The sequence below is a fragment of the Streptomyces sp. NPDC059477 genome (assembly GCF_042749375.1).
GTDB lineage: Bacteria > Actinomycetota > Actinomycetes > Streptomycetales > Streptomycetaceae > Streptomyces.
This window is the reverse complement of the sequence record NZ_JBHYUG010000016.1, coordinates 1-56,497: the sequence shown is the minus strand read 5'-3', so window position 1 is coordinate 56,497 and position 56,497 is coordinate 1. Positions and strand designations below refer to the sequence as shown.

The window sequence follows — 56,497 nt, the reverse complement described above, 5'->3', positions numbered from 1 at the left end:
GTCGTCGGCGCGGTAGCGGGTGGGGTCGTCGTTGGTGGTGTGCGCGCCCATCCGGTACGTGTACGCCTCGACCAGGGTCGGCCCCTCGCCGTCGCGGGCCCGCGCCAGGGCCGCCTTGGTGACCGCGAGGCAGGCGAGGACGTCGTTGCCGTCGACACGGACGCCGGGGAAGCCGAAGCCCTGGGCGCGCTGGTAGAGCGGCACCCGGGTCTGCTTCTCGGTGGGCTCGGAGATCGCCCACTGGTTGTTCTGGCAGAAGAACACCACGGGCGCGTTGTAGACCGCCGCGAAGGTGAAGGACTCGGCGACATCGCCCTGGCTGCTCGCGCCGTCGCCGAAGTAGGCGATGACGGCGGAGTCGGCGCCGTCCTTGGCGATGCCCATGGCGTAGCCGGTGGCGTGCAGGGCCTGGGAGCCGATGACGATGGTGTAGAGGTGGAAGTTGTTGGTGTTCGGGTCCCAGCCGCCGTTGTTGACGCCCCGGAACATGCCGAGCAGGTTCGTCGGGTCGACGCCCCGGCACCAGGCGACGCCGTGCTCGCGGTAGGTCGGGAAGACGTAGTCGTCGTCGCGCAGGGCCCGCCCGGAGCCGATCTGGGCGGCCTCCTGGCCGAGCAGCGAGGCCCACAGGCCCAGTTCGCCCTGGCGCTGGAGGGTGGTGGCCTCGGCGTCGAAGCGCCGGGTCAGGACCATGTCGCGGTACAGACCGCGCAGGGCTTCGGGGGTGAGGTCGGCGACGTACGGGTCGTACTCGGCGTTCTTGACGCGCTTGCCCTCGGGTGTCAGCAACTGCACCAGTTCGGGCTCGGTCCCCGGTGACGTCCGGGTCGATCGCTTACCGGCCGTGCTCTTGGTACCGGCGCTGCGTCGCGGCTTCCGCGCGGCAGTGCTCTCCACGGTCACTCGTGCTCCTCCGTCGGTCCGGCGTACCCGGGTTCGCCGGGTGCTGGGGGTCCCCCCAGCTCCTTTCGGGAGCCTGGGGGAGGCTCACCTGCTGTCCGGCCGGTGCACGGGGTGGTGTGCGGCCGGTCGGAGAAGCAGGCGTGACAGGTGCCCCGGCGAGCACCCCGCGACGCTCACGTTACCCAGTGCTTCACATTTCTGGGAAACCCCATCTGACCTGGGATTTTGCTTGGATTTCCAAGTAAATCCGGAAAGACGGGAACAAGTCCTGGTCAACAGCGTCGCAGGGGGTCGGGACAACGGCACGTTATCCCGCGCAGGCCGGGCGCGGGAAGAGTTGGTATGTGAGACTGACCGCGTGCACGAAGACGGAAAAATCAGGGTATTTCTCCTTGACGATCACGAAGTGGTCCGGCGTGGCGTGCATGAGCTGCTCGCCGTGGAGGAGGACATCGAGGTGGTCGGCGAGGCCGGTACGGCCGCCGAGGCCCTGGTCCGCATCCCGGCCACCCGGCCGGATGTGGCGGTGCTCGACGTACGGCTCCCGGACGGCAGCGGTGTCGAGGTGTGCCGCGAGATCCGCTCCCGGGACCGGTCCGTGCGCTGCCTCATACTGACCTCGTACGCCGACGACGAGGCCCTCTTCGACGCGATCATGGCGGGCGCCTCCGGATATGTCCTCAAGGCCATCCGGGGCGGCGAGCTGCTGAGTGCCGTACGGGACGTGGCGGACGGCAAGTCGCTGCTCGACCCGGCGGCCACCGCGCGGGTGCTGGAGCGGCTGCGCGACGGCGGCGGCGCCAGGGGCGACGAACGCCTCGCCCGCCTCACCGACCAGGAGCGCCGCATCCTCGACCTGATCGGGGAAGGGCTCACCAACCGGCAGATCGGCGAGCAGTTGCACCTCGCCGAGAAGACGATCAAGAACTACGTCTCCAGCCTGCTCGCCAAGCTGGGCATGCAGCGGCGTTCCCAGGCCGCCGCCTATGTCGCCCGCATCCAGGCCGAGAAGCACTGACCGGAACGACCCCTGCCCCGGTTCGTCCCGCTCGTCCGGCTCGGGACTTACGTCCCGTCCCGCTCGGGGCCGCCGCCCCTATCCCGGCCCTTCCCCGTCGCACACAGTGGTCAGATGCCCACCGAGAACGCGCCGGCCGACATGTCCCTCGCCACCGATCTCCTCGGCCGTATCGACTACGGCCGGGTGGCGGCCAGTATGCGCGCGCTGCCCTTTCTGGTGCCCGCGCGGCACATCGTGAGCCGTGGGCGGGTGCTGCTGCGGATGCACGGCCGGCACGGCTACCCCCAGGCGTGCGTGGGCCAGGTCGTCGCCTACGGCGCCGACAGCGTGGACCCGGTCCGTCCCCTGTCACCCGGCGGCCAGTGGTCCGTGCAGGTCGTGGGCGCGTGCGAGGCGGCCGATCCGAGCGCCGCCGAACTCGACCGCCTGGGTCCCGCCCCGCGCGCGGTCGACGGCCGGCCCTATGAGCCGGTCTATCTGAGCGTGACCCCCCAGTTCGCCACGGTCCACTCGACGGACGACGGGCTGCGCAGGCAGTTCGGCCCGTAGGCCATAGGACCGTGCAGACAGTGACCGTGCAGGCAGTTCGACCTGTAGGGCCGTGCAGGCAGTTCGGCCTGTAGGGCCGTAAAACGCGCCACGCGCGCGTGGCGCCCGTTTCCAGGGCCACGCGCGCGTGGGATCGATCGTGTACCGCCCGGCCCGTCAGCCGATGGGGTTGAGCGGATCATCGGTGGTCGGCGGTGGCTCCGAGCCCCCCGGGGTCTCCGGGTCCGTCGTTCCCGGGTCCGTCGTCTCGGTCTCCGTCGGCCCCGGATCCGTGGTCTCGGTCTCCGTCGGCCCCGGGTCCGTCGTCTCCGTGTTCGTGGGCTCCTCCGACGGCGTGTGCGACGGCTCCTCGGACGGGGTGTACTCCCACTCCTGGCCGGAGCCGCCGCCCTCCTGCTGCGTGTTGCGGTCCGTGGGCTGCTGCGTTGCCTCGTCGCTCGGCGACTTGCTGGGCGTGCTCTCCTCCTCGCTGGTCTGCGAGGTGGTCGGCGACTGGGTGGTGCCGGGGGAGTCGTCCGTGGAGTTGCCGTTGTTCAGCGCCAGGGCCACGCCCGCGATGATCGCGACGACACCGAGCACCGCGAGTATCCAGAGCTTGCCGGAGCCCCGCCCGCGGTTGCCGTGTCCCTCGAAACCGCCGTCGTCCCGGCCGCCGCCGTACGGCGGGATGATCGGCTGCGGGATCTGCGAGGTGCCGTCGCTGGGGTGCGACAGCACCGCGGTGCCGGCCGTGCCCATCGGCGGGGTGTGCCGGCCGTCGTGGGCGGCCACCGGGCCGGTGTTCCAGGTGCCGGTGTGGCCGCCCTGGTCGTACAGCATCTGGAGCCCGTACTGGACCAGGCCGCGCATCTCCTCGGCGGTCTGGAAGCGGTCGTCGGGCTCCTTGGCGAGGGCGCGCATGGCGAGCCCGTCGAGCTCCGGCGGGGACGCGTCGGAGACCTCGGACGGCGGGGTCGGGATGTCCTGGACGTGCTGGTAGACCACCGACAGCGGGGTCTCGCCGATGAACGGCGGACGCAGCGCCAGGAGTTCGTAGAGCAGACAGCCGGTCGCGTACAGGTCGGAGCGGTGGTCGACGGCCTTGCCGAGCGCCTGCTCGGGCGAGAGGTACTGGGGCGTGCCCATGACCATGCCGGTCTGCGTCATCGTCGTGGACGCGCCGTGCAGGGCGCGGGCGATGCCGAAGTCCATCACCTTCACGGCGCCGTTGTCGGTGATGATGACGTTGGCGGGCTTGATGTCGCGGTGCACGATGCCGTGCTGGTGGGAGTAGGCGAGCGCCTCCAGGACGCCGGAGACGATGATCAGCGCCTGCTCCGGGCCCGGCGCCTCCGCGTTGAGCAGCAGATCACGGATCGTGCGCCCCTCGACCAGCTCCATCACGATGTACGGCACGCTCTGGCCGCCCATCATGTCCTCGCCGGAGTCGTACACGGCGACGATGGCGTGATGGTTGAGCCCGGCCACCGACTGGGCCTCGCGGGTGAAGCGGGCCTTGGACACCGGGTCCTCGGCGAGATCGGAACGCAGCAGCTTCACGGCGACGGTCCGCCCCAGGCGTACGTCCTCGGCCGCGAACACCTCGGCCATGCCGCCCCGGCCGAGCCTGCCGGTCAGCCGGTACCGGCCATCGCCGACCAATCCGCCGTTACCCCACATGTCCGGCGCGTCCGACATACCGCCGCCCGCCGCCTCGGGGTCGGACGGGCCCTGAGCGCGCTGCTGTGCCATCAGTCCTCGCCGTCGTTTCTGCCCGCGGTGCGCGCGGTGTTGTCACGGTCTCCGTCGGCCACGCTACAGCCTCCACGTAGGCCATCGGTGCGAGACGGGCGCCCCGGACCGGCCCGCGGAGATGCGGGGATTCACCGAACGGGCCCGTACGGGCCCGGTGCCGCCCTCCCGGGGGACCGGTCATGAAACCTTGCGGCCATATCGTCGTGCAAATCCTGTGCACCGGCGGTAGAGACGCGGTAACGCTTGCGCGACTCTTGCCCCGCGTACGGTCACGGAACGGGCACCTCACTTGACGTGTCAGTGCCCTCGGGCAGACTTGGCCGGGAATAACACATTCGATCACCGGTGGATCGCGGGGAGCACGGCCGCTGCCGCCTGTGCGGACGGGGGACGTGGGGCCATGCGGGCCGTGGGGGTCATGGGATTCGTGGGGACCATGGGGGACGCGGGGGCCATGGAGATCGTGGGGGCCGGCGTGGGGGCCATGGGGGACGCGGAAAAATGAGCCAGCAGGACGGCGCTCAGGGCCGGTACACGGGGCGGGCGCTCGCGGGCGGGCGGTATCAGCTGCGCGATCTGCTCGGCCAGGGCGGTATGGCCTCGGTCCATCTCGCCTACGACGCGGTGCTCGACCGGCAGGTCGCGATCAAGACCCTGCACACCGATCTCGGACGCGAACAGGCCTTCCGTGAGCGGTTCCGCCGCGAGGCCCAGGCGGTGGCGAAGCTCACGCACACCAATATCGTCTCGGTCTTCGACACCGGCGAGGACGATGTCGACGGGATGACGACTCCGTACATCGTCATGGAGTACGTCGAGGGCCGCCCGCTCGGTTCCGTGCTCGACGAGGACGTGCGGCGTTTGGGCGCGATGCCCGCCGACCGGGCGCTGAAGATCACCGCGGATGTGCTCGCGGCGCTGGAGATCAGCCATGAGATGGGGCTGGTCCACCGGGACATCAAGCCCGGCAATGTCATGGTGACCAAGCGCCATGTGATCAAGGTGATGGACTTCGGCATCGCGCGGGCCATGCAGTCCGGTGTGACGTCGATGACCCAGACCGGCATGGTCGTGGGCACCCCGCAGTATCTGTCGCCGGAGCAGGCCCTCGGGCGCGGGGTGGACGCCCGCTCCGACCTCTACTCGGTCGGGATCATGCTGTTCCAGCTGGTCACCGGGCGGCTGCCGTTCGAGGCGGACTCGCCGCTGGCCATCGCGTACGCGCATGTGCAGGAGGAGCCGGTCCTCGCCTCCTCGGTCAACCGGGCGCTGCCGCCGGCCGTGGACGCGCTGATCACCCGCGCGCTGAAGAAGAACCCGAACGAGCGTTTCCCGACCGCCGAATCGATGCGGGACGAGTGTCTGCGGGTCACCGCCTCCCTCCAGGCCACCCCGCCGAACATCGTGCCGGGCGCCCCCGGACAGAGCGGGGCGGGCGTCGGCGCGGCCGTCTTCCCACCGGTCGACCAGAGCGGCGCCCCGGGGCACCCGGGGTACCAAGGTCACCAGGGGCAGGTGGGGCTCCAGGGGCAGCCCGGGTTCCAGGGGCAGGCGGGGTTCCAGGGGCATCCCGGGGGCGTCCAGCAGCCGTACCGGCCGGTCCCGCCGCAGCAGCAGCCGCCGCATCCTTACGGCGCTCAGGCCCCTGCGCCCGGTCCCGCGCATTCCCCCGCGTACGGGTATCCGCAGCAGGGCGGGTACCAGACGCCGCCCGCGGGATACGCCCCGCAGCCGGGCACGCCGTCGACGCCGCCGCCGTACCGGATCAACCCGCAGCAGCCCACGCCCGGCTCCGGCGGGGGGCGGGGCAACCGGCCGGTGGTCATCGGTTCGGTCGCGGTCGCGCTGCTGGCGGTCGGCGGGCTGGTCACGGCGCTCGCGCTGCGCGACCCGGGCGGGGGCGAACCCACCGGGACGGGCGGCGCGAGCGCGTCCGTGTCGGCGTCGGCGGAGCCGGGCTACCGGGGGCCGGACCCGGCCAAGACGATCGACAGCACCGAGTGCACCGAGCCGGCGGAGGCGTACAACGACCCGGACAAGATCCAGATGCCGGACTTCCGTTACAAGTACATCGACTCGGTCAAGAAGTGCCTCCAGGCGGCCGGCTGGGGGCAGAAGCTGGAAAGCGTCGACGAGAACACGTACGGCGAGGGTGCGGTCATGCAGCAGTTCCCGGCGCCGGGGACGGACGTGGACCCGGAGGACATGCCGGAGATCCAGCTGAGTGTGTCCACGGGGAATCCGGCGTAGGGGAGTCTTTGCGGGCGCGGCGGGCTCTGCGCCGCGTGCGCTGCGTGCGCTGCGTGCGTGAGGTCATGGCGTCATGAGCGAGGCCCGGCGGGGTTGCCGCCGGGCCTTTTGTCCGAGGTGACACTGGTGTCACTGGTCGTCACTGGTCTACGGGGGTATTCCGGGTCGGGGCCCTCAGAGGTACGGGCCGCCCGTGCGCGGGTCCTCGCCCTCCGGCGCGACGCCCGGGGGCAGCGCGCGGCGCATCTGCTCCAGCTGGGCCCGCGCGGCCATCTGCTGGGCGAACAGCGTGGTCTGGATCCCGTGGAAGAGGCCCTCCAGCCAGCCGACCAGCTGGGCCTGCGCGATCCGCAGTTCCGCGTCGGAGGGGGTGCCCTCGTCCGTGAAGGGCAGCGAGAGCCGCTCCAGCTCCTCGACCAGCTCCGGCGCCAGGCCGTCCTCCAGCTCCTTCACCGAGCTGGCGTGGATCTCCTTCAGCCGCACCCGGCTCGCCTCGTCCAGCGGAGCCGCGCGCACCTCCTCCAGGAGCTGCTTGATCATGCTGCCGATCCGCATGACCTTCGCCGGCTGTTCGACCTGCTCGGTGACCGGGATCTCTCGGGGTTCGTCGTCTCCGCCGCCGAGCGCCATGCCGTCCTGGCCCACGACCAGGATCCGCTGGGCGTTCTCCGGCGACCTATCGTTTCTCGGCATTTCCATGCCGTCATTCTCTCGCACCCGTACACCTCATCACCGTGCCGCCCCCCATGCGGGCCGAACCGGCGCTTCGCCTTGTCGGACGCCTTGGAAATGCCGGTCTGTGCGCCGGATGTGACGCTTGTCCCGTGACGCGTCCCGTGCCGTCCAGGCCAGCGGTCGGGTCCCGGGTGCGGCTGGGGCTCGGGGCGGTGGTGCTGTGCGTGGGGGTGGGGTGGGGGGCGGTGGCCACCACCGATGCGGGTGGGGGCGCCGGGAGGGTCGCGGAGGTGTCGTCCGAGCCCATGACGTCGTCGGAGCCCATGGTGGCGTACGGGGCGATGGTGCCGTACGACACTCCGGTCCCGTATGCCGAGCGGGCGCGGCCCCGGCCTTCGGGTACCGGGAGCGGGACCTTGGCCGGGGAGAGCCGGGCCGGGAGTCTGCCCGGGGAGGGGCGGCAGCGGCCGGGGCGGGAGCTGGACGGGACGGCGGCGGGTGAGACGGCGGCCGGGGTGCCCGAGGTGCCGGTGGCAAGCCCGCCGGTCTCCGCTCCGGTGAAGGAGCCGGGTGGGCCGGACGGGGAGGGCGGGGCCGATGGGACGGGTGGAGACGCGGGTGCCCCGGATGAAGTGGGGGACGGTGGGCGGCGGGCCGGGCCCGTGCCTCGGATCCTGCCGCTGGGGAGCGGGCTGGTGCTGATCGGGCTCGGGCTCGGCCTCGCCTTCGTGGGGCTGCGGCTGCGGCGGGGGTGAGAGGGACCGGGGGGATGGGGGGATGGGGATTCAGGAGGGCGTGACCAGCAGGACCTTGCCGATGTGGCCGCTGTCCTCGACCACCCGGTGGGCGGCCGGGGCCTCGTTCATGGGCAGTTCGCGGTCGACGACGGGGCGGACCCGGCCGGCGGCGAGGAGCGGCCAGACGTGTTCGCGGACGGCGGCCACGATGGCGGCCTTCTCGCCGAGCGGGCGGGCGCGCAGGGAGGTCGCGCTGATGGCGGCGCGTTTGGCGAGGAGGGCGGAGAGGTTGAGTTCGGCCTTGACGCCGCCCTGGAGGCCGATGATCGCGAGGCGGCCGTTGACGGCGAGGGTGCGGACGTTGCGGTCGAGGTACTTCGCGCCCATGTTGTCGAGGATGACGTCGGCACCGGCCCCGTCGGTGGCCTTCTTGACCTCTTCCACGAAGTCCTGGTCGCGGTAGTTGACGAGGATGTCCGCGCCGAGTTCGGCGCAGCGCTCCAGTTTCTCCTTGGTGCCGGCGGTGACGGCGACCCGGGCGCCGACGGCCTTGGCGAGCTGGATGGCCATGGTGCCGATGCCGCTGGAACCGCCGTGCACGAGGAGGGTCTCGCCGGGGCGCAGGTGGGAGATCATGAAGACGTTGGACCAGACCGTGCAGGTCACCTCGGGGAGGGCTGCGGCCTGGGTGAGGTCGACACCGGCCGGGAGGGGCAGCAGCTGTCCGGCGGGGACGGCGACCTTCTCGGCGTAGCCGCCGCCCGCGAGCAGGGCGCACACCTCGTCGCCGACGGCCCAGCCGGAGACGCCGGTGCCGAGCGCGGAGATCCGGCCCGAGCACTCCAGGCCCGGGTGGGGAGAGGCGCCGGGCGGGGGGTTGTAGAAGCCCTGGCGCTGGAGGATGTCGGCGCGGTTGACGGCGCTGGCCGCCACATCGACCAGCACCTCGCCCTCGCCGGGCACCGGATCGGTGACCTCGCCCCACACGAGCGCCTCGGGCCCACCGGGTTCAGAAATCGTGATCGCATGCATGGGCCCGACGCTACCGCCAGCGGCTCCGGCTGCCACCGTGCTTGCCGACAGTCGGGGGTCTGCGGGTGGGGGTCTGCGGGTGGGGGTCTGCGGGTGGGCTCCGGCCAGGGGCGGGGGCCACGGGCTTCGCCCTCCCTGGTCCCCCGGACCTAGGACCGTCCTCCCCCGCTACACCTTTGGTCCGGTCCCGGAGAAAAGGCTGTGCGGAACCGATGAGTTTGAGTCACGGTAAAGGTCTTCCCATGCGTAACCCATGAACGGGGAAGGACCTCCGGAAGGACATCCCACCATGAGTCAGTCGACCTCCGGGCTCGCGATCGAGACCGCCGGTCTGGTGAAGACGTTCGGCGAGACCAAGGCCGTCGACGGTGTCGACCTCGCGGTGCCCACCGGCACGGTCTATGGCGTTCTCGGCCCGAACGGCGCCGGTAAGACCACCACCGTGAAAATGCTCGCGACGCTGCTCAGGCCCGACGGGGGCAGCGCCCGCGTCTTCGGCCACGACGTCGTACGGGAGGCCGACGCGGTCCGTGCGCGGGTCAGCCTCACCGGGCAGTACGCGTCCGTGGACGAGGACCTGACCGGCAGCGAGAACCTGGTGCTGCTGGGCCGTCTCCTCGGGCACGGCAAGAAGGCCGCGCAGGCGCGCGCCGCACAGCTCCTGGAGGCGTTCGGGCTGAGCGAGGCCGCCGGGAAGCAGGTCAAGAACTACTCCGGCGGGATGCGGCGGCGGATCGACATCGCCGCCTCCATCCTCAACACGCCGGATCTGCTCTTTCTCGACGAGCCGACCACCGGGCTCGATCCGCGCAGCCGCAACCAGGTGTGGGACATCGTCCGCGCGGTCGTCGCCCACGGCACCACCGTGCTGCTGACCACGCAGTATCTGGACGAGGCCGATCAGCTGGCGTCCCGGATCGCGGTGATCGACCGGGGCAAGGTGATCGCCGAGGGCACCAAGGGCGAGCTGAAGGCGTCCGTCGGGGCCGGCTCGGTGCATCTACGGCTGCGGGACGCCGCCCAGCGGGCCGAGGCCCAGCAGGTGCTGCGGATCGCGCTGGACGCCGAGGTGAAGCTCGAACCCGACCCGGTGGCGCTGACCGCCCGCGTCGGCGGCGCGGCCGGGGGCCACGGCGGCGCCGAGCAGGCCGCCCGCGCACTCGCCGAACTGGCCCGCAGCGGCATCACGGTCGACAACTTCTCCCTCGGCCAGCCCAGCCTGGACGAGGTCTTCCTCGCCCTGACCGGGCACGACACCCAGGCCCACACCGACGACGGCAAGATTTCGAAGACGGAAGGCGGAGTGGCCGCATGAGCACCGCGACGACCACGGACACCAAGGATCTCGCCCCCGTCAGCGCCGAGTCGCTGGCCGATCTGCTGGTCGCCAAGGAACGGCCACCCCGTCCCAGCGCCTGGTCCGCGTCACTGACCTTCGGCTGGCGCGCGATCCTGAAGATCAAGCACGTCCCCGAGCAGCTCTTCGACGTCACCGCCTTCCCGATCATGATGGTGCTGATGTACACGTACCTGTTCGGCGGGGCGCTGGCCGGTTCGCCGAAGGAGTACATCCAGTTCCTGCTGCCCGGCATCCTGGTGATGTCGGTCGTGATGATCACGATGTACACGGGCGTCTCGGTCAACACCGATATCGAGAAGGGCGTCTTCGACCGGTTCCGCACCCTGCCGATCTGGCGGCCGTCGGTCATGGTCGGCTATCTGCTGGGCGACGCCCTGCGCTACGCGATCGCCTCGATCGTGATGCTCACCGTCGGCATCATCCTCGGCTACCGCCCGGACGGCGGGGTCGTCGGCGTGCTGGCGGGCATAGCGCTGCTGATCGTCTTCGCGTTCGCGTTCTCCTGGATCTGGACCATGTTCGGTCTGATGCTGCGCAGCGAGAAGTCGGTCATGGGCGTCAGCATGATGGTGATCTTCCCGCTGACCTTCCTGTCCAACGTCTTCGTCAACCCGAGCACCATGCCGGGCTGGCTCCAGGCGTTCGTCAACAACAGCCCGGTGACCCATGTGGCCTCGGCCGTGCGCGATCTGATGGCGGGCGACTGGCCCGCCGCCGACGTCGCCTGGTCGCTGGGCTGGGCCGCCGCGCTGATCCTGGTCTTCGGCCCGATCACCATGCGGCTCTACAACCGCAAGTAGCCGACCGCGGTCCTCGCGGTCCCCACGGTTCTACGGCCGTCGTTCCGGCCCCCGGGTCATCCACCCGGGGGCCTCGTCCGTGGTCGGCTCGACCCGCACGATCGTGATCACCCGGTCCGTCAGCTCCAGCGTGCCGACCGCCTCGTCGTCGTACGCCAGCACCCGGTGCCCGCGTACGACGTTCACCACCAGATCCTCGATCTCGCGCGGCTTCTTGCCGGTCTCCGCGCGGGTGACCGGGCGTTCCACGATGTCCAGCCCGCTGCCCTGCCGCATCAGGTCCTCCATGACCAGCCCGGCGGCCGGGCTGAGCACGGACAGGCCCAGCAGCCGGCCCGCCGCGCCCGCGCTGGTGATCACCTCGTCCGCGCCGGAGTGCCGCAGCAGCGGCGCGTTCTCCTCCTCCCGCACCGACGCGACGATCTTCGCGTTCGGGTTGAGCTGCCGGGCGGTGAGGGTGACCAGTACGGCCGTGTCGTCCTGCTGCGGCGCCACCATGATCTTCCCGGCCCGCTGCACCTCGGCCTTGCGCAGCACCGCGCTGCGGGTCGCGTCCCCGACCACTCCCTCGTACCCCTCGGCCTGTGCCGCCGCGATCGCCTTCGAGCTGGGGTCGATGACCACCACCTGGTCCTTGCTCACCCCGGCCGCGCACACCGCCCGGATCGCGGACCGCCCCTTGGTGCCGAAACCGACGACCACCACGTGATCCCGCACGAGAACCCTCCGAAGCCTGCGATGTCCGAGCCGTGGTCCCGAACCTACGCCCCGTGCCCCCTCCGTCGCGCGCCACCGTCATGGCCGTGGGGTAGCGTCCGACACCATGGGGCCGACCGTAACGATCACTGCCACGATCACCGCAGCAGGGGGCACGCGATGACCGCGGACGAGCGACCGCCCCACCGCACCACGCGGCTGCCCATCCTGCGGTCCCTGTGGTACCGCTCGCGCGTCGAGGCCCGCGACGACGCGGAGGCCGGCCGGTCCATCTCGATGCCCACGGTGACCGCCAGCCCGCCGCTCCTCCAGGTGCTGCGCCGGCTGGCCATGGCCTTGCTGGTGCTCGTGGTGACGGTCCTGATCGTCTACGCCGACGCCGACGGCTACACCGACAACTCCGACGGCAAGGTCGATCTGCTCGACGCGGCCTACTACGCCACCGTCACCCTCTCCACCACCGGCTACGGCGACATCACCCCGGTCAGCGACGCGGCCCGGCTCACCAATATCTTCGTGATCACCCCACTTCGGGTGATGTTCCTGATCATCCTGGTCGGCACCACCCTGGAGGTGCTCACCGAGCGCACCCGCCAGCAGGTCCGCATCCACCGCTGGCGCTCCCGCACCCGGGACCACATCGTCGTCATCGGCTACGGCACCAAGGGCCGGCACGCCGTGCAGACCCTGACCGGCCAGGGCATCGAGCGGGACCGGATCGTGGTCGTGGACGCCCACCCCAAGGCCGCCGGGTCCGCCGCCGACGACGGCCTGGTCTCGGTCACCGGCGACGCCACCCGCACCGACACCCTGCGCAAGGCCGAGGTGCAGACGGCGGCCCAGGTGATCGTCGCCCCGCAGCGGGACGAGACCGCCACCCTGATCACCCTCACCGCCCGCCAGCTCAACAAGCGCGCCACCATCGTCGTCGCCGTACGCGAGGACGAGAACGTCCCGCTGCTCCAGCAGAGCGGCGCCGACACCGTGGTCACCAGCTCCAGTTCCGCCGGACGGCTGCTCGGGGTCGCCATGATCAGCCCGTCCGTGGCGCGGCTGCTGGAGGATCTGATGACCCTCGGCAGCGGCCTGGACCTCATCGACCGGCCCGTGCGCCAGGACGAGATCGGCCGCTCCCCGCGCGCCTGCGCCGACCTGGTGGTGGCCGCCGTACGCGACAAACAGGTCCTCGACTACACCGACCCGCGGCTGTCGCAACTGCGGCCGGGGGACCGGGTGATCACGGTGAGCAGGCCGGTGCAGACGGTCGAGTAGGCGACGGTGGGCGAGCGGTTGACCGCCGCTCGGTCCGGGCGGCGGGGATGTTTCACGTGAAACACGCGGCGATGCCGGCGCTCGCCCAGGGCAGGTCCAGCAGTTCCATCTCCTGCCCAGCCGCCGCTCCACCCGGCGGTACGACGGCCAGCGCGTCGGCCGCCGCGATGCCGCGCAGCATCGCCGGACCGTGATAGCGCAGCGGCACGGCCTCGTCCCCGCGCAGCACCACCGGCACAAGCCGGGTGTCGTACGGATGCCCCTGGACGGCGTCCTGGAGCGGCAGCGTGTACGGCTCGGGCGCCGGGCGGGCCGCGAGGGTGCGCAGCAGTGGCTCGGCGAGGGTGAGCAGCCCGGAGACAGCGGCGAGCGGGTTGCCGGGGAGGCCCACGAGGTGCTGGTCGGGGCGGATACGGGCCAGCAGCATGGGGTGGCCGGGGCGGACCTTGACGCCGTCCACGAGGAGTTCGGCGCCGATCCGGTCCAGGGTGGGGTGGACGAAGTCGACCGGGCCCGAGGCGGTGCCGCCGGTCGTGACGATCAGGTCGGCGTCGGAGGTGGTGACGGCCTTGTGCAGGGCGTCGGCGTCGTCGCCGAGCCGCCGCACGGCGGTGACCTCCGCGCCGAGCGCGCGCAGCCAGGGCGGCAGCAGGGGGCCCAGCGCGTCGCGGATCAGTCCGTCGTGCGGCAGGCCCTCGGTGAGCAGTTCGTCGCCGAGGATCAGCACCTCGGCGCGGGGGCGGGGGACGGCGGTGAGGGTGTCGTAGCCAGCCGCCGCGGCGAGGCCGAGGACCGCGGGGGTGACGAGCGTGCCGGGCGGCAGCAACTGGTCCCCGGTGCGGCACTCCTGGCCGCGCGGGCGGATGTCCTGGCCGTGGCCGACCTCTCGGGTCGGGTGCAGCCGGTCCTTGCCGTCGAGACGGCCGTGCTCGCTGCGGATCACGGCGGTGGTGTCGGGCGGGACCCGGCCGCCGGTCGCGATCCGTACGGCCTCCCCGTCGTCGAGGGGTTCGCTCGCCGCGTGTCCGGCCAGCACGCCTTCCACCCGGACCGTCCAGGGGCCCGGTCCGGCGACCGCCCAGCCGTCCATCGCGGAGGTGTCGAAGGACGGGAGGTCGGTGAGGGCGTCGAGGGGGGTGGCGAGGACCAGGCCGAGGGCGGTGTCCAGGGGGACGGCGACGGGGGTGCGGCGGGCGCCGGACCGGGCGCCGGTGCGGGCCGCGCGGGCGGCGGTCTCACGGGCCTGTGGCCAGGGGGTGGCCTGGTGACGGGCGTGGGCGTGGGCCTGAGGGGCGGGCGCCGGTTCGGGGGTGCCGGGGGGAGCGGGTACGGCGGAGGGGTCCCGGCGGGGGTCGCCTGCGTGCTTCACGAGGGCGAGCACCTCCTCGACGTCGAAGTCGGCGTCCGGGGCGGCCTGTGCGGCCGGGGCGCCGTGGCCGTCCCGGGCGGCGGGGGCGGTCATCCGGCGGCGCCGGGGGCGGGGTTGGCCTGGTTCGCTCGGTCGGCGTCAGGCTGCTTGCCTGTCCGGCGCCCTGTCTGCTGGTCGGCTTTGGGGGCGGCTTCCTGGTCCGGCCGCTCGTCGGGCTTGCGGCCGGGCTTGCCGTCGGCTTTCTGGTCGGGCTTCTGGTCGGGTTTGTCGTCGGCGTTCTCCTCGGCCCAGCGCAGGGCGAGGGCGGTGGCCTTGCGGGACGCCTCGGCGACCGCCTCCGGGCCACCGCCGGCCTGCGCGGCGGCGTAACCGACGAGGAAGGTGGTCAGTGGGGCCGCCGGCCGGGCCACCCCGTGGGCGGCGTCGCGCGCCACGTCGAGCAGACCGCGGAAGTCGACGTCCAGGTCGATACCGAGTTCGTCCTTGACTACGGAGATCCATTCTTCCAGCACGTGCCCATGCTCCCTGATGCGTGCCCTGGCGGCGGCGATGTCGTCCCAGGTGTCGCAGTCGAACGACGCGACCGGGTCGGCGATCCGGATGAGGTCGAGCGTGGCGGTGAGCCGGCGCAACGGGAGGCCGGTGAGGCTCCCGCCGTGCTCGGCGGCGAGACCGGCGAGGGTGCGGCGCAGTGGCTCCGCGCGGTAGGCGGCGACCAGCGGCTGATCCCGGCCGTCGGGGTCGGTCAGCAGCGCCCCGTCCGCCGGGGCCTGCGCCAGGGCGTCCAGCAGCCGCCGGACGGTCGGCTCCTGGAGGAACGGCAGATCGGCGGAGAGGACCACGAGCCGGTCGGCGTCCGTGTGCCGGACGCCCGCGTCGAGCGCGGCGAGCGGGCCGCCGCCGGGCGGGTCCTCGCGGGCCCAGGCCACCGGGCGGGCGGTGGGGCGGGGATCGGCGACGACCACCGTGGTCCGGGCGTCGGCGCAGGCCCCGAGCACCCGGTCCAGCAGGGCCCGGCCGCCGACCCGTATCCCCGGTTTGTCCACGCCCCCGAGCCGGCGCGCGGCGCCACCGGCGAGCACGACGGCGTCGTAGGCCACGGGGGGCTTGTGCACGGTCTCGGAGCGCTCCGGTGAGGTCACACTCCGAGTATGCGGGCGACCGTGATCACAGGGAACGGCGTGGCGGGGCCTTCCCTGCCGGACGCGACCGTTCACCTGTGCATCGCGGGGGATGGAGGGGACGCAGGGGGGTGCAGGAACGTAGGTACCGCGTGGGGGCGCGGGGCTGCAAAGTGTGCAGGGGTACGGAAAGTGCGCAGGGGGTACGGGGGTGCCGCCCGGGGCACAGGGACACAGAGGTCGTGAGGGGCAGATGGCCCGCACGAGTCACACGGCGCGCGTCGGGCACGGGTTCATGTCGGTCACAAGGCTCGCGCCGGTCACAGGGCTCGTACGCATCACCTGGCCGACGCGGATGACACCGCCGCGCGGCGGGCACTACCGCACGACCCCCGCAGACCGCCCAGCGCACACGGAACACCCACCGGCACGGACCGCACGGCACACCCGGATCCCCTGGCCGCGCGGCCCGCCCAGCACCGACGGACGACACCACCCCGCCCTCCCCGCCTCACAACCTGCGCAGCAACACCGCCGGTTGTTCCACGCAGTCCGCGACGAAGCGGAGGAAGCCGCCCGCTGTGCCGCCGTCGCAGACGCGGTGGTCGAAGGTGAGGGAGAGCTGGACGACCTGGCGGACGGCCAGTTCGCCCTCGTGCACCCAGGGCTTGGGGACGATCCGGCCGACGCCGAGCATCGCGGCCTCGGGGTGGTTGATGATCGGCGTGGAACCGTCGACCCCGAACACGCCGTAGTTGTTCAGCGTGAAGGTGCCGCCGGTCAGGTCGGCCGGGGTCAGCGTCCCGGCGCGGGCCGCCTCGGTCAGTCGCGTGAACTCGGCGCTCAGTCCCTCCGCGTCCCGCGTGTGCGCGTCCCGGACGACCGGGACGACGAGCCCCCGGTCGGTCTGCGCGGCGAAACCGAGGTGCACCCGGTCGAGCCGCACGATCTCCCTGGCCGCCATGTCGACCGTGGAGTTCAGCTCGGGGAACCGGGCCAGGGCGGCGACACAGATCCGGGCCAGCAGCGCGAGCACGGAGATCTTCGGCCCCGTGGCGGCGTTCATCACCGCGCGGGCCCGCATCAGCTCGGTCGCGTCGGCGTCCACCCAGCAGGTGGCGTCGGGGATCTCGCGCCGGCTGCGGGAGAGCTTGTCGGCGACGGCACCGCGGACGCCCTTGAGCGGGACACGGCTGCCGTCGGCGACGGGGGCGGGGGTGGACGGGGTCACCGCCGTACCGGACGCGGCCGTGCGGCCCCGGGACTGGGACTGCGCCGCGCGGGCCGCGTACTCCACGTCCGCGCGCAGGATCAGCCCGTCCGGACCGGAGCCGGTCAGCTCGCGCAGATCCAGGCCGTGCTCGCGCGCGAGCCGCCGGACCAGCGGGGAGATCACGGGGACGGGTCCCTCGCCCGGCCCGGTGTCCTCTGCGGGTGCCCGGTCCGGGGTGATCGCCGGGCGGGGGACGGCGGTCGTCGTACGGGCCTCCGGGCGGATCCGGCGGCGGCGTGCGGGGGCCTCCCCCGTGCCGTACCCCACCAGGACGTTGCCGGAGCCCTCGGCGGCGGGCGCGCGGGAGCCGTTGCGGGTATCGGCGGGCGGGCCGGCGTCGCCCCGCGCGGGGGCCACCGGTCCGCTCGCCGTACCCGGGGTGCCGTCAGCCCGCGCAGGCACCGCCGCGACCGACGACGCACTCGCCGCACCCGGAACGGCATCGGCCCGCGCGGAGCCCTCCGCCGGGCCGCTCACCGTACCCGGGGCGGCGGCCCCGGAGTCCTCCGCGCCCACGGCGACCGTCAGCAGGGGCGCCCCCACCGGCAGTTCGGCGCCCTCCTCGCCGAAGCGGGCCGTGACCACCCCGCCGTAGGGACAGGGCACCTCGACCATCGCCTTGGCCGTCTCGACCTCGACCACCGGCTGGTCGATGGCGACGACATCGCCGACCTCCACCAGCCAGCGCACGATCTCCGCCTCGGTGAGCCCCTCGCCGAGGTCGGGGAGCTTGAACTCCAGCACCTGTGCCATCAGCTCTCGGCCTCCCATTGCAGACGTGCCACCGCGTCCAGGATCCGGTCGACGCCGGGCAGATGGTGCCGCTCCAGCATCGGGGGCGGATAGGGGATGTCGAACCCGGCCACACGCAGCACCGGTGCCTCCAGATGGTGGAAGCAGCGCTCGGTGACCCGGGCCGCGATCTCGCCGCCCGGTCCGCCGAACCCGCCCGACTCGTGCACCACGACCGCTCGCCCGGTCCGCCGCACCGAGGCGCAGACCGTGTCGTCGTCGAACGGCACCAGGGAGCGCAGATCGACCACTTCGAGATCCCACCCCTCTTCACGGGCCGCCTCGGCGGCTTCGAGGCAGACCGGGAGCGACGGGCCGTACGTGATGAGCGTGGCGCTCCGACCGGAGCGCCGCACCACCGCGCGGCCTACCGGCTCAACGCTCGACGGCTCCTGCGGGTTCCAGGTGTCCTTCGACCAGTAGAGCCGCTTGGGCTCCAGGAAGACCACCGGGTCGTCGGAGGCGATGGCGGCGCGCAGCAGGCCGTAGGCGTCGGCGACGGTCGCGGGGGTGACGACATGGAGGCCGGGGGTGGCGATGTAGTAGGCCTCGGAGGAATCGCTGTGGTGTTCGACGCCGCCGATGCCGCCGCCGTAGGGGACCCGGATGGTGATCGGCAGCGGCTGGGCGCCCCGGGTGCGGTTGCGCATCTTGGCGACATGGCTGAGCAGCTGCTCGAACGACGGATAGGCGAACGCGTCGAACTGCATCTCCACGACCGGCCGCAGCCCGTACATCGCCATGCCGACGGCCGTGCCGAGAATGCCGGCCTCGGCGAGCGGGGTGTCCGTCACCCGGTCCTCGCCGAACTCCTTGGTGAGGCCGTCGGTGATCCGGAAGACGCCGCCGAGCGCGCCGACGTCCTCGCCCAGGACGTGCACCGTCGGGTCGGCGGCCAGCGCGTCGCGCAGCGCGCGGTTGAGCGCCTGCGCCATGGTGGCCGGTTTGACGGCGGCGACGGTGGTCATCACCGGGCTCCTTCCGGCCGGCCGGGGCTGTTCTGCTCCGCGGCCGATTCGGCGAGTTCGGCCGTCAGCAGGGCCTGCTGCTCGCGCAGTTGCGGGGTGGGCTCGGCATACACATGGGCGAACAGATCCATGGGGTCGAGCACCGCGTCCGCGTTCATGCGGGCGCGCAGATCGGCGGCGAGCGCCTCGGCGGCGTCCCGCGCGGCGGCCCTGCCCGCCTCGTCCAGCAGCCCGCGCGCGGTCAGCTCCCGCTCCAGCAGCAGGATCGGGTCGTGATCGCGCCAGGCGTCGATCTCGGCGTCGGTGCGGTAGCGGGTGGCGTCGTCGGCGTTGGTGTGCGCCTCCACGCGGTACGTGATCGCCTCGACGAGCGTGGGACCGCCGCCCTCGCGCGCGCGGCGTACGGCGTCGGCGAGGACCTCGTGGACGGCGGCGGCGTCGTTGCCGTCGACCAGGCGGCCCGGCATGCCGTACCCCACCGCCTTGTGGGCGAGGGAGGGCGCGGCGGTCTGCTTGGCGAGCGGGACGGAGATGGCGAAGCCGTTGTTCTGGACCAGGAAGACGACCGGGGCCCGCAAGACGGCGGCGAAGTTCAGCGCCTCGTGGAAGTCGCCCTCGCTGGTGCCGCCGTCGCCGACCATGGCGAGCGCGACCACGTCGTCGCCCTTGAGGCGGGCGGCGTGCGCGAGGCCGACCGCGTGCGGCAGCTGGGTGGCGAGCGGGGTGCTCAGCGGGGCGACGCGGTGGGTGTGCGGGTCGTAGCCGGTGTGCCAGTCGCCGCGCAGCAGGGTGAGGGCCTGCACGGGGTCGACGCCACGGGCGATGACGGCGAGCGTGTCGCGGTAGCTGGGGAAGAGCCAGTCGCGCTCCTGGAGGACCAGCGCGGCGGCGATCTCGCACGCCTCCTGGCCGGTGCTGGAGGGGTAGACGGCGAGGCGGCCCTGTTTGGTGAGGGCGGTCGCCTGCGCGTTGTAGCGACGGCCGCGGACCGCTTCCGCGTAGAGCCGGCGCAGCAGCTCGGGGTCGGCCTGGGCGGCCTTCCCGGTGCCGAGGACGCGGTAGGGCTCGGGGTCGGGCAGCAGGGGGGCGGGATCCGTACGGGGCTGCCAGGCCGGCGGCGGTGCGGGCTGGTACGTGCCCCGCTGCTCCATGACCGTCATTGCGGCACCTCCTCGGTGGGCGCGGCTCGGGAAGACGCGTCGGCCTGACCCGTCTCACCTACCGATTGTTCGGTAGTCGGCACATTTTGGCTACAGACGGCCCCAGTCTGTGGACAAACGGTTCTCCACAACCTGAGATGGATGCAGTACGTCCATGGGATGGAGGCGGGGGGACATGGCATCTGAACAAATGGCCGACGGGCCGGAGTCCGGCGACCTTCCCGTGGTCGCCGCGCCCGCGCCGGACGGGGAGATTCCGCCGCCGCGGCCACTGGACGCCATCGATCAGGACATCCTGCGGATGCTCCAGGCGGACGGCCGGGCCTCGATACGGTCGGTCGCCGAGCGGGTGCATGTCTCGCGCGCGAATGCCTACGCCCGCATCAACCGGCTCGTCGAGGACGGGGTCATCCGGGGTTTCGGCGCGCGGGTCGACCATGAGCGGGCCGGGCAGGGCACGTCCGCGTACATCACCCTGAAGATCGTCCAGAACTCCTGGCGGACCGTGCGCGAGCAGTTGCGGGAGCTGCCCGGCGCCGCGCACATGTCCCTGGTCGGCGGGGACTTCGACGTCCTGCTGCTGGTCCATGTCGCCGACAACCGGGCCCTGCGGGAACTGGTCTTCACCCGCCTGCACGCCCTGCCGGACATCCTCAGCACCCGCACCCTGCTGGTGTTCGAGGAGGAGAACCTGGAGCCGCCGGGATGAGGGAGCGGCGGCGCCACGGCGCGTGACGCGGCCCGGCGCAGGGGAACGCGACGACGGTCCCTAGAGCAACCCCAGATCCCGGGCCCGCAGTGCCGCCTGGGTGCGGTCGCGCAGGGACAGGCGGCCGAGGATGCGGGAGACGTGGTTCTTGACCGTGCCCTCGCTGAGGTGGAGGCGGGTCGCGATCTCCCGGTTGGTGTGGCCGCGCGCCAGCAGCCGCAGGATGTCCGTCTCCCTCGGGCTGAGGGAGACGGCGGGCGGGGGCTGCGGGGCGGCCGGGAGGGCCGCGGTGAGGTGCCCGACGACCGACGAGTCGAGCTGGGTGACACCCGCGTGCGCGAGCCGGACCGCCTGGGCGAGCCGGTCGGCGGGCAGGTCCTTGAGCAGGTACCCGCTCGCGCCCGCGCGCAGGGCCTGGACGACGTACTCCTCGTCGTCGAACGTCGTCAGCATCACCACCCGGCACTCCGGGGCCCGCGCGTGGAGGACGGCGGCGGCCTCCACGCCGTCCAGTTCGGGCATGCGGACATCCATCAGGACGACGTCCGGGCGCAGTTCGAGCGCCCGGGCCACCGCGTCCCGGCCGTCCACCGCCGTGCCGACGACCGTGACGCCGGGGCGGGCGCGGAGCAGCGAGGCGATGCCCTCGCGGATCAGCCGCTGGTCGTCCACGACCAGGACGCGCACGCCGGGCTCCTCGGACACGGTCTCCTCCGCCCTGTCCGTCATGTCGCCATGCCTCCCCTCGGTACGGTCACCGTCAGCCGCGTACCGGCGCCGGGGCCGCTGTCGACGTCCAGGCGCCCCGCGACCAGGTGCACCCGCTCCCGCATGCCCGGCAGCCCGAAGCCGCGGTCCGTGTCCCGCGGGGCGAACCCGCAGCCGTCGTCGGTGACGACGAGCCGCGCCTCGTCCCCGGTCAGCCGGAGCGTCACCGTGACCCGGGAGGCGCGGGCGTGCCGGCGGGCGTTGGTGACGGCCTCCTGGGCGGCCCGGTAGAGGGCGGTCCGTTCGGCGGTGCCGTAGCCGTCCTCGGTGCCGGTGACCTCGACGGTGACGCGGGGCCCGGCCCCCTCGCCGCCCCGGGCCAGCGCGGCGAGTTCGTCGGCGAGCGCCGGTCCCTCGCCGCGCAGGGTCCGCACGGACCGGCGTACGTCGGTCAGCGCGAGGGTGACCGAGCGGCGGGCCTCGTCCAGCGCCCGCTCGGCCGCGTCGGGGTCCAGGGCGCGGAACTCGGCGGCCATCTCCAACTGCACCGACATCGCGGTGAGATGGTGGCCGAGACTGTCGTGGAGGTCCCGGGCGACCCGGTTGCGCTCCCCGGTGGCGGACAGCTCGGCGACCCGGGCCGCGTACCCCTCCAGGGCCCGCCGCGCCCGCTGTTCGCCCACCGCCACCGCCGCCATCGCGAGGGCCAGGACCAGGCCGACGAAGAGCATCAGCACGTCCGACACCCGCTCCGGGTCGCGGTACCAGGCGGGCGCGGTCAGCGTGTACCCGGCGACCAGCCCGGCCAGGGACAGTCCGGCCAGGGCCAGGGCGATCGTACGGCCGTACGAGAAGTAGGCGGTGAAGGGGAGGAGCACGAACAGCACCTGGGCCAGGCCCGAGGCGTCGAGCACCACCACCGCGCCGATCAGGGCGAGGCGCGTCAGCAGCAGCGGCAGGCGGGGCGTGGGGCGCGCCCGCTCCACCGCCTCCAGGGCGAACAGCGCGGCGAGGCCCACGACGAAGCCCGCCGTGGCCCAGAGCGGCGGGCGTCCCTCGTCGCCGAGCCCGGCGACCGTGGAGTAGAGCCCGCCGGCCAGTACCGCCCCGTACAGCAGTGGTGCCACCCAGCGCACCGGTGTGCGATCCGCCGCCATCCGCGACCACCCCCCGACCCCCGTCGCGGCCAGGCTAGCCCGTGGGCACGACGGTGCCGACCCTGCCGTACGGCACATGCCGAACGGCCGGACCGGGGGCCGTGCGGGGTGACTTCCGGCCGGTGAAGTCGCCGTTGTGCATCTGCTGGCGACGGCGATCCGCCGCCTACGTTTCGGGCGTCGACCCGCCGTCCCAGCACCCGGAGGTGCGCGAAATGCCCTCACCCTCCATTCGTACCGGTCGTACCAGTCTTACCGGCGCCCTGTGCGGGGCCCTGTCCGGCCTGCTGATCGCCCTGCCCGGCCTGATCGAGGCGTTCACCGGGGAGACCGCCGCGACCAGTCTGCTCCTCGCGCTCGCCCCCGCGCTGGCGCTGCCGCTGCTGCCCGCGCTCCACGGGCGGCAGGCCGCGGCCACCGGGCGCTTCGGGGAGAGAGCGCACGCCCTCAACCTGATCGGCCTCGGGTTGTTCGGCGGCGCCGCGTTCGCCTCCAACCTCGTGCTGTTCCACTTCGAGGAACCGGTGATCGAGGCGACCCTGACCGGCCCCACGGTTCCTGTGCTGATCGGCTCGGCGGCCGTCTTCGCGGTGGGCTGCGCCCTGTTCGGCACGACGCTGGTACGGGCGCGGGTGTTTCCGCGGGTGCCGTCGTGGGGGTACGCGGTGGTACTGCCGGTGTTCGCCTTCGTGACGGCGCTGCCGGACTCGTTGCTGTCCAGCGCGCTGCATGTGGCGGTGGGGGGCATCCTGGTGTGGCTGGCGGCTGCGTTGGCACGGGACGGGGAGGGGGCCGGTGCCTCGCGGGGGGTGACGGGGGCGGCGGGTGCGGCTGCGGGGCGGTGAGGGGATGCGGGGCGATCAGGGGACCGGGGCCCGCCGCCGCGCTCGCGCGCGGTGTACCGCGCCCGGCGGCCCGCTCCTCAGGGCTGCCGGCGCAACCCCTCGAACACCAGCCGCGACACCGCCTCCGCCACCTCGTGCGCGTCGGCGCCGCGCGAGGCCGGGCGGTACCACTCGACGATGGAGTTGACCATGCCGAAGACCAGGCGGGTGGCGAGACGGACCTCTATGTCGCCGCGTACGTCGCCCTCGGCGGCGGCGGCCTTGAGGAGTTCGGCGACCCGGTGGTCGAAGTCGCGGCGGCGCTCCAGGGCCCAGCGCTCGGTGTCGGTGTTGCCCCGGACGCGCAGCAGCAGGGTGACGTAGGGGAGTTCGGTGATGAGGATCTCGACCATGCGGCGGACCACGTGTTCGAGGCGGTCGGCGGCGCGGCCCTCGCGCGCGGGGGGCTCCTCCAGGATGGCGAAGAGGCCGTCGAGAGCACGGCTCACGGCGCGGCGCAGCAGTTCCTCCTTGCCGGCCACGTGGTGGTAGATGGACGACTTGGAGATGCCCGCCGCGCGGGAGAGATGCTCCATGGACGTGCCGTCGTAGCCGCGCTCGATGAAGACCTGGACGGCGACCGAGAGCAGCGTCTCGGGGGTGTAGGTGTCGCGCTTGGCCGTGGTCATGAGGTGCTGCCCTCCCGCTTGTCGGTGGCGTACGCGTGGCGGTAGAGCGCGAGCGACGGCGCGTAGCGTCCGGACGGATCGCGCAGGTGCAGATCGTCCAGGAGGGCGTAGGCCCAGTTGCGGCCGAGGCGGCGGCTCCATTCGAACGGGCCGAGAGGGTAGCTGACGCCCAGGCGCATCGCGGTGTCGATGTCCTCCTCGGTGGCCACGCCCTTGGCGACCGCGTCATGGGCGAGGTCCACGATCCGCGCGACCGTGCGGGCGACGATCATCCCGGGGACGTCCCCGAGGACGCTGACCTTCTTGCCGAGCGCCTGGAAGAGGCCGATGGCCTCGGCGAGGGTCTGCGGGGCGGTGTCCTGGGAGGCGGACAGGGCGATCCGGGTGGCCCGCCGGTAGTCGAGGGCGAGGTCGAAATAGACCACGTCCCGGAACTCGACCGAGGTCTGCCCGTCGGCGAGCGCGAGCTGGCCGCCGCTGGGCAGCACCAGCCGGGTGCCGTGGTCCTCGTCGTCGTCACGGACCTGGATACCCGCCTCGCGGATCATCGCGAGCAGCTCGGACGCGGGGCCCAGATCGCCCTCGGCGACGACATAGGGCGGCGCGTCGGCCGGTTCGGCGGTGTGCGGCTCGGCGGGCCCGGCACCGTCCTGGTAGTCGTACCAGCCCTGTCCGGTCTTGCGGCCGAGGCGGCCGGACTCCACCAGGCGGCGCTGGGCGAGCGAGGGCGTGAAGCGCGCGTCCTGGAAGAAGGCCTGCCATACGGAGTGCGTGACCGACTCGTTGACGTCCTGCCCGATGAGGTCGGTCAGCTCGAACGCGCCCATGCGGAAACCGCCGCACTCGCGCAGCACCGCGTCGATGGTGGCCGGGTCGGCGCCCTGGGCCTCGTGGACGGCGAACGCCTCGGCGTAGAAGGGCCGGGCGATGCGGTTGACGATGAAGCCCGGCGTGTCGGCGCAGGCCACCGGAGTCTTGCCCCACGCGCGTGCCGTCTCGTACGCGCGCGTGGCCGACGACACGTCGGTGGCGAACCCGGAGACCACCTCGACCAGCGGCAGCACCGGCGCCGGGTTGAAGAAGTGCAGGCCGACCAGGCGGCCGGGGGCGCGCAGCCCGCCGCCGATGGCGGTGACCGACAGGGACGAGGTGTTCGTCGCGAGCAACGCGTCCTCGGCGACGATGTCCTCCAGCTCCCGCAGCAGCTCCTGTTTCACCTCCAGCCGCTCCAGGACGGCCTCCACGACCAGCGCGCAGTCCGCCAGGACGGCGAGCCCCTCGGCGGGCCCGTCGACGGGCAGGAGACGCGCCCGGGCGGCATCCCGTTCCGCGCCGGTGAGCCGGTCCTTCTCGACGAGCCGGTCGAGCCGGGCGATGATCGCGTCGGCCGCGTCCCGAGCGCGCCCCGGTACGGCGTCGTACAGCCGTACGGAATGGCCCGCGACCAGCGCGACCTGGGCGATGCCCTGGCCCATGGTGCCGGCGCCCACGACGGCTACGGGGCTGCTGAGGTCGAGTGCTGTCATGTGCGCGATCCTTCCGTACGCGGTTGTCCACAGATACGGCGGACCCCCTTGTACCGACCGATCGTTCGGTTACTCTAACTCTGTCGTGCTGTTTCTGTCCCTGCTTGTGCCCAGGTCATGAACTCGCCGGAGAGTTCTTGAGACGAGGAGTTGGTCCCCCATGGCCGCCGCCGCCCTCTCGGCGAACGAGCTGATCACCCGCCACCGCGCCACGCTCGACCGGGCGCTGGAGGCGATCGGCACCCGCGCGTACTGGTCCCCCCACCCCGAACACCCCAAGGCGTACGGCGAGAACGGCAGCCTGGACGCCGCCGCGGGCAGGGCCGCCTTCGACGCCCTGCTCGGCACCCGCCTCGACCTCGGCCAGCCCGGCACGGACGGCTGGACGGGCGACGAGATCTCCCCGTACGGCATCGGGCTGGGCGTGAGCTATCCGCACGCCGACCTCGATGTGCTGCTGCCCGCGATGAAGGCCGGGCAGCGCGCCTGGCGGGACGCGGGGCCGGAGGTCCGCGCGGTGGTCTCGATCGAGATCCTCAAGCGGATCAGCGACCGCACCCACGAATTCGCCCACGCGGTCATGCACACGTCCGGGCAGGCCTTCATGATGGCGTTCCAGGCGGGCGGCCCGCACGCCCAGGACCGCGGCCTGGAGGCGGTGGCGTACGCGTACGCCGAGCAGGTGCGCACGCCCGCCGCCGCCGACTGGAGCAAGCCGCAGGGCAAGCGCGACCCGCTCACGCTCACCAAGACGTTCACGGCCGCCCCGCGCGGCATCGCCCTGGTCATCGGCTGCAACACCTTCCCCACGTGGAACGGCTACCCGGGCCTGTTCGCCTCCCTCGCCACCGGCAACGCCGTGCTGGTCAAGCCGCACCCGCGCGCGGTGCTGCCGCTCGCGCTGACCGTGGCCGTCGCCCGCGCGGTGCTCGCCGAGGCCGGGTTCGACCCCAACCTCGTCGCGCTCGCCGCCGAGCGGCCCGGCGAGGGCATCGCCAAGACGCTGGCCCTCCGCCCCGAGATCCGGATCATCGACTACACCGGCTCCACCGGCTTCGGCGACTGGCTGGAGACCCACGCGCGCCAGGCGCAGGTCTTCACCGAGAAGGCCGGTGTCAACACGGTCCTCGTCGAGTCCACCGGCAACTACCGGGGCATGCTCTCCAACCTGGCGTTCTCGCTGTCCCTGTACAGCGGCCAGATGTGCACCACCCCGCAGAACCTGCTCATCCCGCGCGACGGCATCCCCACCGACCAGGGCCCCAAGACGTACGACGAGGTGGTCGCCGACCTCGCGGCGGCCGTCTCCGGGCTGCTCGGCGACGACGCGCGCGCGAACGCGCTGCTGGGCGCGATCGTCAACCCGGACGTCAAGGCCCGCGTGGAGGCCGCCGCCGAGCTGGGGGAGGTCGCGCTCGCCACGCGCGAGGTGGTCAACCCGGACTTCCCGGACGCGGTGGTGCGTACGCCGGTGATCGTGAAGCTGGACGGGGCCAAGCCGGACGCCGAGGCGGCCTACCTGAGCGAGTGCTTCGGGCCGGTGTCCTTCGCCGTCGCCGTCGACTCCGCCGCCGACGCGGTGGCGCTGCTGCGGCGGACCGTGCGGGAGAAGGGGGCGATGACCGTGGGCGCGTACACGACCGACGCGGAGGTCGAGCGGGCGGTGGAGGAGGTCTGCCTGGAGGAGTCGGCGCAGCTGTCGCTGAATCTGACGGGTGGGGTGTATGTGAACCAGACCGCCGCGTTCTCCGACTTCCATGGGTCGGGGGGCAACCCGGCGGCCAACGCCGCGCTGACCGACGGGGCGTTTGTCGCCACGCGGTTCAGGGTGGTGGAGGTGCGGCGGGATGCGTGACGGTGGGGTGTCGGCGGGCGCGTGAGGGGGTGGGGAGCGGGGGTTGTTGTGCGGCGGCCGGCCGGTGGGGGCTTGTCGCGCAGTTCCCCGCGCACCTCAAGGAGGCGTTCGGGTGCGGCCGGGTGCGGCTGGCCGCACAGTTCCCCGCGCCCCTGGAGGGCGGGCGCTACGCGCCCCCGGCCCCGCCCAGGCTCCAGTGGTACAGGGTCATCGCGACGCTCGTTGCCAGGTTGTAGCTGGAGACCTGGGGGCGCATCGGGAGGGCTAGGAGGTGGTCGGCGCGGGCGCGGAGCGTCTGGGACAGGCCGGTGCGTTCGGAGCCGAAGGCCAGGAGGGCGTCGTCCGGGAGCTTCACGCCCCGGAGGTCCTCGCCCTCCGGGTCCAGGGCGAACAACGGGCCCGGCGGCAGTTCCGACGCCTCCAGGTGCTCCACCGGCGTCGCGAAGTGCAGGCCCGCACCGGCCCGGACCACCGTCGGGTGCCAGGGGTCGAGCGTCCCGGTGGTGATGACGCCCGTCGCCGCGAAACCGGCCGCCAGGCGGATCACCGCGCCCGCGTTGCCCAGGTTGCGCGGCTGGTCCAGGACCACGATCGGGGCCCGGCGCGGAAGCCGGGCGAGCGTCTCCAGATTGCCCGCCCGCGACGGTCGTACCGCCAGGGCGGCCACCCCCGTGGGATGAGGGCGCGCGACCAGCGTGCGGTACGACGTCTCCGGGATCTCCGTCAGCAGCGCGGCCAGCGCCTCGCCCAGATCGGGGGCGAGGTCCGCCGCCAGGGCCAGCGTCGCCGCGCGGTCGGTGGTCACCGCCACCGGTACCTCGGCGCCGAAGCGCAGGGCGTGCTTGAGGGCGTGGAAACCGTCCAGCAGCACCGACGTGTCCGCCGCCCGGTGCCAGGCGCTCAGCGGGTCGTTCATGCCGGGAAGCCTACGTGGGTGCCGTCGGGGTCCGTGGCGGAGGAATCGGGGATCCGGAGGTTTCAGCGGGCGCCTCGCCCGAGGCGGGGTCCGGCACCCCACCCGAGGCGGGGTCCGGCACCCCACCCGACGCGAGGTCCGGCACCACGCCCACCGCCCCGTCCTTCGGACCGCCATTCGGACCGTCCTTCGGACCGCCCCCACGGAGAGCAGCCCCCCGGCGGAGAACCGCTTCCCGCCGGAAAACAGCCGCACGCGCGCGTGCCGCCCCCCGCCCCACCCCACGCAGGAACCCCGTCGGCAGGAACACCAGGTCCGCCGCGATCATCGCCAGCGAGAAGAAGGGCAGCCCCAGCACCACCGCGATCACCGCGTGCTCGGTGATCATGGCGGCGAGCAGGACGTTCTTCACCCGCCTGTTGAGCAGGGCGAACGGGAAGGCGATCTGCACGAAGACCGTCCCGTACGTCACCAGCATCACGAACGTGCCGCTCGCGGTGAGCAGATCGCCAAGGGCGGGCCAGGGCGAGAAATAGTCCAGGTGCAGCGGGTAGTAGACGGCCGTGCCGTCCTGCCAGCGCGAGCCCTGGATCTTGTACCAGCCGGCCGTGGCGTAGATCAGACACGCCTCGGCCATGATCACCAGCAGGGCGCCGTTGTGCAGGACGTTGGCGACGACGTCGAGCAGCACCCTCGGCCGCGCGCGGTGGTCCGGCAGCCGGCCCGCCGCCCACCACAGGGCCGTCCCCAGCAGCGTGCCCCACATCAGCACCGGCACGGTCCACTCGCTGTCCAGCCGCCCCGACACGGTGACCGCGAGCAGCATCAGCGCGAACACACCCCACAGCACCGGCCCGGTCCGGTCGGTCACCCGCTCGCCCCGCGCGCGTGCCGCGTCCGTCCGCCGCGCCCGGCGCGCGTCCAGCGACCAGACCTGGCCGCAGCGCGTGAACACCAGGTAGAGGCACATGAGATGCAGGACGTTGTCACCGCCGTCGCCCACGAACACACTGCGGTTCTGGAGCGACAGCACCCCCACCATGAACAGCACGGTCATCGTGCGGGTGCGCCAGCCCAGCAACAGCAGCAGGCTCGCCAGCGCGGCCCCCGCGTACACGATCTCGAACCAGACCTGGCCGTCGGACCACAGCAGCGCCGTGAACGCCCCGTTCAGCCCGACCAGTTCCTCCGCCAGAGCCCAGCTCCAGGGACCGTCGGGGCCGTACAGCTCCTGCCGGTGCGGGAACTCGCGCAGCAGGAACAGCAGCCAGGTCGCGGCGAAGCCGATCCGGATCACGGCGCTCTGGTACGGGCCGAGCGGGCTCTCGGTGACCCGCGCGATACCGCGCGAGACGGCGAGGGAGAAGCGGTTCATCCGGCATCCCCCCGGGCCCCGGTCCCGGCCTCGGCGGCCGGTACCCGCCACCACGGCAGCGTCCGGTACACCGGCTCCAGCGAGATCCGCTCCTCACTCCACTGCGGTGGACGGACAGGGGTGGTGCCGGAGCGCACCTGCACCCGCTCCACCACCCCCTGCTCCCCCGCCGCGCCCGTCCGCTCAAGGCGCAGCACCACCAGGCGGCGCACATATGTCTCCGCCAGCGCGCCACGCTGGCCGGTGGAGAGGTTGTCGCCGTCGTGCGTGGCGACGTAGAAGTCCCAGGCGCGGCGCAGCGCGTTCTGGTCGGTGTGGCTCGGCAGCGGATTGCCGTCGATCGCCCGGCCGTCGGCGGCGGACAGGTCGTACCAGTCGGTGGTCCGCTCGCCGCCGTCGGGCGTCCGGATCTGGGCACGGACCTGGACGGAGACGTTCTGCTGGAGCGGGTTCGGGGCGAACAGCTTCCAGTTCTGCTCGAACTCCGGATAGATCCAGTCGTCTATCGCCTCACCGTGCTGCTTGGTCACCGTGTTCGAGGGCGCCACATGCAGAAACACCATCCCGATGTGCACACACACGGCCACGGCCACGACCGCCACCACCAGGGCGACACCCACCTGATAGGGGAGGGTGAGGGCGGATATGCCGGTACGGGGGGAGGGGGGGGAGGGGGGAGAGGGGGGAGAGGGTGGTGGGGGTGGAGGGGCTTCGGGGGGTACGGGGGTGGCCTCCCCGGCGGGGTCGGGCCGGTCTCGGTCCACGCCCCACGCCGCGTCGCCCGCGCCCGACGCCCCGTCACCCACAGTCGGCGGCCCCTCGCCCCCGCCCCGCGACCCCGGGTCCTCGTCCGACGTCCCCTGCCCCTCGCCCCGCGCCCCCTGCCCCTCGCCCCGCGCCCCGTGGCCCGCGCCACCCGCCCCCACGTCCTCGCCCGGCGGCACCCGGTCGACGTCCGGCGGCACCCGCTCCGCGTCCTTCGCGCCGTGCGCGTCCATTCCGCCCCGATTCCGATTCCGTCCCGGTTTCCGAATTCCGTCCCGGTTTACGATTCCGCCCGCACCGCGCCCCTCGCCGACAGCGCTCGCCGACGATGCTCGAACGCGAACGGTACTCAGCCCCACCCCGCCCCGCACACCCCCGCAGGCCAAGTGTCCGGGCCCCGCCCGCACCCACCCGGAGGCCAGGTCTCGGCGTCGATGCTGGACGCCGACAGGGCGTGGGAGTGGCTGGCCACCGGGACGTGCGCACTCGCGCCCGGTACCCGGGTGCCGCGAATGACGAGCGCGTACGCCAGCGAGCGGGAGCAGTTCGCGCGGCTCGACCCGGGCGCACGGGGGACGCCGCCCCCGTCCGGCGATGTGGCGGTGGCCAGGATCTGGGCGGCGGACGGGGTACGCCGGGTGGTGCAGACGGCGCAGCATCTGCACGGGGGGGCGGCGCCGACGTGGGGTACCCGCTGCACCGGTACCACGCCCGGGCCAAGCACCCGGAGCCGTCGCTCGGCCCGGCGGCAGCGCACCGGGAGACGCCGGGCCGAGCGACGCTCCGGAGACGGCCGTCACGGAAACAGCCGACGGCAAGAGTCGCGGCTAGAGGCGGCCAGAGGCGCCTAGAGGACGAAACCCGCCTCGCCATTGTCGGTCACCACGGAGTGCCCCGCCGCTTCCCAGACCTGCATCCCACCGGCCACGTTCACGGCGTCGACGCCCTGCTGGACGAGGTACTGGGCGACCTGGGCCGAGCGGGCGCCGGAACGGCAGATCACATGCACCCGGCCGTCCTGCGGGGCCGCCTCGGTCAGCTCGCCGTAGCGGGCGACGAACTCGCCGATCGGGATGTGCAGCGCCGCCGCGGCGTGACCGGCCTGCCATTCGTCATGCTCACGGACGTCCAGCAGGAAGTCTCCGTCCTTGAGGTCGGCGACCTGGACCGTGGGCACACCAGCTCCGAAATTCATGGCACCGACGCTACCCGACCGCAACCCGGCCGAGGACGGCTTGAGGACGGCTCAAGGCGCCGCCTCCGCCAGCTCGGCCTCCCGCTGGGCCACCTCCGCGATCAGCTGGTCGGCGATCTCGTCGAGGAGCCGGTCGGGGTCGTCGGGGGCGAGCTTCAGCATCGAGCCGATGGCGCTCTCCTCCAGCTCCCGCACCACCACGCTGAGAAGTTCCTTGCGCCGGGCGAGCCAGTCGAGGCGGGCGTACAGCTCCTCGTTCTCGATCGGCCCCGGCTCCTTCGGCAGCGGCCCGGCGGCCCACTCCTCGGCCAGTTCGGCCAGTTCCGTCTCGTCGCCGCGGGCGTAGGCGGCGTTCACGCGCGTGATGAACTCCTCACGCCGGGCGCGCTCGGCCTCGTCCTGGGCCAGGTCGGGGTGGGCCTTGCGGGCCAGCTCGCGGTAGCGGCGGCGGGCCTCGTCGCTGGGGCGGACCCGCTGCGGGGGCCGTACCGGCTGGTCCGTGAGCATCGCCACGGCCTCCGGGAAGAGCCCGTCGCCGTCCATCCAGCCGTGGAACAGCTCCTCCACGTCGGGCATGGGCATGACCCGCGCCCGCAGCTCCTGGGCCTTGGCCAGGTCGGCAGGATCGCCGGTGCGGGCGGCGCGGGCCTCGGCGAGCTGCGCGTCCAGCTCTTCGAGCCGCGCGTACATCGGGCCGAGTCGCTGGTGGTGCAGCCGGGAGAAGTTCTCCACCTCGACCCGGAAGGTCTCCACCGCGATCTCGTACTCGATCAGCGCCTGCTCAGCGGCCCGCACGGCCTTCTCCAGCCGGGCCTCGGGCCGTGATTGATCAGCTTCCGGGGTCGTCACCCGCCCAGCGTAGGCCACGGTTGCGCGGGGCGAACCGCGGCGGTCGTTCACAGACGGGAGGTCGACCGGGTACGAGGGTGAAGACGGCCGGGGTACGGAGGTGAAGGCACCCGGGGTACGAGGGTGAAGACGGCCGGAGCAGGGAGGCGAAGGCGGAAGCCCCCCGCCCCCAGCCCCCACCCCTCCCGCAAAACCCCCGCCCCCAGCCCCCCGCCCCTCCCTCAAACCCCGCCTCAGACCCCCGTTTCCGCCGCCACCCGCCCCGCCCGGACCGCCGCCGTCAGATCGGCGTGGTCGGCCTCCGTGCGGTCGGCGTAGGACGTGGCGAAGGCGGCCATGGCCTCGTCGAGTTCCTCGTTCTTGCCGCAGTACCCGGCGAGCAGGCGGGGGTCGGCGCTGTGGCTGTGGGCGCGGGCCAGCAGGGCGCCGGTCATCCGGGCGTAGTCGTCGAGCTGGTCGGTGGACAGCTCGGCGGGATCCACGCTCCCCTTGCGGTTGCGGAACTGGCGGACCTGGAAGGGCCGTCCGTCGGCGGTGGTCCAGCCCAGCAGGACATCACTGACGACCTGCATCCGCTTCTGCCCGGCGACCACCCGGCGCCCCTCGTGCGCCACCTCCGGCACCTCGAACCCGGCGGTCAGCAGATGGGGCAGCAGCACGGACGGGCGGGCCTCCTTGACCTGGAGTATCAGCGCCTCGCTCCGGTGGTCCAGGAGCAGCACGACATACGACCGGGTCCCCACGCTGCCCGTGCCGACCACCCGGAACGCCACGTCGTGCACCGCGTGCCGGGCGAGCAGCGGATGCCGGTCCTCGGCGAGGGAGCCGACGTACGCCTCCAGGGAGGCGACCACAACCGCCGCCTCCGCGTCCGGCACCCGGCGCAGCACGGGCGGCGCGTCCACGAACCGGCGTCCCCCGTCCGGCGTCGGTTCCGTGGACCGGGCGGCGAACCGTCCGCTGGTGTTGCCCCGCGCCTTCTGGGAGACCCGTTCCAGGGTGCCCAGCAGATCGTGGGCGTCGGTGTGGGAGACGAGTTCCTCGTCGGCGATGGCGTTCCACGCGTCGAGGACGGGCAGCCGGGCCAGCAGCCGCATGGTGCGCCGGTAGGCGCCGACCGCGTCATGTGCCGCCGCACGGCAGACGTCCTCGGCCGCGCCCGCCTCCCGCCCGGCCAGCACCAGGGACGCGGCGAGCCGCTTCAGGTCCCACTCCCAGGGGCCGTGCACCGTCTCGTCGAAGTCGTTGAGGTCGATGACCAGCCGGCCGCGCGCGTCGCCGTACAGCCCGAAGTTCGCCGCGTGGGCGTCCCCGCAGATCTGGGCGCGGATACGGGTCATGGGGGTACGGGCGAGGTCGTACGCCATCAGCCCGGCCGAGCCGCGCAGGAAGGCGAAGGGCGTGGCCGCCATCCGCCCGACCCTGATCGGGGTCAGCTCCGGGATCCGGCCCCGGTTCGACTCCTCGACCGCCGTCACCGCGTCGGGGCGTCCGGCGTCGAGATCGAACAGGGCATGCGTGCTCCTGGGCACCCGCTCCCGCAGCGCCTTGCCCTGCTCCTTGGCCGCATCCCTGCCCGAACCCCTGCCCGAACCCCTGGCCGACTCCGTGGCCGGACCCGGCCCCTGGGCGGCCCGCTCGGCAAACCCCGCGACCTGAGGAATCCGCACTCCGGCCTCACCCACGAGAAACCGCCTCCCCCGTACGTACACACGCACATCCACACGAACATCAACCCGGGAACCGTACAGCCGACGAGCGTTTTGCGTCAGGCCCAGGGGCCACCAGGCGGCACCGGGGACCCACCGGGCAGCACCGGGGATCCACCCGGCGACAGCAGGATCCACCGGCGGACAGAGCCAAGCCGACCGCCGGATCACCCCCGCAGCGCCCCGCCCGCCCGTTCCACCGCCCGCCGCCGCAGGCAGACCCCCGCCGGAACCACCGCCGACACGACCGCGAGGACCGCGCACGCGGCCATGACCGCGCCGAGCGTGCCCCAGGGGATCTCGACCGGCGTCCACACCGAGAGCAGGCCGAGCGCGCCCCACACGCCGAGCAGATTGACGGCGGCGACCAGCGCGCCCAGGACCCCGCCGACGGTGACGACCATCAGCGCCTCGGCGCCCACCAGCCGCAGCACCTGCCAGGTGGTGGCCCCGGCCAGCCGCAGCACCGCCAGCTCACGGACCCGGTCGGAGGTGGCCATGACCATGGTGTTGGCGAGGGAGATGCCGGTGTGGAGCAGGGCGATACCGAGGACCAGGAAGAAGCCCGTACGGGTGGTGCGGTTGGCCTCGGGGGAGGCCGCGGCCACCCAGGCGTCCCGCCCGAGCACCTCCCCGCCCGAGGCCCCCACGGCCTCCCGCAGCCCGGCGGCCACGGCACCCGCGTCGGCCCCGTCCTCAAGGCTCACGTCGATCCGGTCGACGGGCGCGGCGGGGGCGTTGCGCGGGGTGACGTACACCCCGTTGTCACCGGTCCCGACGGTCATCACGGCGGCGATCGTCAGGGACACGGGCGTCCCGTCCCCGAGCCACACGTCCACCCGGTCGCCGACGGTGTGCCGCTCCCACTCCTCATTGACGATGATCGAGCCGTCGTCCAGGTCGCTCACCTTCCCGGCGGCCAGCGGGAGCGAGGCGGTCGCCGCGAGCGGTCCGGGCTCGACGGCACGGGCGTCGGACCGGACCAGCGCGACGCCGTCCTCCAGCACGTACACCGCGCTGGACGCACCGGCCGCGATCCGGGCGCCCGGCACCGCCGCCAGCCGCTCGACGGTCGGGTCGTCGAAGCCGGTGTCCCCGGCCGGGACGACCACGAAGTCGGCGGCGGTCCGCTCCCGGAGCTCGGCGGCCTTGGCCGCGTCGAGGGTCGCGGTGGCCCCCAGCAGCGAGCCCGCCAGCGCGACGGTGACCAGCACGGGCGCCGCGACGGCGGCGGTACGGCGCACCCCGGCGGCGGCGTTCTCCCGTACCAGCATCCCGGCGGCGCCGGGCAGTTGGGCGAGCGGCCAGGCGATCAGCCGGGTCAGCGGCCGGACCACGACCGGCGCGAGCAGCGCGACGGCGGTGATCAGCAGCATCGGCCGGCTCACATAGGTCTTGCGCTGCAACAGCTCGCCCGGGTCGCCCACCAGGGCCAGCACCGGCATCACGACGGCGGTCGCCAGCAGGCCCGCGCCGCACAGCAGACGCCCCCGGGTCATCGCCCGGCTGTCCACGGACGCCTCGCGCAGCGCCTCGGTGGGCCCGGTGCGCCCGGCCCGCCAGGACGCGGCCAGCACCCCGCACAGCGCCACCAGCAGCCCGGTCCAGAAGGCCAGGTGGTACGGCCAGACAGGGTCACCGATGCCGAACCAGCGCGGCGCGAGCCCCTCCCCCACCGCCCACCGGGCGAGCTTCGGCGCCCCGTACGAGCCGAGCACGCACCCGGCGGCGGACGCGAGCACCCCGACGGCCAGCGCCTCGGCGACGACCATGCGGCGCAGCTGCCCGGGGGTGGCCCCGGCGGTGCGCAGCAGCCCGAACTCGCGGCGCCGCTGGGCCACGGCGAAGGCGAAGGTGGAGGCGACCACGAAGACCGACACGAACCCGGTGACCCCGCCGGCCGTGCCGAACAGGGCGTTCATCGCGGTGAGGGCCTCGCTGTCGCGGTCCGGGTCGGCGTCGGCGTACCGGCGCGCGTGCCCGGTGAGCACCTCGGCGCCGCTGCCGCGCACCGCCTCCCGCACGGCCGCCGGGTCGGCGTCCACGACGAGCTGACGGCTGACCGGCGCCAGTTCGGCGGCGCGGGCATCGGTGTAGAACACGGCGTCCTCGAAACCGAGCCCGGTCACCGTACCGACGACCCGCAGGGTCCCGTCACCGGTCCGCACCTCACCGCCCGGCCTGACCCAGTCCCCGCTGACGACGACCTCATCGGCGGCCCGGGGCGCCCGCCCCCGGTCGATCTCGTACGGGGCGAAGGCGGCCGTGGACCAGGGATGGCCCACGAGATCGGCGGGCCCGCCGACGGCCCGCACGGCGAACGACCGGTCCTCCACGACGGTCCCGAGGCCGCGCAGCACGGCGACGGTCGCGGCGGGCACGGCCCGTGGCCGGGCGAGTTCCTGGCCGCGGTCGCCGATCGGCGTGGGCACGGTCAGGGTGTCCTGCCCCTGGACGACGACCGGCGCGGCGGCGAACCGCTCCGGCCCCCGCTCGGGCGCGTCCAGGGAGGAGGCGAGGGCCAGCCCCATGACGGCGATCAGCGCCACGCCCAGCGACAGGGCGACGAAGCTGCCGGCGAAGGTGACCCAGCGGGTACACAGAGTGCGCAGGGCGGTGCTCAGCACGGCGTGGCCTCCAGCCCGGTCATCCGGGCCGCGATCCGGTCGGCGCCCGCCCCGGCCAGTTCGCCGTCGACACGGCCGTCGACCAGGAAGACCACGCGGTCGGCGTAGGAGGCGGCGACCGGGTCGTGGGTGACCATGACGATCGTCCGGCCCTCCCCGTCGACCATGCCGCGCAGCAGGCCGAGCACCTCGCGGCCGGTCCGCGAGTCGAGCGCGCCGGTCGGCTCGTCGGCGAACAGCACCTCGGGCCGGGTGATCAGGGCGCGGGCGAGCGCGACGCGCTGCTGCTGGCCACCGGACAGCTCGGCCGGCCGGTGCCGGGCGCGGTCGCCGAGGCCGACCCGGTCGAGCACCTCGCGCACCCGGGCCCGGGGCACCCGCCGGCCGGCCAGCCGCAGCGGCAGCGCCACGTTCTGCTCGGCGGTCAGCGACGGCAGCAGGTTGAACGCCTGGAAGACGAACCCGATCCGCTCGCGCCGCAGCAGTGTCAGCCTGCTCTCGCTCAACCCGGTCAGCTCGGTGTCCCCCACGGTCACCGAGCCCGAGGTGGGCCGGTCCAGCCCCGCCGCGCACTGGAGCAGCGTCGACTTGCCGGACCCCGAGGGCCCCATGACGGCGGTGAAGGTCGCCCGGGGAAAGCCCAGGGAGACCCGGTCGAGCGCGGCGACGGCACTGCCGCCGACCCCGTACGACCGGCTGACGGCCCGCAGCCGGATCGCGTCGTCGTTCATCGTTTCCCCTTGCTTGTCGGACGGATGGACGGAAGCGAGAACCGGGGCCGGAGCGGAAAACCGAAACCACCGGGCACGACCGGGCACCACCGGGCACGACCCGGCACCACCGGGCACCACCGGGCACGACCCGGCACCACCGGGCACGACCCGGCACCATCGGGCACCACCGGGCAGCCCCCACCCGAAAGCCCAGCCCCCACCCGAAACCCAGCCCGACCGACCCCGGCCCAACCGATCCCGCCACCCCCACCAAACCCCCCGAAGCCACCCCGGCGCATTGCGGCAGAACGGAGACCTGAGGTAGGTCTGGCACTACCCCCACCCCACCCCCGGCCCGATGGTGCGCGCCGCCAACCCGGTCCTACGGTGACGGGCATGCACCCTCGCAACGTGTGGCAGGCCATGTCCGGCCCCGGTTTCGTCACCTCCTGGTGGCCGTGGCGTGCGGCGGGCTACCTGCTGACCGGGGCGCTGGCCGGGCTGGTCGCGCTGGTGGCCATGGCGAGCGCGGTGGCCGTCGGCGGGCTGCTGGCGATCGTGCTGGTGGGGCTGCCGCTGCTGGTGCTGACGGCGCTGGCGGGCCTGCCGGTGGCCCGGCTGGAACGGCACCGGCTGCGCCTGATCGACCAGGACCCGGCACGCAACCCGCACCAGCCGGTCACCGAACCCGGCGCATGGCCGTGGCTGCGCACCCGGCTGCGCGAACAGACCACCTGGCGCGAACTGGGATACACCCTCCTCCTCGCCCTGATCCTCTGGCCGGCGGACGCCCTGATCCTCACGGCGGCCCTCCTCTGCCCCCTCTCCCTGATCACCACCCCGCTCCAACTGGCCGTCATCGGCGGGGGCGAGGAGGCGAAGGTCCTCAAGCAGTGGACGGTGACGGGCTGGCCGACGGCGTTCGGCGTGGCCGTCCTCGGCCTGGTGCTGCTGGCGCTGGGCGGTTACGCGCTCGGCGCCGCCGCGGGCGCCCGCGCCGAGCTGACCCGGCTGCTGATCGCCCCGCGCGACACCGACCTGGGCGCCCGGCTGGTCGAACTGTCCCGCTCCCGGGTCCGGCTGGTGGACGCCTTCGAGGCAGAGCGGCGCCGCATCGAGCGCGATCTGCACGACGGGGCCCAGCAGCGCCTGGTGGCCCTGTCGATGACGCTGGGCCTGGCCCGCCTGGACGTCCCGCCGGGCCCCCTGGCCGACCAGCTGGCGAAGGCCCACGAAGAGGCGGGCAAGGCCCTCGCGGAACTACGCGAACTGATCCACGGCATCCACCCCCAGGTGCTGGCCGATTACGGCCTGGAGGCCGCCGTCACCGACGCCGCCGACCGCTCGGCCGTCCCCGTGGACGTCGAACTCCACCTGTCGGGACGGCTCCCCCGGTCCGTTGAGGCCGCCGCGTACTTCGTGGTCTGCGAGGCACTGGCCAACGCGGCCAGACACAGCGGCGCGACCCGGGCGCGGATCACCGGCGCACACCACACGGGCCGCCTGCGCCTGACCATCCAGGACAACGGGAACGGCGGCGCCGACCCGGCAAGGGGCACAGGCCTGACGGGCCTGGCCGACCGCGTATCGGTCCTGAATGGCACACTCTCGCTGTCCAGTCCGCCGGGCGGACCGTCCCTGTTGCGTGTGGAGATCCCTTGCGAGCGGACCGAGACCGAGCGCTGCGCGTAGTACTGGCCGAGGACAGCGTCCTGCTCCGCGACGGCCTCATCGCGCTCCTGGAACGCTGCGGCCACGAGGTCGCCGCAGCCGTCGGCGACGCGCCATCCCTGATCACCGCGGTCACCGACCACGCCCCCGACATCGTGGTCACCGACGTCCGGATGCCCCCCGGCTTCCAGGACGAGGGCCTCCAGGCCGCGGTCCGCCTGCGCGAACACCGCCCGACCCTCCCGGTCCTGGTCCTCAGCCAGTACGTCCAGCGCACCTACGCCGCCGACCTCCTCGACTCCGGCGACGGCACCGGCGTCGGCTACCTCCTCAAGGACCGGGTGGGCCAGGTAGGAGAATTCACCGAGGCCCTGACCGAGGTGGCCGCGGGCGGCACGGTCGTCGACCCGGAGGTAGTCCGCCAACTCCTCCGCCGCCGCCGAGACCCCCTGGAACGCCTCACCCCCCGAGAACACGAAGTCCTCGCCCTCATCGCCCAGGGCAGCTCCAACAGCGCCATCGCCCGAGCCCTGTTCGTCTCAGAAGCGGCGATAGGCAAACACATCACCAGCATCCTCACGAAACTAGACCTACCCCCCACAGCCGAAACCCACCGAAGAGTCCTGGCAGTACTGGCCTACCTACGCTCATGACGGTCCCCCGACCGTGACATACCTCACCGCTGCTCCCCCCACCGACCCGACCAACGAAAAACGGGCCCCCACCGTGACTTCCGTCACTGGTGAAGGCCCGATCATCGGTACTTCGTGGTGCGCGAGGGGGGAGTTGAACCCCCACGCCCTTGCGGGCACTGGAACCTGAATCCAGCGCGTCTGCCTATTCCGCCACCCGCGCATTGGGTGCGTCCTCGGGCCTCGCCCCGCTAGGGGCTGGCGCCTTCCGACACGCAGAACATTAGCACGCTGGACCCGGTGGATTCACATCCCTTATCCGGAGCAGGAGCCCTTGTGAGGGCCCCGTCCCGCCCCCTCCGCCCCACCCCGCCGAACCCCTCCCCGCCGCCCCCGACAAACCCCCCGCCCACGTATCAACCTCGTACCGGTCCACCCCGTCTCCCCGGAGCCGGGCGGTCTCCACAGCGCAGTGCGGGACACTGGTCGCCGGCCGCCTCTACGATCCTGTGGGCAGGGCCACGCCCCGGAAGGGCCGGAAGGAAGCCAGAAGGAGTTCGAAGAGGCGCTCCAGCGGGAACGGTCGCAGGCGTCGACAATCCGTCGACGAAACCGTCGACCGGCCCGACAGGGGGAACCAGCCGATTGAGCCGCGCGTGGATACGATCAGTAAGCACTACCAAGTAAGCAGTACTGGTAAGCAGAGCACCACACAGAGCGGCACGCGCACCGCGCGCACCGTCCGTGACACCCGCGTCACCCGTAGTACTCGTAGTACCCGCGTTACCCGTAGTACCCGCAGCACTCGCAGTACCCGCACTGCCTGTAGCAACCGCAGTATCCGCAGTACCCACAGTGGCAACGACGGAGGAGGTGCCCCATGGGAGTCCTGAAGAAATTCGAGCAGCGTCTCGAAGGTCTGGTCAACGGCACCTTCGCCAAAGTCTTCAAGTCCGAGGTCCAGCCCGTGGAGATCGCCGGTGCGCTCCAGCGCGAGTGCGACAACAACGCCACGATCTGGAACCGGGACCGGACCGTCGTACCCAATGACTTCATCGTGGAGCTGAGCGCGCCGGACTTCGAGCGGCTCAGCCCCTACTCCGGGCAGCTCGGGGACGAGCTGGCCGGGATGGTGCGCGACTACGCCAAGCAGCAGCGGTACGCCTTCCTGGGGCCGATCAAGGTCAATCTGGAGAAGGCGGAGGATCTCGACACCGGCCTGTACCGGGTGCGCAGCCGGACGCTCGCCTCCTCCACCAGCCAGCCCGGCCCCTCGGGGCCGATCACGCCTCCGCCCGCCGGCCCGCAGCGGCCCGGCGGCGGCCCCGGCTATCCGGCCCAGCCCGCCGGCGCTCCCCCCATGCCCGCCGCCCCGCCACCAGGCGGCGGCGCACGCCAGGGCGGGGGGTACGGGTATCCGCCGCCCGCTGCGGTCCCCGCCGGACCGAGCACGGGCGCGGGCGGCCGTACCAGACACTGGATCGAGATCAACGGCACCCGCCATCAGATCTCCCGCCCGACGCTCGTGCTGGGCCGCAGCACCGAAGCCGACGTGCGGATCGACGACCCCGGCGTCTCCCGCCGGCACTGTGAGATCCGGACCGGAACGCCCTCGACGATCCAGGATCTCGGGTCCACCAACGGCATCGTGGTGGACGGGCAGCACACCACCCGCGCTACGCTCCGCGACGGCTCGCGGATCGTCGTGGGCAGCACCACCGTTATCTATAGGCAAGCCGAAGGGTGAACCGGGGGCAATGTCAGAGCTGACCCTCACGGTCATGCGGCTGGGTTTTCTGGCCGTACTGTGGCTGTTCGTGATCGTGGCCGTGCAGGTCATCCGCAGCGATCTGTTCGGTACGCGCGTCACTCAGCGCGGGTCCCGACGAGAATCCGGCCGGCCGCAGCAAGCGGCCCGCCAGGCGCCTCCGCAGCAGCGCCAGCAACCGGCCGGCGGCCGGTCCCGCCGTAACGCACCGACCAAGCTGGTGGTGACGGAGGGCACCCTCACCGGCACCACGGTCGCGCTCCAGGGCCAGACCATCACGCTGGGCCGCGCGCACGACAGCACCATCGTGCTGGACGACGACTACGCCTCCAGCCGCCATGCCAGGATCTACCCGGACCGGGACGGCCAGTGGATCGTCGAGGATCTCGGCTCCACCAATGGCACGTACCTCGACCGGAACCGGCTGACGACGCCGACGCCGGTTCCGCTGGGTGCGCCGATCCGCATCGGCAAGACGGTCATCGAGCTGCGGAAGTAGTGCTACATCATGAGTGAGCGCGAGCGGAGCGAGCGCGCGGCGGCGGCCCTCACCCGGGACCCTCGCACGCTCCCGACCGGAGGGTGGGCAGTGTGGCTCGACACGACCGGCTGTACCCGGAGCCGACGGGCGAGGTGGGCATGAGCCTGTCACTGCGCTTCGCCGCCGGATCGCACAAGGGCATGATCCGGGAGGGCAACGAGGACTCCGGTTACGCCGGTCCGCGGCTGCTCGCCATCGCCGACGGCATGGGCGGCGCCGCCGCAGGCGAGGTCGCCTCCTCCGAGGCCATCTCCACCATCGTCGCCCTCGACGACGACATCCCGGGCTCCGACATCCTCACCTCGCTCGGCACCGCCGTGCAGCGGGCCAACGACCAGCTGCGCGCGATGGTCGAGGAGGACCCCCAGCTGGAGGGCATGGGCACCACGCTCACCGCCCTGCTGTGGACCGGCCAGCGCCTGGGCCTCGTCCATGTCGGCGACTCGCGCGCGTATCTGCTGCGCGACGGCGTCCTCACCCAGATCACGCAGGACCACACCTGGGTGCAGCGGCTCGTCGACGAGGGCCGGATCACCGAGGAGGAGGCCACCACCCATCCGCAGCGCTCCCTGCTGATGCGGGCGCTGGGCTCCGGCGACCATGTCGAGCCGGATCTGTCGATCCGGGAGGTCCGGGCGGGAGACCGGTATCTGATCTGCTCCGACGGGCTGTCCGGCGTGGTCTCGCACCAGACGCTGGAGGACACCCTCGCCAGCTACCAGGGCCCGCAGGAGACCGTGCACGAGCTGATCCAGCTCGCGCTGCGCGGCGGCGGCCCCGACAACATCACGGTGATCATCGCCGACGTACTGGACCTGGACACCCCCGACACCCTCGCCGGGCAGCTCTCCGACGCCCCGGTGATCGTCGGCGCGGTCGCCGAGACCCAGCTCCCGCTCAACGACAACGGCATCATGCAGACCCCGGCCGGCCGTGCCTCCGGTCTCGGCCGCCAGGTGCCCGGACAGGGCGGCGGCGAGTTCGGCCCGCCCGGCTCCGGCGACACCACCGGCTACGTCCCCACCGACGGCTTCGGCGACTACGGCGACGACGACTTCATCAAGCCCCGCAAGGGCCGCCGCTGGCTCAAGCGCTCGATCTACGGAGTGCTGGCGCTGGCGGTGATCGGCGGCGGGCTGTACGGCGGCTGGCGCTGGACGCAGACGCAGTACTACGTCGGCACCAACGGCGAGCATGTCGCCCTGTACCGGGGCATCAGCCAGGACCTGGCCTGGGTCTCGCTGTCGGAGGTCGAGCGCGACCACCCCGAGATCGAACTCAAGTACCTGCCGCCCTACCAGCAGAAGATGGTGGAGGCCACGATCGCCGAGGGCGGTCTGGAGAACGCCCAGGCGAAGATCGACGAACTGGCCCTCCAGGCGTCCGCGTGCCAGAAGCAGGCGGAGCGGCAGGCGGCCGAGAGCGCGAAGAACGCCGAGACCGGCGAGGGCGAGGCCGGCGGAACCACGGGAACCACCCGTACCTCCTTCACGTCAAAGGCGACACCGACGCCGACACCGACGCCAAATTCCTCGGCCGACCCGGCGGAGTCGTCGTCTCCGAATCCCGACCAGTCCACGTCCCCGCCCGCGACCACTCCCAGCCCCGGCCCGAGCCTGTCGGAGGAAGAGCAGAAGGTCGTCTCCAATTGCGGTACGCAGTAGGCACCGTGAGAGGCCCTGTCACACGATGAGCAGTACTACCAACCCGTCGACGCAGCACACGTCCACGATCGGCGCGATCGGCGCGCCCAGCCGGCGCAACACCGAGCTGGCGCTGCTGGTCTTCGCCGTCGCCATCCCGGTCTTCGCCTACGCCAATGTGGGCCTCGCGATCAACGACGAGGTGCCGACCGGCCTGCTCGGCTACGGTCTGGGCCTGGGTCTGCTGGCGGGCGTCGCCCATCTCGTCGTACGCAAGTTCGCCCGGTACGCGGACCCGCTGCTGCTGCCGCTGACCACCCTGCTGAACGGACTCGGGCTGGTCGCCATCTGGCGGCTCGACCAGTCGCCGCTGCTCCAGGAGATCGGGCAGGCGGGCAGCGCGGCACCGAACCAGCTGATGTACACGGCACTCGGCATCGCGCTCGCCATCGTCGTGCTGGTCTTCCTCAAGGACCACCGGGTCCTTCAGCGCTACACCTACATCTCCATGGTCGGCGCGCTGATCCTGCTGCTGCTGCCGCTGGTGCCGGGGCTCGGCAAGGATCTGTACGGCGCGAAGATCTGGATCTCGGTCGCCGGATTCTCCATCCAGCCCGGTGAGTTCGCCAAGATCGTGCTGGCGGTGTTCTTCGCCGGCTATCTGATGGTCAAGCGGGACGCGCTGGCGCTGGCCAGCCGCCGTTTCATGGGCCTGTATCTGCCGCGCGGGCGCGACCTCGGCCCGATCCTGGTGGTCTGGGCGATGTCGATCCTGATCCTGGTCTTCGAGACGGACCTGGGCACCTCGCTGCTGTTCTTCGGAATGTTCGTCATCATGCTGTACGTCGCTACCGAGCGGACCAGCTGGATCGTCTTCGGTCTGCTGATGTCGGCGGTCGGCGCGGTCGGCGTGGCCAGCTTCGAGACGCACATCCAGCAGCGTGTGGACGCCTGGCTGGACCCGATGCGCGAGTACACGCTCAGCCAGGAGGGCGTGGCCGGCCACTCCGAGCAGGCGATGCAGGCGCTGTGGGCGTTCGGCTCCGGCGGCACGCTGGGCACCGGCTGGGGGCAGGGCCACTCCGATCTGATCCGGTTCGCCGCCAACTCCGACTTCATCCTCGCCACCTTCGGCGAGGAGCTGGGCCTGGCCGGGCTCATGGCCATCCTGCTGATCTACGCGTTGATCGTGGAGCGGGGTGTGCGCACCGCGCTCGCCGCCCGCGACCCGTTCGGCAAGCTGCTCGCCATCGGCCTGTCCGGCGCCTTCGCGCTCCAGGTCTTCGTCGTCGCCGGCGGTGTCATGGGTCTGATCCCGCTGACCGGTATGACCATGCCGTTCCTCGCGGCCGGTGGTTCCTCAGTGATCGCCAACTGGGCGCTGATCGCCATTCTGATCAGGATCAGTGACACCGCCCGCCGCCCGGCGCCCGCCCCGGCGCCCAACCCCGACGCCGAGATGACCCAGGTGGTCCGCCCGTCATGAACAAGCCCCTGCGCCGTATCGCGATCTTCTGCGGACTGCTCGTGCTGACCCTGCTGCTGCGGGACAACTGGCTCCAGTACGTCCAGGCCGACGAACTGGCGAGCGACCCCAAGAACCGCCGGGTCGCCATCGAGCGGTACGCCACCCCGCGCGGCGACATCATCGTGGACGGCAAGGCGATCACCGGCCACCGCGAGGCCAAGGGCGGCGACTTCCAGTACATCCGCACCTACACCGACGGCCCCATGTGGGCGCCGGTGACGGGCTACACCTCGCAGGCGTTCGGCGCCAACCAGCTGGAGAGCATCGAGGACGGCATCCTCACCGGCAACGACGACCGGCTGTTCTTCCGCAACACCCTGGACATGCTCACCAGCAAGCCCAAGGAGGGCGGCAACGTCGTCACCACCCTCAGCGCCGCCGCGCAGAAGGCGGCGTACGAGGGGCTCGCCGAGCGCGGCAAGGGCGCGGTCGCCGCGATCGAGCCGGCCACCGGCAAGATCCTGGCGCTGGCCTCGTACCCGTCGTACGACCCGGCGTCCATCGCGGGCTACTCGGACTCCGACGCCGAGGCGTGGGGCAAGCTCCAGAAGGACGAGAACCCCGACGACCCGATGCTGAACCGGGCGCTGCGCGAGGTCTACCCGCCGGGTTCGACGTTCAAGGTGGTCACCGCGGCGGCGGCGCTGGAGCACGGGCTGTACGAGGACGCCGACGCGAAGACCGACTCGCCGGACCCGTGGGTCATGGAGGGCACCACCACGGAGCTGCCCAACGACGGCAACATCCCGTGCGAGAACGCGACCCTTCGGGTGGCGCTCCAGTGGTCCTGCAACACGGTGTTCGGCAAGGTCGGCGCCGACCTCGGCAACGAGAAGATGCTGGAGACGGCGACCGAGTTCGGGTTCACCTCCGAGCAGTTCACGCCGGTGCGCTCGACCGCCTCGGTGTTCTCCGACGACATGAACCCCTCGCAGACGGCGCTGTCCTCGATCGGCCAGTTCAACACCGCCGCGACCCCGCTCCAGATGGCGATGGTCGCCGCCGCCATCGCCAACGACGGCAAGCTGATGAACCCGTACATGGTCGACAAGCTCCAGGCGCCCAGCCTGGACACGATCGAGCAGACCGAGCCGGAGGAGCTGAGCCGGCCGCTCTCCTCGGAGAACGCCCAGATCCTCCAGTCGATGATGGAGACCGTGGTCAGCGAGGGCACCGGCAAGTCCGCGCAGATCGACGGCGTCACCGTCGGCGGCAAGACCGGTACCGCCCAGCACGGTGTGGACAACAGCGAGAAGCCGTACGCCTGGTTCATCTCCTACGCCAAGACCGACTCCGGTTCCCCCGTGGCGGTGGCGGTGGTCGTCGAGGACGAGAACGCCAACCGCGGTGACATCTCCGGTGGCGGTCTGGCGGCGCCGATCGCGAAGAGCGTGATGGAGGCGGTCATCGATGCCAAGCAGTGACCCCGGTCACGTCCCTTTCACCTCGGTGCCCAGTGCGATACCGGTCCGGTATCGGGTCACGGGCTTGGCCGGGGCACACCATTCCAGCCGGGTACGGTAGGCCCGGACGGCAGCCTCCGGGTCGTACAGATGTGCGGACCGGGACCGACGGAGAGGGCTGGTAGGAAGCTATGGAAGAGCCGCGTCGCCTCGGCGGCCGGTACGAACTGGGCCAGGTGCTCGGTCGTGGTGGCATGGCGGAGGTCTACCTCGGGCACGACACCCGGCTCGGCCGCACCGTGGCGGTGAAGACGCTGCGCGCGGACCTCGCGCGCGACCCGTCCTTCCAGGCCCGGTTCCGCCGGGAGGCCCAGTCGGCCGCCTCGCTCAACCATCCCGCGATCGTGGCGGTCTACGACACCGGCGAGGACTACATCGACGGGGTCTCGATCCCGTACATCGTGATGGAGTACGTCGAGGGTTCCACCCTGCGTGAGCTGCTGCACAGCGGGCGCAAGCTGCTGCCCGAGCGGTCGATGGAGATGACCATCGGCATCCTCCAGGCCCTGGAGTACTCGCACCGCAACCAGATCGTCCACCGTGACATCAAGCCGGCGAACGTCATGCTGACGCGCACCGGCCAGGTCAAGGTGATGGACTTCGGCATCGCCCGTGCGATGGGCGACTCCGGCATGACGATGACGCAGACGTCGGCCGTCATCGGCACCGCCCAGTACCTCTCCCCGGAACAGGCCAAGGGCGAGCAGGTCGACGCCCGCTCCGACCTGTACTCCACCGGCTGCCTCCTGTACGAGCTGCTGACGGTACGGCCCCCCTTCGTCGGCGACTCCCCGGTCGCCGTCGCCTATCAACATGTGCGCGAGGAACCGCAGCCGCCGAGCGTGTTCGACCCGGAGATCACTCCGGAGATGGACGCGATCGTGCTGAAGGCGCTGGTCAAGGACCCCAACTACCGCTATCAGTCGGCCGACGAGATGCGCATCGACATCGAGGCGTGCCTGGACGGCCAGCCGGTGGCGGCGACGGCCGCGATGGGCTCGGTCGGCTACGGCGGCTATCCCGACGACCAGGCGACCAGCGCCCTGCGCTCGGCGGACGCCGGCGTGACGACGATGCTGCCGCCGATGAACCCGGACGACGGCGGCTACGGCTACGACGAGCGCCCCGACCGCCGCCGCCAGAAGAAGAGCAACAACACCTCCACCATCCTGCTGGCCGTCTCCGCCGTCCTGGTGCTGGTCGGCGCGATCCTGATCGGCCGGTGGGTGTTCGCGGGCGACGGCGTCGGCAACAACACGGTTCCGGTGCCCAACTTCATCGGCCTGACAGAGGACAACGCCCGTAAACAGGCGACCAACGCGGAGCTGGAGCTGTCGATCAGCAGCAAGCCCTGCGAGGACCAGCCCAAGGGCAATGTCTGCGACCAGGACCCGCCCCAGGGGACGAGCGTCGACAAGAGCACGACGGTCAATCTGGTGGTGTCGACCGGGGCGCCGAAGGTGGTCGTGCCCAGTGTGCTCGGCGACAGCCTCGACGAGGCCACGTCGAAGCTGGAGGCCGACGAGTACCAGTTCGAGATCAAGACGGAGACGCAGGAGTCCTCGGAGGACCCGAACACCGTCCTCGAACAGAAACCGGAGCTGGGCACCGAGGTGGAGAAGGGGTCCACCATCACCCTGGTCATCGCCAAGGAGGTCGAGCAGTCGGTCGTACCGAACGTGATCGGCCAGAGCTGTGACGCGGCGGTGGCTCAGATCGAGGCCAGCGACCTCACCGGTACCTGCACGGAGGCGCCGACGCAGGACCAGAACCAGGACGGCAAGGTCCTCAAGACCACGCCGGCGGGCGGCACCCCGGCCGACCCGGGCTCGGTGGTGACGATCGAGGTCGGCAAGTTCGAGCAGCAGAAGACCCAGGTGCCGGACGTCACCAACCGTACGGTCGCCGAGGCCCGGCAGCTGCTCCAGCAGGCCGGCTTCACCAACATCCAGTTCGCCCAGGGCAGCGACCAGAGCGACACGGCGTTCGTGCTCAGCCAGGACCCGGGCGGCGGCAACGAGGTCGACGACCCCGCGGCCACCCAGATCACCCTGACCACCGCCGGCTTCGGCCAGAACAACAACGGCGGGGGCAATGGAGGGGACGGCGGGTTCCTCGGGGGCGGGGACGGCGGCGACTGACCTCGGTAGCTGGCCCTGGCGTCTGACCTCGGTGTCTGACCTTGGCGTCTGAAGAGCCTGGAGAGTGAGTGGGCCCCGCCGGATCTTTCCGGCGGGGCCTTTCTCGTGGGACGCGATCTTGTGCGGGACGTTTCCTCGCAGGGCGCTTTCTCGCGGGGCGCTCAGCTCTGGCGCAGTTCCTTCGGCGGGGTGCGGTTCTCGTCCACCTTCTCGACCCGGTCCAGCTCGCCCCACACGATGTACCGGTAGCGGCTGGTGAAGACCGGGGTGCAGGTGGTCAGCGTGATGTACTTGCCGGCCTTGGTCCTGCCGGACTCCTCGGGGATGGCCCCGATGGTCTCGACGTTGTACTTCGAGGTCTCCGGGAGCAGGGCGTAGACCTTGTAGACGTACCAGTTGTCCTTGGTCTCGACGACGATCGCGTCGCCCTTCTCGATCTTGTCGATGTCATGGAACTTCGCGCCGTGGCCGTCGCGGTGCGCGGCGAGCGAGAAGTTGCCGTTCTTGCCGCTGGTGGGCAGGGCCGCCTTGACCGGGTCGGTGTAGTACCCGGCGACACCGTCGTTGAGGAGCTGGGTGTCGGTGCCCTTCTTGATCAGGATCTCGTCGTCACTCATCGCGGGGACGTGCAGGAAGCCGACGCCGTCCGCGGTGTCCAGCGCGCCGGGCCCGCCGGTTCCGCTGGATCCACCGGAGCCATCGGGGGCCTCGGCGGTCCAGCTGTCGCGGACCTTGTCGCCCTCCTCGCTCGCCTTGCGGTCGGCCAGGACGTTGGTCCACCACAGGGAGTAGGCGACGAAGAGGCCGAGCACCAGCCCGGCCGTGATGAGGAGTTCACCGAAGACGCTGACCACCAGGGCCAGCCCGCCGGGCCTGCGGCGCGGTGGTGCGGTCGCCGTCCCGGACCCGGGCGCGTCGATGTGCTTCTCGGTGTCGTCGGTGGTCGCTGCCACTGTCATCTGCCCTTAACTGATGAGCGCATCGGGCTTCCCCTCGCTGCGCGGCCGTTCCTCGATCATCTCGCCCCACACGATCATCCGGTACGTGCTGGTGAACTCGGGCGTACAGGTCGTCAGCGTGATGTACCTCCCCGGTTCGGTGAATCCCGCGTCCTTGGGGACGGGGTCGAGGACGCCGATGTTGCTCGGCGCGGTCTCCGGCAGGATCGAGGCCATCTTGTAGACGTAGTACGTGTCCTGGGTCTCGACCACGATGGGATCGCCGGGCTGGAGCTTGTTGATGTACCTGAACGGCTCGCCGTGGGTGTTGCGGTGGCCCGCGAGCCCGAAGTTGCCGGTCTTGTCGCCGGGCATCGCGGTGTCCAGCGCGCCCTCGGCGTAGTGGCCGACCATGCCCTTGTCGAGGACCTTCTCGGTGCTGACGCCCTCGGCGATCGGCACGACCACGTCCAGTTTGGGGATGCGCAGGATGGCGAAGCCCTGGCCGGGCTCGAAGCTGCCGGGGGTGCGTTTGCCGCTGGCCCAGTCGTCCTGGAGATCGCTGGCCTCCTGTCCGGCCTGGGCGTGCGCGCGGACGTTGGTCCACCACAGCTGGTAGGTGACAAACAGGAGCAGCAGGACGCCAGTGGTGATGAACACCTCGCCGACGGCCCGGCTGGCGAGCACGGCGGGGCTCGCCTTACGGGCGCGGGCCTGCCGGCGGGCCTCCACTCGGGAGAGGGGGGGCGCGGGGGTCTCGGCGGTGCCTGGGGTGGCGGTGCTTTCGGTTCCCGTCGTCTGTCCGGCGACCGCGCCATTGGCGCCGCGGCGCCCGTTACGCCGTTTGGCGGCCTTCCTGCGGGCCGCACGGCCACCGAGCGCGGGATCGGTGCCGGAGGGGGCTGGTGAGGCTCCAGAGGCGGATATGGCCCCGTTGACGCCGGGAGGGTCGGGTATCCGGAGGGCGACGGTCTCGTCGTCGGCGGGCGGGGGGGCGGGCCGGGGGTGGGGCTGGACCTGCGGCTGCGGCTGCGGGCGAGGCCGTGGCGGGCGTGGGTGCCGGGGCTGTCCCTCGCCCGCCGGAATCGTCGGCAGGATCCGGGTGCCGGACGGAGTCTCCTCGTACGGCAGAACCGGAGCGGGCTGCTGGGCCTGAACGGGCTGATCAGGCCGCGCGGACTGGTCAGGCCAGCCGGGCCGGACGGACGGATCGGACCGGGGGGACTGGTCAGGCCAGGCGGGCTGGGCAGACTGGTCGGACCAGGCGGGCTGAGCGGGCTGAGCCCCATAGCCGTACGGCTCCACCGAACCGTCGTACGCGCTCCCGAACGCACCCTGCCCCCCGTACGGCTGCTGCCCGTACGAGGTGCCCTGGTCGTCGGCGCCGTGCCCGGGGTCGCCCCCGTAGCCGGTGCCGGACTCGCGCTCGGGGCGCAGGGCGGTCACGCCGTGGCCCTGCCCACCACCGGGGCCAGCCCCGCCGATCTGGCCACCGCGTCCTGGTCGCCGCAGTCCACGAGCCAGTTGGCGAGCATCCGGTGCCCGTGCTCGGTCAGCACCGACTCGGGATGGAACTGCACCCCCTCTACGGGCAATTCCCGGTGGCGCAGGCCCATGATGATCCCGTCGTGGGTGCGGGCCGTGATCTCCAGCTCGGCCGGGACAGTGGCGGGCTCGGCGGCCAGCGAGTGGTAGCGGGTCGCGGTGAACGGCGAGGGCAGCCCGGCGAAGACGCCCCTGCCCTCGTGCTCGACCGGCGAGGTCTTGCCGTGCAGCAGCTCGGGCGCGCGGTCCACGACGCCGCCGTACGCCACCTGCATCGACTGCATGCCGAGGCAGACGCCGAAGACGGGGACGCCGGTGGCGGCGCAGTGCCGGACCATGTCGACGCAGATGCCGGCCTGCTCGGGGGTGCCGGGGCCGGGGGAGAGCAGGACGCCGTCGAAGCCGTCCTGCGCGTGCGCGGTGGCGACCTCGTCGTTGCGCAGGACCTCGCACTCGGCGCCCAGCTGGTACAGGTACTGGACCAGGTTGAAGACGAAGCTGTCGTAGTTGTCGACGACGAGAATGCGCGCGCTCACTGGTTGTCCACCGTCACATCGTTGAAGGGAAGCAGCGGTTCCGCCCACGGGAAGACGTACTGGAACAGGACGTAGACCGCGGCCACGACCAGCATGAGTGACAGCAGCGCCTTCACCCACGCGTTCCCCGGCAGATGCCGCCAGATCCAGCCGTACATGCCGTCCCTTCCGTCGACCCACGGCACCGCCGCTCACGCCGTACCCGCACCAGACTAACGGCGCAGGGCCTCCGGTTTCCCGGCCTCCACAGGCTTGGTCGAGTCCCGGGTGCAACCGGACTTGTGTGGCACAAGATCGATCACCGCCGCATACCCGGAGGGTGTCGGTGACGGTGCCCTCAAGGACCGGCTTGTTCCACGTGAAACCAAGCGCACCGGCGGCTCCACGACGAGACGCCCGCTCCAGGCTGCTTCGGCCACCGCGCGGGGCCGCTACCGCACGGCGGCTACTCCACGGGCTCCGCGTAGTGCAGATCCACGGTGCCCGAGTAGCCGGGAAGAGTCACCGTCCCGTTCTCCTCGACCTTCCAGCCGAGCCCGTACACATCGACGTACACCATGTAGTTCTGGATCGCCTCACTCGCGGACAGCGCCTGCTGAAGCTTCTCCGGGTCACCGATCGCGGTGATTTTGTACGGCGGTGAGTAGACCCGGCCCTGGAGGATCAGGGTGTTGCCGACGCAGCGCACGGCGCTGGTGGAGATCAGCCGCTGGTCCATGACCTTGATGCCCTCGGCGCCGCCCTGCCACAGGGCGTTCACCACGGCCTGGAGGTCCTGCTGGTGGATCACCAGGTAGTCGGGCTGCGGCTCGGGATAGCCGGGGAGCTTGGCGGTGGCGTCGGGCGGGGCGTCGTTCAGCGTGACCGTGAGGGCCTCGCCGGTGAGTTTCTGGGTACCGGCGTTCTGCTCCAGGGCGGCGAGTGCGTCGTCCTGCGCCTTGGTCCGGCCGTCGTCCCGCTCGGCGAGCGACTCCACCTGGTCGCGCAGGGCCGCGTTGGCATCGCTCCGCTCGCCGTTCTCCCGGCTGCGCTCCTGGATCAGGTCGGAGAGCTTCAGCAAGGAGGCGTCCGTACGGATATCCGTACCCTTGGCGGTATTGAAGCTGGTGAAGAAAATAAGGCCCGCGAGTGCGAAGACGCCCACCGTGAGGACCCGCACCGGCCGGAAACGGCCCCTGCGGTCGGCGCCGGAACCACTCTCGGAGCCGTCCTCGGGGGAGTCGGCGGAATTGCTCAACGTACCCTTATCTCCTTCGGAGCCACGGAAGCACTACGCTAACGGACGCCCGGGGGAGCACTCAGTGTCCCCTTGTACGCTGCCCCGAGCCCGACCCGAGTTCCCTGCGCGGCCACGCAGCGCATCGACAGGAGAGACCCTCGTGCCGAAGTCACGTATCCGCAAGAAGGCCGACTACACGCCGCCGCCGTCGTCGACGAAGCAGACGACGACCATCAAGCTCAACAGCCGTGCCTGGGTCGCGCCCGTCATGCTGGCGATGTTCCTCATCGGTCTGGCCTGGATTGTCGTCTTTTATGTCACCGACGGCTCGCTTCCCATCGATCAGCTGGACAACTGGAACATCGTGGTCGGCTTCGGCTTCATCGCCGCCGGATTCGGTGTCTCCACCCAGTGGAAGTAGCACCGGCCATACCTCTACCCAGGGGTATCCGCTGAGTTATCCACAGCCCTTGCGGAATTTCCACATCTCACCTGGGGAAAAGACGAAGATCTGTGGATAACCCCTCGGGGGTTGACGCTGGTACGACTGTCGGACCACACCCCGCAAGCTTGTTCGCCCCCTGCCTGACCTGCATAAACACTGGTCGGTGACAGGGGGCACAGCTGTTCCCGCACACTATGCACAAGATCGGGCACGCGCTGTGGACAACGGGAGGGGCGGGCGGGCTCGAAGGGGATACAGGCGCCCGCAAGGCGGGATACGGGCGGACTCTCAGACGAGCTGGGCCGTTCTGATCAACGTGATCCCGATCACTACGACCAGCACCGCCGCGCAGGTGCCGTACTGCACCAGGGTCCGGCGCTCACGCGGGGCGTGGACCATGGCGTAGCCGACGATCACACCGGCCACCAGGCCGCCGATGTGGGCCTCCCAGGCGATGTTGGTCCAGGTGAAGGTGAAGATCAGGTTGATCGCGAGCAGGGCCAGTACCGGCCGCAGGTCGTAGTTGAGCCGGCGCATCAGCACCGCCGTGGCGCCGAACAGGCCGAAGATCGCGCCAGAGGCGCCGAGCGAGGCCGAGCCGGGCGCGGCCAGCAGATAGGTCAGGGCGCTGCCCGCCAGTCCGGAGACCATGTAGAGCGCGAAGTAGCGGATCCGGCCGAGGGCCTGTTCCAGCGGGCCGCCCAGCCACCACAGGCTCAGCATGTTGAACGCGATGTGCCAGATCGCCTCGTGCGCGAACATCGAGGTCACCAGGCGGTACCACTGGCCCTCCGCAACCCCTTCGGTCGGCATCCAGGGCGCCGGCGGCCACTGGCCGATCAGCACCAGGCTGTCCAGCAGCGAGGGCCGGATCTGGACGGCGATGAACACCGCGAGGTTGATCCCGATCAGGATCTTGGTGAGCAGCCGGGGGTCGGCCGCGATCGTGCCGCCCGCGAGGGTACGGGGGGTGGAGGCGCTCGGCGCGTGCCCGGTGCCGGAGCCGCCGCGCACACAGTCGGGGCACTGGAAGCCCACCGACGCGCTGACCATGCACTCGGGGCATATCGGCCGCTCACAGCGGGTGCAGCGCACGCCGGTCTCCCGGCCCGGGTGCCGATAGCAGACGGGCAGGCTCTGTGCGGGCGACGGGGACTGCTCCCCCGGGCCCTGCGGGCTGCCCGGCGCCTGGTCCATGCGATCCCCTCACGTATCGTCGGCGGGCAATACGAGGCCCCGCTCATCATTACGGATGAGCGGGGCTTTTTGTTCCCTGTGGAACATGCCGGGGCCGCGTCGCGACGGGTCCCGGTACCGGCCTCGGCCGTGGCCTCAGCGCTTCTCGATGACGACCTGCTCGATGACCACGTCCTGCACGGGGCGGTCGGTGCGCGGGTTGGTCTGGGCGGTGGCGATGGTGTCCACGACCTTCTGGCTGGCCGCGTCGGTGACCTCGCCGAAGATGGTGTGCTTGCCGCTCAGCCAGGCCGTCGGGGAGACGGTGATGAAGAACTGCGAGCCGTTCGTGCCCGGCCCGGCGTTGGCCATGGCCAGCAGGTAGGGCTTGGTGAACTTCAGCTCCGGGTGGAACTCGTCCTCGAACTGGTATCCGGGACCGCCCGTCCCGTTGCCCAGCGGGTCACCGCCCTGGATCATGAATCCGTCGATCACCCGGTGGAAGACCGTGCCGTCGTAGAGCCTGTCCGTGGACCGCGCTCCGGTGGCGGGGTGGGTCCACTCACGCTCGCCGCCGGCGAGTTCCACGAAGTTCTTGACCGTCTTGGGCGCGTGGTCCGGGAAGAGCCGGATCTCGATGTCGCCGTGGTTGGTCTTCAGGGTGGCGTAAAGCTGCTCGGCCACGATCTGCCTTCCGTTGTCTTCCTGTGACTCCCCGATCCTCGCACGGACCGCACGCCACGTCGCCCGGCACCCGCTTCCGGTCCCGCTCACAGGCGCATCGCTTGCGCGAGACGGGCGCATCGCCCGCGAAAAACCGGCCTCGCCGCCGCCACACGGGCGCGCGCGGCGACGATCCGTGGCATTGTCGACGACAAGCTCCTGTTGCCCAATATTCATCATTCATCGCCATTGCATTTGATTCATCCGCTATGGCATGTGATCGCTTGCCGGTCGGCCGACGGTCGCCCGGTCAACCGCTCGACCGCTCGACCGTCCGGTACGGCGTTGCACGGCCGTACGCATGACCCGGATGCCCGCCTTCGCATGCCTCGCGCCCGCCCAGCAGGCATGATCCGTAAAAGGGTGGAAAGTCGAAATACCGTACGCCACCGAGGAGGAGGATTCCCGTGACCCGCATCGACAGCGTGCGCGCCGCGACCGGCTCGGCGAGGGACAGCGTGCTGCACGCCGCGGACGTGGTGGCGCCCTACGCCGACACGGCCAAGGACCGGGCCGCGCACTACGCGCAGGAGGCCCGCGTACGGCTCGCGCCCAAGGTCTCGCAGGCCGCCGACCAGGCCCGCGTCCAGTACGAGACCCATCTCGTCCCGCGCCTGGAACAGGCCCGCACCCATGTCCCGCCGAAGGTCGACTACGCGGCCCACGAGGCGGCCCTCAAGGCCCGGGTCGCCGCCCGGCAGGCCGCCGAGTACTCCCGCCCCCGCATCGAACAGGCCGTGGCCGCCGCCACGCCCGTCAGGGACGAGGCCGCCAGCCGCGGTTCCGCCGCCCTCGCCGCCCTGCGCGGCGGGGTGACGGCCGAGGAGATCCAGAAACTCGTCCGCAAGCATGAGCGGCGCTCCAGGGCCGGCCGCGCGGTGAAGGTCGTCGCGGTTCTCGGCGTGCTGGCGGGGGGCGCCTTCGCCGCCTGGAAGTGGTGGGACAAGCAGGCCAACCCCGACTGGCTGGTCGAACCCCCGGCCGCCACCGAGGTCCCCGAGTCCGGCCGTCTCTCCTCCGTCGACGGCAGCGGCCAGTCCGCCCTCGACCCCGAGGTCCAGGCCAAGGAGGCCGAGGAGGAAGCGGCCAAGCGCGACGAGGGCAACTGAGGCCTCATCCGGGCGGCAGCCCCGGCACGACGGGCCCAACTCCGCGCGAGGGGCGGGAGACTTCAACGT

48 protein-coding genes, 1 tRNA gene and 2 pseudogenes (1 of these 51 cut by a window edge) are annotated in these 56,497 nt (G+C 72.0%); 21 read left to right on the top strand and 30 right to left on the bottom strand.

Going from position 1 to position 56,497, the window contains the following annotated elements:
- Positions 1-903 carry the 5' portion of a pyruvate dehydrogenase (acetyl-transferring) E1 component subunit alpha gene (gene pdhA, locus ACFXAZ_RS11340; protein ID WP_384587865.1) on the bottom strand. It extends 276 nt beyond the left edge of the window, so only the first 903 of its 1,179 coding nucleotides appear in the window; its start codon is at positions 901-903; its stop codon lies off the left edge, out of view.
- Positions 904-1,261: 358 nt separating this feature from the next.
- On the opposite strand from pdhA (ACFXAZ_RS11340), the gene ACFXAZ_RS11335 reads away from it, so the two are divergent.
- Positions 1,262-1,921 carry a response regulator gene (locus ACFXAZ_RS11335; RefSeq protein ID WP_384587862.1) on the top strand — a complete coding sequence of 220 codons (660 nt, stop codon included), beginning with the start codon at positions 1,262-1,264 and terminating at the stop codon, positions 1,919-1,921.
- Positions 1,922-2,035: 114 nt separating this feature from the next.
- The gene (locus tag ACFXAZ_RS11330) at positions 2,036-2,473 is read left to right on the top strand and encodes a pyridoxamine 5'-phosphate oxidase family protein (RefSeq protein ID WP_384587858.1); all 438 of its coding nucleotides are present in this window, start codon (positions 2,036-2,038) and stop codon (positions 2,471-2,473) included.
- A gap of 156 nt (positions 2,474-2,629) precedes the next feature.
- On the opposite strand, the gene ACFXAZ_RS11325 is transcribed toward ACFXAZ_RS11330, so the two are convergent.
- Positions 2,630-4,207, bottom strand: coding sequence for a protein kinase (locus ACFXAZ_RS11325; RefSeq protein WP_384588031.1), 1,578 nt, complete (start codon positions 4,205-4,207; stop codon positions 2,630-2,632).
- Positions 4,208-4,708: 501 nt separating this feature from the next.
- Here ACFXAZ_RS11325 and ACFXAZ_RS11320 point away from each other — a divergent pair.
- On the top strand, positions 4,709-6,457 hold the full coding sequence (locus ACFXAZ_RS11320) for a protein kinase (protein WP_384587855.1): 1,749 nt from the start codon (positions 4,709-4,711) through the stop codon (positions 6,455-6,457).
- 174 nt (positions 6,458-6,631) lie between these two features.
- On the opposite strand, the gene ACFXAZ_RS11315 is transcribed toward ACFXAZ_RS11320, so the two are convergent.
- Entirely contained in the window at positions 6,632-7,156 is a 525-nt protein-coding gene (locus tag ACFXAZ_RS11315; protein WP_384587852.1) for a bacterial proteasome activator family protein, read from the bottom strand.
- A 281-nt stretch (positions 7,157-7,437) separates the two neighbouring features.
- Here ACFXAZ_RS11315 and ACFXAZ_RS11310 point away from each other — a divergent pair, with 281 nt between their 5' ends.
- Complete coding sequence (locus tag ACFXAZ_RS11310; protein WP_384587850.1) at positions 7,438-7,887, top strand: hypothetical protein; 450 nt, start codon at positions 7,438-7,440, stop codon at positions 7,885-7,887.
- Positions 7,888-7,917: 30 nt separating this feature from the next.
- On the opposite strand, the gene ACFXAZ_RS11305 is transcribed toward ACFXAZ_RS11310, so the two are convergent.
- Positions 7,918-8,901: an NAD(P)H-quinone oxidoreductase gene (locus tag ACFXAZ_RS11305; RefSeq protein WP_384587847.1), complete on the bottom strand. Its 984-nt coding sequence runs from the start codon at positions 8,899-8,901 to the stop codon at positions 7,918-7,920.
- 289 nt (positions 8,902-9,190) lie between these two features.
- On the opposite strand from ACFXAZ_RS11305, the gene ACFXAZ_RS11300 reads away from it, so the two are divergent.
- Together ACFXAZ_RS11300 and ACFXAZ_RS11295 are read left to right on the top strand one after the other, a co-directional pair.
- Complete coding sequence (locus ACFXAZ_RS11300) at positions 9,191-10,216, top strand: ATP-binding cassette domain-containing protein (RefSeq protein ID WP_384587844.1); 1,026 nt, start codon at positions 9,191-9,193, stop codon at positions 10,214-10,216.
- The gene (locus tag ACFXAZ_RS11295; RefSeq protein ID WP_384587841.1) at positions 10,213-11,061 is read left to right on the top strand and encodes an ABC transporter permease; all 849 of its coding nucleotides are present in this window, start codon (positions 10,213-10,215) and stop codon (positions 11,059-11,061) included. The genes ACFXAZ_RS11300 and ACFXAZ_RS11295 overlap by 4 nt, the downstream gene beginning before the upstream one ends.
- 30 nt (positions 11,062-11,091) lie before the next feature.
- On the opposite strand, the pseudogene ACFXAZ_RS11290 reads toward ACFXAZ_RS11295, so the two are convergent.
- Positions 11,092-11,787 (bottom strand): annotated as a pseudogene (locus ACFXAZ_RS11290) (potassium channel family protein); the annotation flags it as partial.
- 150 nt (positions 11,788-11,937) lie between these two features.
- On the opposite strand from ACFXAZ_RS11290, the gene ACFXAZ_RS11285 reads away from it, so the two are divergent.
- Positions 11,938-13,050, top strand: a complete 1,113-nt coding sequence (locus tag ACFXAZ_RS11285) for a potassium channel family protein (protein WP_384587838.1) — start codon at positions 11,938-11,940, stop codon at positions 13,048-13,050.
- Between the two features lie 52 nt (positions 13,051-13,102).
- Here the strand turns inward: ACFXAZ_RS11285 and ACFXAZ_RS11280 are convergent, their stop codons facing one another.
- The 5 genes from ACFXAZ_RS11280 to pdhA (ACFXAZ_RS11260) form a co-directional block, all read right to left on the bottom strand.
- Entirely contained in the window at positions 13,103-14,512 is a 1,410-nt protein-coding gene (locus ACFXAZ_RS11280) for a molybdopterin molybdotransferase MoeA (RefSeq protein WP_384587835.1), read from the bottom strand.
- Positions 14,509-15,561 (bottom strand): NTP transferase domain-containing protein, encoded by a 1,053-nt coding sequence (locus tag ACFXAZ_RS11275; protein ID WP_384587832.1) that lies wholly within the window; start codon positions 15,559-15,561, stop codon positions 14,509-14,511. The genes ACFXAZ_RS11280 and ACFXAZ_RS11275 overlap by 4 nt, the downstream gene beginning before the upstream one ends.
- Before the next feature lie 490 nt (positions 15,562-16,051).
- Positions 16,052-17,566, bottom strand: coding sequence for a dihydrolipoamide acetyltransferase family protein (locus ACFXAZ_RS11270; RefSeq protein WP_384587829.1), 1,515 nt, complete (start codon positions 17,564-17,566; stop codon positions 16,052-16,054).
- Positions 17,566-18,573 (bottom strand): alpha-ketoacid dehydrogenase subunit beta, encoded by a 1,008-nt coding sequence (locus tag ACFXAZ_RS11265; RefSeq protein ID WP_384587826.1) that lies wholly within the window; start codon positions 18,571-18,573, stop codon positions 17,566-17,568. Before ACFXAZ_RS11265 ends, ACFXAZ_RS11270 begins: the two co-directional genes overlap by 1 nt.
- Complete coding sequence (pdhA, locus tag ACFXAZ_RS11260; RefSeq protein ID WP_384587823.1) at positions 18,573-19,733, bottom strand: pyruvate dehydrogenase (acetyl-transferring) E1 component subunit alpha; 1,161 nt, start codon at positions 19,731-19,733, stop codon at positions 18,573-18,575. Before pdhA (ACFXAZ_RS11260) ends, ACFXAZ_RS11265 begins: the two co-directional genes overlap by 1 nt.
- A 175-nt stretch (positions 19,734-19,908) precedes the next feature.
- Between pdhA (ACFXAZ_RS11260) and ACFXAZ_RS11255 the strand changes: the two genes are divergently transcribed.
- Positions 19,909-20,442 (top strand): Lrp/AsnC family transcriptional regulator, encoded by a 534-nt coding sequence (locus ACFXAZ_RS11255; protein ID WP_384587820.1) that lies wholly within the window; start codon positions 19,909-19,911, stop codon positions 20,440-20,442.
- 60 nt (positions 20,443-20,502) lie between these two features.
- On the opposite strand, the gene ACFXAZ_RS11250 is transcribed toward ACFXAZ_RS11255, so the two are convergent.
- The gene (locus tag ACFXAZ_RS11250; protein ID WP_384587817.1) at positions 20,503-21,171 is read right to left on the bottom strand and encodes a response regulator; all 669 of its coding nucleotides are present in this window, start codon (positions 21,169-21,171) and stop codon (positions 20,503-20,505) included.
- Positions 21,168-22,307 (bottom strand): sensor histidine kinase, encoded by a 1,140-nt coding sequence (locus ACFXAZ_RS11245; protein WP_384587814.1) that lies wholly within the window; start codon positions 22,305-22,307, stop codon positions 21,168-21,170. Before ACFXAZ_RS11245 ends, ACFXAZ_RS11250 begins: the two co-directional genes overlap by 4 nt.
- Positions 22,308-22,522: 215 nt before the next feature.
- On the opposite strand from ACFXAZ_RS11245, the gene ACFXAZ_RS11240 reads away from it, so the two are divergent.
- Positions 22,523-23,152 (top strand): hypothetical protein, encoded by a 630-nt coding sequence (locus ACFXAZ_RS11240; RefSeq protein ID WP_384587811.1) that lies wholly within the window; start codon positions 22,523-22,525, stop codon positions 23,150-23,152.
- Between the two features lie 77 nt (positions 23,153-23,229).
- Here the strand turns inward: ACFXAZ_RS11240 and ACFXAZ_RS11235 are convergent, their stop codons facing one another.
- Positions 23,230-23,820, bottom strand: a complete 591-nt coding sequence (locus ACFXAZ_RS11235; protein WP_384587808.1) for a TetR/AcrR family transcriptional regulator — start codon at positions 23,818-23,820, stop codon at positions 23,230-23,232.
- Complete coding sequence (locus ACFXAZ_RS11230; RefSeq protein ID WP_384587805.1) at positions 23,817-25,346, bottom strand: 3-hydroxyacyl-CoA dehydrogenase; 1,530 nt, start codon at positions 25,344-25,346, stop codon at positions 23,817-23,819. Before ACFXAZ_RS11230 ends, ACFXAZ_RS11235 begins: the two co-directional genes overlap by 4 nt.
- 160 nt (positions 25,347-25,506) lie before the next feature.
- On the opposite strand from ACFXAZ_RS11230, the gene paaN reads away from it, so the two are divergent.
- On the top strand, positions 25,507-27,201 hold the full coding sequence (gene paaN, locus ACFXAZ_RS11225) for a phenylacetic acid degradation protein PaaN (RefSeq protein ID WP_384587802.1): 1,695 nt from the start codon (positions 25,507-25,509) through the stop codon (positions 27,199-27,201).
- Positions 27,202-27,367: 166 nt separating this feature from the next.
- Here the strand turns inward: paaN and ACFXAZ_RS11220 are convergent, their stop codons facing one another.
- The 3 genes from ACFXAZ_RS11220 to ACFXAZ_RS11210 are packed head-to-tail and all read right to left on the bottom strand — an operon-like array spanning position 27,368 to position 30,298.
- Complete coding sequence (locus ACFXAZ_RS11220; RefSeq protein ID WP_384587799.1) at positions 27,368-28,117, bottom strand: TrmH family RNA methyltransferase; 750 nt, start codon at positions 28,115-28,117, stop codon at positions 27,368-27,370.
- A 10-nt stretch (positions 28,118-28,127) separates the two neighbouring features.
- Positions 28,128-29,492: an HTTM domain-containing protein gene (locus tag ACFXAZ_RS11215; protein ID WP_384587796.1), complete on the bottom strand. Its 1,365-nt coding sequence runs from the start codon at positions 29,490-29,492 to the stop codon at positions 28,128-28,130.
- Positions 29,489-30,298, bottom strand: a complete 810-nt coding sequence (locus ACFXAZ_RS11210) for a DUF5819 family protein (RefSeq protein ID WP_384588028.1) — start codon at positions 30,296-30,298, stop codon at positions 29,489-29,491. Before ACFXAZ_RS11210 ends, ACFXAZ_RS11215 begins: the two co-directional genes overlap by 4 nt.
- A 393-nt stretch (positions 30,299-30,691) precedes the next feature.
- On the opposite strand from ACFXAZ_RS11210, the pseudogene ACFXAZ_RS11205 reads away from it, so the two are divergent.
- A pseudogene (locus ACFXAZ_RS11205) lies at positions 30,692-31,029 on the top strand (acyl-CoA dehydrogenase family protein); the annotation flags it as partial.
- A gap of 75 nt (positions 31,030-31,104) precedes the next feature.
- On the opposite strand, the gene ACFXAZ_RS11200 reads toward ACFXAZ_RS11205, so the two are convergent.
- From ACFXAZ_RS11200 to ACFXAZ_RS11180, 5 genes are all read right to left on the bottom strand, one after another.
- Complete coding sequence (locus ACFXAZ_RS11200) at positions 31,105-31,434, bottom strand: rhodanese-like domain-containing protein (RefSeq protein WP_384588025.1); 330 nt, start codon at positions 31,432-31,434, stop codon at positions 31,105-31,107.
- Between the two features lie 69 nt (positions 31,435-31,503).
- Positions 31,504-32,301, bottom strand: coding sequence for a J domain-containing protein (locus ACFXAZ_RS11195; RefSeq protein ID WP_384587793.1), 798 nt, complete (start codon positions 32,299-32,301; stop codon positions 31,504-31,506).
- Positions 32,302-32,534: 233 nt separating this feature from the next.
- Entirely contained in the window at positions 32,535-33,986 is a 1,452-nt protein-coding gene (locus ACFXAZ_RS11190) for a DUF2252 domain-containing protein (protein ID WP_384587790.1), read from the bottom strand.
- Between the two features lie 191 nt (positions 33,987-34,177).
- Positions 34,178-36,637 carry an FtsX-like permease family protein gene (locus tag ACFXAZ_RS11185; protein ID WP_384587787.1) on the bottom strand — a complete coding sequence of 820 codons (2,460 nt, stop codon included), beginning with the start codon at positions 36,635-36,637 and terminating at the stop codon, positions 34,178-34,180.
- Positions 36,631-37,368 carry an ABC transporter ATP-binding protein gene (locus ACFXAZ_RS11180; RefSeq protein ID WP_384587784.1) on the bottom strand — a complete coding sequence of 246 codons (738 nt, stop codon included), beginning with the start codon at positions 37,366-37,368 and terminating at the stop codon, positions 36,631-36,633. The genes ACFXAZ_RS11185 and ACFXAZ_RS11180 overlap by 7 nt, the downstream gene beginning before the upstream one ends.
- Positions 37,369-37,746: 378 nt before the next feature.
- On the opposite strand from ACFXAZ_RS11180, the gene ACFXAZ_RS11175 reads away from it, so the two are divergent.
- Both ACFXAZ_RS11175 and ACFXAZ_RS11170 read left to right on the top strand, forming a co-directional pair.
- Entirely contained in the window at positions 37,747-39,042 is a 1,296-nt protein-coding gene (locus ACFXAZ_RS11175) for a sensor histidine kinase (protein WP_384587781.1), read from the top strand.
- Positions 39,009-39,674: a response regulator gene (locus ACFXAZ_RS11170; protein ID WP_384587778.1), complete on the top strand. Its 666-nt coding sequence runs from the start codon at positions 39,009-39,011 to the stop codon at positions 39,672-39,674. The genes ACFXAZ_RS11175 and ACFXAZ_RS11170 overlap by 34 nt, the downstream gene beginning before the upstream one ends.
- 115 nt (positions 39,675-39,789) lie before the next feature.
- Here ACFXAZ_RS11170 and ACFXAZ_RS11165 read toward each other — a convergent pair.
- Positions 39,790-39,876, bottom strand: a tRNA-Leu gene (locus ACFXAZ_RS11165).
- A gap of 657 nt (positions 39,877-40,533) precedes the next feature.
- Here ACFXAZ_RS11165 and ACFXAZ_RS11160 point away from each other — a divergent pair.
- The 6 genes from ACFXAZ_RS11160 to pknB all read left to right on the top strand — a co-directional run bounded on the left by ACFXAZ_RS11160 (position 40,534) and on the right by pknB (position 48,737).
- Entirely contained in the window at positions 40,534-41,400 is an 867-nt protein-coding gene (locus tag ACFXAZ_RS11160; RefSeq protein ID WP_384587776.1) for an FhaA domain-containing protein, read from the top strand.
- 10 nt (positions 41,401-41,410) lie between these two features.
- A complete protein-coding gene (locus tag ACFXAZ_RS11155; protein ID WP_384587773.1) occupies positions 41,411-41,920 on the top strand; it encodes an FHA domain-containing protein in 510 nt (169 codons plus the stop codon).
- 140 nt (positions 41,921-42,060) lie between these two features.
- Entirely contained in the window at positions 42,061-43,626 is a 1,566-nt protein-coding gene (locus tag ACFXAZ_RS11150; protein WP_384588022.1) for a Stp1/IreP family PP2C-type Ser/Thr phosphatase, read from the top strand.
- 25 nt (positions 43,627-43,651) lie between these two features.
- Positions 43,652-45,091, top strand: coding sequence for an FtsW/RodA/SpoVE family cell cycle protein (locus ACFXAZ_RS11145; RefSeq protein WP_384587770.1), 1,440 nt, complete (start codon positions 43,652-43,654; stop codon positions 45,089-45,091).
- Positions 45,088-46,557 carry a peptidoglycan D,D-transpeptidase FtsI family protein gene (locus ACFXAZ_RS11140; RefSeq protein WP_384587767.1) on the top strand — a complete coding sequence of 490 codons (1,470 nt, stop codon included), beginning with the start codon at positions 45,088-45,090 and terminating at the stop codon, positions 46,555-46,557. The genes ACFXAZ_RS11145 and ACFXAZ_RS11140 overlap by 4 nt, the downstream gene beginning before the upstream one ends.
- 170 nt (positions 46,558-46,727) lie before the next feature.
- Positions 46,728-48,737, top strand: coding sequence for a Stk1 family PASTA domain-containing Ser/Thr kinase (pknB, locus tag ACFXAZ_RS11135; protein ID WP_384587764.1), 2,010 nt, complete (start codon positions 46,728-46,730; stop codon positions 48,735-48,737).
- Between the two features lie 161 nt (positions 48,738-48,898).
- Here pknB and ACFXAZ_RS11130 read toward each other — a convergent pair whose 3' ends face one another.
- The 5 genes from ACFXAZ_RS11130 to ACFXAZ_RS11110 form a co-directional block, all read right to left on the bottom strand.
- Positions 48,899-49,690, bottom strand: coding sequence for a class E sortase (locus ACFXAZ_RS11130; protein WP_384588019.1), 792 nt, complete (start codon positions 49,688-49,690; stop codon positions 48,899-48,901).
- A gap of 12 nt (positions 49,691-49,702) precedes the next feature.
- Positions 49,703-51,121 (bottom strand): class E sortase, encoded by a 1,419-nt coding sequence (locus tag ACFXAZ_RS11125; RefSeq protein WP_384587761.1) that lies wholly within the window; start codon positions 51,119-51,121, stop codon positions 49,703-49,705.
- Positions 51,118-51,756 carry an aminodeoxychorismate/anthranilate synthase component II gene (locus ACFXAZ_RS11120; protein ID WP_384587759.1) on the bottom strand — a complete coding sequence of 213 codons (639 nt, stop codon included), beginning with the start codon at positions 51,754-51,756 and terminating at the stop codon, positions 51,118-51,120. The genes ACFXAZ_RS11125 and ACFXAZ_RS11120 overlap by 4 nt, the downstream gene beginning before the upstream one ends.
- Positions 51,753-51,914, bottom strand: coding sequence for a hypothetical protein (locus ACFXAZ_RS11115; RefSeq protein WP_382682701.1), 162 nt, complete (start codon positions 51,912-51,914; stop codon positions 51,753-51,755). Before ACFXAZ_RS11115 ends, ACFXAZ_RS11120 begins: the two co-directional genes overlap by 4 nt.
- Positions 51,915-52,201: 287 nt before the next feature.
- Positions 52,202-52,993 (bottom strand): DUF881 domain-containing protein, encoded by a 792-nt coding sequence (locus tag ACFXAZ_RS11110; RefSeq protein WP_384587755.1) that lies wholly within the window; start codon positions 52,991-52,993, stop codon positions 52,202-52,204.
- Between the two features lie 142 nt (positions 52,994-53,135).
- Between ACFXAZ_RS11110 and crgA the strand changes: the two genes are divergently transcribed.
- The gene (crgA, locus tag ACFXAZ_RS11105) at positions 53,136-53,396 is read left to right on the top strand and encodes a cell division protein CrgA (RefSeq protein ID WP_382682696.1); all 261 of its coding nucleotides are present in this window, start codon (positions 53,136-53,138) and stop codon (positions 53,394-53,396) included.
- A 312-nt stretch (positions 53,397-53,708) separates the two neighbouring features.
- Here crgA and ACFXAZ_RS11100 read toward each other — a convergent pair whose 3' ends face one another.
- Together ACFXAZ_RS11100 and ACFXAZ_RS11095 are read right to left on the bottom strand one after the other, a co-directional pair.
- Positions 53,709-54,617 carry a rhomboid family intramembrane serine protease gene (locus ACFXAZ_RS11100; RefSeq protein ID WP_384587752.1) on the bottom strand — a complete coding sequence of 303 codons (909 nt, stop codon included), beginning with the start codon at positions 54,615-54,617 and terminating at the stop codon, positions 53,709-53,711.
- Between the two features lie 135 nt (positions 54,618-54,752).
- Entirely contained in the window at positions 54,753-55,280 is a 528-nt protein-coding gene (locus ACFXAZ_RS11095; RefSeq protein ID WP_384587749.1) for a peptidylprolyl isomerase, read from the bottom strand.
- Between the two features lie 446 nt (positions 55,281-55,726).
- Between ACFXAZ_RS11095 and ACFXAZ_RS11090 the strand changes: the two genes are divergently transcribed.
- Positions 55,727-56,428 (top strand): DUF5324 family protein, encoded by a 702-nt coding sequence (locus tag ACFXAZ_RS11090; protein WP_384587746.1) that lies wholly within the window; start codon positions 55,727-55,729, stop codon positions 56,426-56,428.
- The last annotated feature ends 69 nt before the right edge of the window (positions 56,429-56,497 follow it).

Coding starts and splice junctions, on each gene's coding strand:
- ACFXAZ_RS11330 (WP_384587858.1), top strand. CDS start 2,036: ATGCCCACCGAGAACGCGCCGGCCGACATGTCCCTCGCCACCGATCTC.
- ACFXAZ_RS11320 (WP_384587855.1), top strand. CDS start 4,709: ATGAGCCAGCAGGACGGCGCTCAGGGCCGGTACACGGGGCGGGCGCTC.
- ACFXAZ_RS11315 (WP_384587852.1), bottom strand. CDS start 7,156: ATGGAAATGCCGAGAAACGATAGGTCGCCGGAGAACGCCCAGCGGATC.
- ACFXAZ_RS11310 (WP_384587850.1), top strand. CDS start 7,438: ATGACGTCGTCGGAGCCCATGGTGGCGTACGGGGCGATGGTGCCGTAC.
- ACFXAZ_RS11305 (WP_384587847.1), bottom strand. CDS start 8,901: ATGCATGCGATCACGATTTCTGAACCCGGTGGGCCCGAGGCGCTCGTG.
- ACFXAZ_RS11300 (WP_384587844.1), top strand. CDS start 9,191: ATGAGTCAGTCGACCTCCGGGCTCGCGATCGAGACCGCCGGTCTGGTG.
- ACFXAZ_RS11295 (WP_384587841.1), top strand. CDS start 10,213: ATGAGCACCGCGACGACCACGGACACCAAGGATCTCGCCCCCGTCAGC.
- ACFXAZ_RS11285 (WP_384587838.1), top strand. CDS start 11,938: ATGACCGCGGACGAGCGACCGCCCCACCGCACCACGCGGCTGCCCATC.
- ACFXAZ_RS11280 (WP_384587835.1), bottom strand. CDS start 14,512: ATGACCGCCCCCGCCGCCCGGGACGGCCACGGCGCCCCGGCCGCACAG.
- ACFXAZ_RS11270 (WP_384587829.1), bottom strand. CDS start 17,566: ATGGCACAGGTGCTGGAGTTCAAGCTCCCCGACCTCGGCGAGGGGCTC.
- ACFXAZ_RS11265 (WP_384587826.1), bottom strand. CDS start 18,573: ATGACCACCGTCGCCGCCGTCAAACCGGCCACCATGGCGCAGGCGCTC.
- pdhA (WP_384587823.1), bottom strand. CDS start 19,733: ATGACGGTCATGGAGCAGCGGGGCACGTACCAGCCCGCACCGCCGCCG.
- ACFXAZ_RS11255 (WP_384587820.1), top strand. CDS start 19,909: ATGGCATCTGAACAAATGGCCGACGGGCCGGAGTCCGGCGACCTTCCC.
- ACFXAZ_RS11250 (WP_384587817.1), bottom strand. CDS start 21,171: ATGACGGACAGGGCGGAGGAGACCGTGTCCGAGGAGCCCGGCGTGCGC.
- ACFXAZ_RS11245 (WP_384587814.1), bottom strand. CDS start 22,307: ATGGCGGCGGATCGCACACCGGTGCGCTGGGTGGCACCACTGCTGTAC.
- ACFXAZ_RS11240 (WP_384587811.1), top strand. CDS start 22,523: ATGCCCTCACCCTCCATTCGTACCGGTCGTACCAGTCTTACCGGCGCC.
- ACFXAZ_RS11235 (WP_384587808.1), bottom strand. CDS start 23,820: ATGACCACGGCCAAGCGCGACACCTACACCCCCGAGACGCTGCTCTCG.
- ACFXAZ_RS11230 (WP_384587805.1), bottom strand. CDS start 25,346: ATGACAGCACTCGACCTCAGCAGCCCCGTAGCCGTCGTGGGCGCCGGC.
- paaN (WP_384587802.1), top strand. CDS start 25,507: ATGGCCGCCGCCGCCCTCTCGGCGAACGAGCTGATCACCCGCCACCGC.
- ACFXAZ_RS11220 (WP_384587799.1), bottom strand. CDS start 28,117: ATGAACGACCCGCTGAGCGCCTGGCACCGGGCGGCGGACACGTCGGTG.
- ACFXAZ_RS11215 (WP_384587796.1), bottom strand. CDS start 29,492: ATGAACCGCTTCTCCCTCGCCGTCTCGCGCGGTATCGCGCGGGTCACC.
- ACFXAZ_RS11180 (WP_384587784.1), bottom strand. CDS start 37,368: ATGAACGACGACGCGATCCGGCTGCGGGCCGTCAGCCGGTCGTACGGG.
- ACFXAZ_RS11175 (WP_384587781.1), top strand. CDS start 37,747: ATGCACCCTCGCAACGTGTGGCAGGCCATGTCCGGCCCCGGTTTCGTC.
- ACFXAZ_RS11160 (WP_384587776.1), top strand. CDS start 40,534: ATGGGAGTCCTGAAGAAATTCGAGCAGCGTCTCGAAGGTCTGGTCAAC.
- ACFXAZ_RS11155 (WP_384587773.1), top strand. CDS start 41,411: ATGTCAGAGCTGACCCTCACGGTCATGCGGCTGGGTTTTCTGGCCGTA.
- ACFXAZ_RS11150 (WP_384588022.1), top strand. CDS start 42,061: ATGAGCCTGTCACTGCGCTTCGCCGCCGGATCGCACAAGGGCATGATC.
- ACFXAZ_RS11145 (WP_384587770.1), top strand. CDS start 43,652: ATGAGCAGTACTACCAACCCGTCGACGCAGCACACGTCCACGATCGGC.
- ACFXAZ_RS11140 (WP_384587767.1), top strand. CDS start 45,088: ATGAACAAGCCCCTGCGCCGTATCGCGATCTTCTGCGGACTGCTCGTG.
- pknB (WP_384587764.1), top strand. CDS start 46,728: ATGGAAGAGCCGCGTCGCCTCGGCGGCCGGTACGAACTGGGCCAGGTG.
- ACFXAZ_RS11115 (WP_382682701.1), bottom strand. CDS start 51,914: ATGTACGGCTGGATCTGGCGGCATCTGCCGGGGAACGCGTGGGTGAAG.
- ACFXAZ_RS11100 (WP_384587752.1), bottom strand. CDS start 54,617: ATGGACCAGGCGCCGGGCAGCCCGCAGGGCCCGGGGGAGCAGTCCCCG.